The 55,096-nt window shown below is 70.4% G+C and carries 61 protein-coding genes (1 of these 61 cut by a window edge); 25 read left to right on the forward strand and 36 right to left on the reverse strand.

Features of this window, described 5'->3' with window-relative positions; genetic code table 11:
• Positions 1-126: 126 nt before the first annotated feature.
• From AB0H81_RS04530 to AB0H81_RS04560, 7 genes are all read right to left on the reverse strand, one after another.
• Positions 127-477: a hypothetical protein gene (locus AB0H81_RS04530; protein ID WP_358369152.1), complete on the reverse strand. Its 351-nt coding sequence runs from the start codon at positions 475-477 to the stop codon at positions 127-129.
• 47 nt (positions 478-524) lie between these two features.
• A complete protein-coding gene (locus tag AB0H81_RS04535) occupies positions 525-1,145 on the reverse strand; it encodes a GntR family transcriptional regulator (RefSeq protein ID WP_358369155.1) in 621 nt (206 codons plus the stop codon).
• A 10-nt stretch (positions 1,146-1,155) separates the two neighbouring features.
• Positions 1,156-2,169 (reverse strand): EamA family transporter, encoded by a 1,014-nt coding sequence (locus tag AB0H81_RS04540; RefSeq protein ID WP_358369158.1) that lies wholly within the window; start codon positions 2,167-2,169, stop codon positions 1,156-1,158.
• A gap of 53 nt (positions 2,170-2,222) precedes the next feature.
• Complete coding sequence (locus AB0H81_RS04545; RefSeq protein WP_358369160.1) at positions 2,223-2,600, reverse strand: hypothetical protein; 378 nt, start codon at positions 2,598-2,600, stop codon at positions 2,223-2,225.
• Between the two features lie 234 nt (positions 2,601-2,834).
• Positions 2,835-3,326 (reverse strand): GNAT family protein, encoded by a 492-nt coding sequence (locus AB0H81_RS04550; RefSeq protein ID WP_358369163.1) that lies wholly within the window; start codon positions 3,324-3,326, stop codon positions 2,835-2,837.
• A 10-nt stretch (positions 3,327-3,336) separates the two neighbouring features.
• On the reverse strand, positions 3,337-3,693 hold the full coding sequence (locus AB0H81_RS04555) for an MmcQ/YjbR family DNA-binding protein (protein WP_358369165.1): 357 nt from the start codon (positions 3,691-3,693) through the stop codon (positions 3,337-3,339).
• A 50-nt stretch (positions 3,694-3,743) separates the two neighbouring features.
• Positions 3,744-5,222, reverse strand: coding sequence for a prolyl oligopeptidase family serine peptidase (locus AB0H81_RS04560; protein WP_358369168.1), 1,479 nt, complete (start codon positions 5,220-5,222; stop codon positions 3,744-3,746).
• Positions 5,223-5,302: 80 nt separating this feature from the next.
• On the opposite strand from AB0H81_RS04560, the gene AB0H81_RS04565 reads away from it, so the two are divergent.
• The 3 genes from AB0H81_RS04565 to AB0H81_RS04575 all read left to right on the forward strand — a co-directional run bounded on the left by AB0H81_RS04565 (position 5,303) and on the right by AB0H81_RS04575 (position 7,430).
• A complete protein-coding gene (locus AB0H81_RS04565) occupies positions 5,303-5,914 on the forward strand; it encodes a helix-turn-helix domain-containing protein (protein ID WP_358369171.1) in 612 nt (203 codons plus the stop codon).
• Positions 5,915-6,000: 86 nt separating this feature from the next.
• Positions 6,001-7,047, forward strand: a complete 1,047-nt coding sequence (locus AB0H81_RS04570) for an ion channel (RefSeq protein ID WP_358369172.1) — start codon at positions 6,001-6,003, stop codon at positions 7,045-7,047.
• Positions 7,048-7,073: 26 nt separating this feature from the next.
• The gene (locus AB0H81_RS04575; protein ID WP_358369175.1) at positions 7,074-7,430 is read left to right on the forward strand and encodes a VOC family protein; all 357 of its coding nucleotides are present in this window, start codon (positions 7,074-7,076) and stop codon (positions 7,428-7,430) included.
• On the opposite strand, the gene lepB is transcribed toward AB0H81_RS04575, so the two are convergent.
• On the reverse strand, positions 7,427-7,966 hold the full coding sequence (gene lepB / locus AB0H81_RS04580) for a signal peptidase I (RefSeq protein WP_358369178.1): 540 nt from the start codon (positions 7,964-7,966) through the stop codon (positions 7,427-7,429). The genes AB0H81_RS04575 and lepB overlap by 4 nt on opposite strands.
• 54 nt (positions 7,967-8,020) lie before the next feature.
• Between lepB and AB0H81_RS04585 the strand changes: the two genes are divergently transcribed.
• Together AB0H81_RS04585 and AB0H81_RS04590 are read left to right on the forward strand one after the other, a co-directional pair.
• Positions 8,021-8,593, forward strand: a complete 573-nt coding sequence (locus tag AB0H81_RS04585; RefSeq protein WP_358369180.1) for a dienelactone hydrolase family protein — start codon at positions 8,021-8,023, stop codon at positions 8,591-8,593.
• 240 nt (positions 8,594-8,833) lie between these two features.
• The gene (locus AB0H81_RS04590) at positions 8,834-10,231 is read left to right on the forward strand and encodes an LCP family protein (RefSeq protein ID WP_358369183.1); all 1,398 of its coding nucleotides are present in this window, start codon (positions 8,834-8,836) and stop codon (positions 10,229-10,231) included.
• A 16-nt stretch (positions 10,232-10,247) separates the two neighbouring features.
• Here the strand turns inward: AB0H81_RS04590 and AB0H81_RS04595 are convergent, their stop codons facing one another.
• The gene (locus tag AB0H81_RS04595; RefSeq protein ID WP_358369186.1) at positions 10,248-11,642 is read right to left on the reverse strand and encodes a hypothetical protein; all 1,395 of its coding nucleotides are present in this window, start codon (positions 11,640-11,642) and stop codon (positions 10,248-10,250) included.
• Between the two features lie 184 nt (positions 11,643-11,826).
• On the opposite strand from AB0H81_RS04595, the gene AB0H81_RS04600 reads away from it, so the two are divergent.
• Both AB0H81_RS04600 and AB0H81_RS04605 read left to right on the forward strand, forming a co-directional pair.
• Positions 11,827-12,273, forward strand: coding sequence for a hypothetical protein (locus tag AB0H81_RS04600; RefSeq protein WP_358369189.1), 447 nt, complete (start codon positions 11,827-11,829; stop codon positions 12,271-12,273).
• A gap of 24 nt (positions 12,274-12,297) precedes the next feature.
• Entirely contained in the window at positions 12,298-12,855 is a 558-nt protein-coding gene (locus AB0H81_RS04605; protein ID WP_358369190.1) for a hypothetical protein, read from the forward strand.
• Between the two features lie 137 nt (positions 12,856-12,992).
• Here AB0H81_RS04605 and AB0H81_RS04610 read toward each other — a convergent pair whose 3' ends face one another.
• Entirely contained in the window at positions 12,993-13,370 is a 378-nt protein-coding gene (locus tag AB0H81_RS04610; RefSeq protein WP_358369192.1) for a nuclear transport factor 2 family protein, read from the reverse strand.
• A 58-nt stretch (positions 13,371-13,428) separates the two neighbouring features.
• Between AB0H81_RS04610 and AB0H81_RS04615 the strand changes: the two genes are divergently transcribed.
• Positions 13,429-14,415 carry an RNA polymerase subunit sigma-70 gene (locus AB0H81_RS04615; RefSeq protein WP_358369194.1) on the forward strand — a complete coding sequence of 329 codons (987 nt, stop codon included), beginning with the start codon at positions 13,429-13,431 and terminating at the stop codon, positions 14,413-14,415.
• A 24-nt stretch (positions 14,416-14,439) separates the two neighbouring features.
• The gene (locus AB0H81_RS04620; RefSeq protein WP_358369197.1) at positions 14,440-15,387 is read left to right on the forward strand and encodes a DUF5829 family protein; all 948 of its coding nucleotides are present in this window, start codon (positions 14,440-14,442) and stop codon (positions 15,385-15,387) included.
• A 74-nt stretch (positions 15,388-15,461) separates the two neighbouring features.
• On the opposite strand, the gene AB0H81_RS04625 is transcribed toward AB0H81_RS04620, so the two are convergent.
• On the reverse strand, positions 15,462-15,611 hold the full coding sequence (locus AB0H81_RS04625; RefSeq protein ID WP_358369200.1) for a hypothetical protein: 150 nt from the start codon (positions 15,609-15,611) through the stop codon (positions 15,462-15,464).
• A 152-nt stretch (positions 15,612-15,763) separates the two neighbouring features.
• Between AB0H81_RS04625 and AB0H81_RS04630 the strand changes: the two genes are divergently transcribed.
• From AB0H81_RS04630 to AB0H81_RS04650, 5 genes are all read left to right on the forward strand, one after another.
• The gene (locus AB0H81_RS04630; RefSeq protein ID WP_358369201.1) at positions 15,764-16,606 is read left to right on the forward strand and encodes a phosphotransferase; all 843 of its coding nucleotides are present in this window, start codon (positions 15,764-15,766) and stop codon (positions 16,604-16,606) included.
• Positions 16,607-16,893: 287 nt separating this feature from the next.
• A complete protein-coding gene (locus AB0H81_RS04635) occupies positions 16,894-18,090 on the forward strand; it encodes a metallophosphoesterase (protein WP_358369205.1) in 1,197 nt (398 codons plus the stop codon).
• A complete protein-coding gene (locus tag AB0H81_RS04640; protein WP_358369207.1) occupies positions 18,078-19,058 on the forward strand; it encodes a hypothetical protein in 981 nt (326 codons plus the stop codon). Before AB0H81_RS04635 ends, AB0H81_RS04640 begins: the two co-directional genes overlap by 13 nt.
• Positions 19,059-19,162: 104 nt before the next feature.
• Positions 19,163-20,485, forward strand: a complete 1,323-nt coding sequence (locus AB0H81_RS04645; RefSeq protein ID WP_358369210.1) for an MFS transporter — start codon at positions 19,163-19,165, stop codon at positions 20,483-20,485.
• Positions 20,482-21,471 carry a hypothetical protein gene (locus tag AB0H81_RS04650; RefSeq protein ID WP_358369212.1) on the forward strand — a complete coding sequence of 330 codons (990 nt, stop codon included), beginning with the start codon at positions 20,482-20,484 and terminating at the stop codon, positions 21,469-21,471. Before AB0H81_RS04645 ends, AB0H81_RS04650 begins: the two co-directional genes overlap by 4 nt.
• Here AB0H81_RS04650 and AB0H81_RS04655 read toward each other — a convergent pair.
• The 10 genes from AB0H81_RS04655 to upp form a co-directional block, all read right to left on the reverse strand.
• The gene (locus AB0H81_RS04655) at positions 21,444-22,391 is read right to left on the reverse strand and encodes a hypothetical protein (protein ID WP_358369215.1); all 948 of its coding nucleotides are present in this window, start codon (positions 22,389-22,391) and stop codon (positions 21,444-21,446) included. The genes AB0H81_RS04650 and AB0H81_RS04655 overlap by 28 nt on opposite strands.
• Before the next feature lie 37 nt (positions 22,392-22,428).
• Complete coding sequence (locus AB0H81_RS04660; protein WP_358369218.1) at positions 22,429-23,121, reverse strand: hypothetical protein; 693 nt, start codon at positions 23,119-23,121, stop codon at positions 22,429-22,431.
• A 102-nt stretch (positions 23,122-23,223) separates the two neighbouring features.
• Positions 23,224-23,994 carry an orotidine-5'-phosphate decarboxylase gene (pyrF, locus tag AB0H81_RS04665; RefSeq protein ID WP_358369221.1) on the reverse strand — a complete coding sequence of 257 codons (771 nt, stop codon included), beginning with the start codon at positions 23,992-23,994 and terminating at the stop codon, positions 23,224-23,226.
• Between the two features lie 52 nt (positions 23,995-24,046).
• Complete coding sequence (locus tag AB0H81_RS04670) at positions 24,047-25,456, reverse strand: dihydroorotase family protein (protein WP_358369224.1); 1,410 nt, start codon at positions 25,454-25,456, stop codon at positions 24,047-24,049.
• Positions 25,453-26,541, reverse strand: coding sequence for an acyl-CoA dehydrogenase family protein (locus AB0H81_RS04675; RefSeq protein ID WP_358369227.1), 1,089 nt, complete (start codon positions 26,539-26,541; stop codon positions 25,453-25,455). Before AB0H81_RS04675 ends, AB0H81_RS04670 begins: the two co-directional genes overlap by 4 nt.
• Positions 26,538-27,605, reverse strand: a complete 1,068-nt coding sequence (locus tag AB0H81_RS04680) for a PrpF domain-containing protein (protein WP_358369230.1) — start codon at positions 27,603-27,605, stop codon at positions 26,538-26,540. Before AB0H81_RS04680 ends, AB0H81_RS04675 begins: the two co-directional genes overlap by 4 nt.
• Positions 27,602-29,365 (reverse strand): asparagine synthase (glutamine-hydrolyzing), encoded by a 1,764-nt coding sequence (gene asnB, locus AB0H81_RS04685; protein ID WP_358369233.1) that lies wholly within the window; start codon positions 29,363-29,365, stop codon positions 27,602-27,604. Before asnB ends, AB0H81_RS04680 begins: the two co-directional genes overlap by 4 nt.
• 1 nt (position 29,366) lies before the next feature.
• Positions 29,367-30,149, reverse strand: coding sequence for a cupin domain-containing protein (locus AB0H81_RS04690; protein WP_358369236.1), 783 nt, complete (start codon positions 30,147-30,149; stop codon positions 29,367-29,369).
• 29 nt (positions 30,150-30,178) lie between these two features.
• Positions 30,179-30,781 (reverse strand): dTMP kinase, encoded by a 603-nt coding sequence (gene tmk, locus AB0H81_RS04695; RefSeq protein WP_358369238.1) that lies wholly within the window; start codon positions 30,779-30,781, stop codon positions 30,179-30,181.
• Positions 30,782-30,792: 11 nt separating this feature from the next.
• A complete protein-coding gene (upp, locus tag AB0H81_RS04700; protein ID WP_358369497.1) occupies positions 30,793-31,485 on the reverse strand; it encodes a uracil phosphoribosyltransferase in 693 nt (230 codons plus the stop codon).
• Positions 31,486-32,099: 614 nt separating this feature from the next.
• On the opposite strand from upp, the gene AB0H81_RS04705 reads away from it, so the two are divergent.
• The 10 genes from AB0H81_RS04705 to pgeF all read left to right on the forward strand — a co-directional run bounded on the left by AB0H81_RS04705 (position 32,100) and on the right by pgeF (position 40,832).
• Complete coding sequence (locus AB0H81_RS04705; RefSeq protein WP_358369241.1) at positions 32,100-33,368, forward strand: MFS transporter; 1,269 nt, start codon at positions 32,100-32,102, stop codon at positions 33,366-33,368.
• Between the two features lie 22 nt (positions 33,369-33,390).
• Positions 33,391-34,236, forward strand: coding sequence for an IclR family transcriptional regulator (locus AB0H81_RS04710; RefSeq protein WP_358369243.1), 846 nt, complete (start codon positions 33,391-33,393; stop codon positions 34,234-34,236).
• A complete protein-coding gene (locus tag AB0H81_RS04715; protein ID WP_358369246.1) occupies positions 34,220-34,696 on the forward strand; it encodes a hypothetical protein in 477 nt (158 codons plus the stop codon). Before AB0H81_RS04710 ends, AB0H81_RS04715 begins: the two co-directional genes overlap by 17 nt.
• Positions 34,697-34,932: 236 nt before the next feature.
• A complete protein-coding gene (locus AB0H81_RS04720) occupies positions 34,933-35,883 on the forward strand; it encodes a dihydroorotate dehydrogenase (protein WP_358369249.1) in 951 nt (316 codons plus the stop codon).
• A 16-nt stretch (positions 35,884-35,899) separates the two neighbouring features.
• Positions 35,900-36,736: an IclR family transcriptional regulator gene (locus tag AB0H81_RS04725; protein ID WP_358369250.1), complete on the forward strand. Its 837-nt coding sequence runs from the start codon at positions 35,900-35,902 to the stop codon at positions 36,734-36,736.
• Complete coding sequence (locus tag AB0H81_RS04730; protein WP_358369252.1) at positions 36,733-37,266, forward strand: hypothetical protein; 534 nt, start codon at positions 36,733-36,735, stop codon at positions 37,264-37,266. The genes AB0H81_RS04725 and AB0H81_RS04730 overlap by 4 nt, the downstream gene beginning before the upstream one ends.
• Before the next feature lie 2 nt (positions 37,267-37,268).
• A complete protein-coding gene (locus tag AB0H81_RS04735; RefSeq protein WP_358369254.1) occupies positions 37,269-38,537 on the forward strand; it encodes a Zn-dependent hydrolase in 1,269 nt (422 codons plus the stop codon).
• 113 nt (positions 38,538-38,650) lie between these two features.
• Complete coding sequence (locus AB0H81_RS04740) at positions 38,651-39,439, forward strand: hypothetical protein (protein ID WP_358369256.1); 789 nt, start codon at positions 38,651-38,653, stop codon at positions 39,437-39,439.
• A 140-nt stretch (positions 39,440-39,579) separates the two neighbouring features.
• A complete protein-coding gene (locus AB0H81_RS04745; RefSeq protein ID WP_358369258.1) occupies positions 39,580-40,089 on the forward strand; it encodes a CYTH domain-containing protein in 510 nt (169 codons plus the stop codon).
• Positions 40,086-40,832, forward strand: a complete 747-nt coding sequence (gene pgeF, locus AB0H81_RS04750; RefSeq protein WP_358369261.1) for a peptidoglycan editing factor PgeF — start codon at positions 40,086-40,088, stop codon at positions 40,830-40,832. Before AB0H81_RS04745 ends, pgeF begins: the two co-directional genes overlap by 4 nt.
• Here pgeF and AB0H81_RS04755 read toward each other — a convergent pair.
• The 10 genes from AB0H81_RS04755 to AB0H81_RS04800 form a co-directional block, all read right to left on the reverse strand.
• Positions 40,778-42,001, reverse strand: coding sequence for a MurT ligase domain-containing protein (locus AB0H81_RS04755; protein WP_358369265.1), 1,224 nt, complete (start codon positions 41,999-42,001; stop codon positions 40,778-40,780). The genes pgeF and AB0H81_RS04755 overlap by 55 nt on opposite strands.
• Positions 42,002-42,080: 79 nt before the next feature.
• Positions 42,081-42,965, reverse strand: coding sequence for a nucleotidyltransferase domain-containing protein (locus tag AB0H81_RS04760; protein ID WP_358369267.1), 885 nt, complete (start codon positions 42,963-42,965; stop codon positions 42,081-42,083).
• A 21-nt stretch (positions 42,966-42,986) separates the two neighbouring features.
• Positions 42,987-43,775 carry an ABC transporter permease gene (locus tag AB0H81_RS04765; RefSeq protein ID WP_358369270.1) on the reverse strand — a complete coding sequence of 263 codons (789 nt, stop codon included), beginning with the start codon at positions 43,773-43,775 and terminating at the stop codon, positions 42,987-42,989.
• Between the two features lie 47 nt (positions 43,776-43,822).
• The gene (locus AB0H81_RS04770; protein WP_358369272.1) at positions 43,823-44,599 is read right to left on the reverse strand and encodes an ABC transporter permease; all 777 of its coding nucleotides are present in this window, start codon (positions 44,597-44,599) and stop codon (positions 43,823-43,825) included.
• A complete protein-coding gene (locus tag AB0H81_RS04775; protein WP_358369275.1) occupies positions 44,596-45,612 on the reverse strand; it encodes an ABC transporter ATP-binding protein in 1,017 nt (338 codons plus the stop codon). The genes AB0H81_RS04770 and AB0H81_RS04775 overlap by 4 nt, the downstream gene beginning before the upstream one ends.
• 4 nt (positions 45,613-45,616) lie before the next feature.
• A complete protein-coding gene (locus tag AB0H81_RS04780) occupies positions 45,617-45,910 on the reverse strand; it encodes a PqqD family protein (protein ID WP_358369278.1) in 294 nt (97 codons plus the stop codon).
• 32 nt (positions 45,911-45,942) lie between these two features.
• Positions 45,943-46,737: a BtpA/SgcQ family protein gene (locus AB0H81_RS04785; RefSeq protein WP_358369281.1), complete on the reverse strand. Its 795-nt coding sequence runs from the start codon at positions 46,735-46,737 to the stop codon at positions 45,943-45,945.
• Positions 46,718-47,887, reverse strand: coding sequence for a M20/M25/M40 family metallo-hydrolase (locus AB0H81_RS04790; RefSeq protein WP_358369284.1), 1,170 nt, complete (start codon positions 47,885-47,887; stop codon positions 46,718-46,720). The genes AB0H81_RS04785 and AB0H81_RS04790 overlap by 20 nt, the downstream gene beginning before the upstream one ends.
• Positions 47,871-48,545 (reverse strand): dTMP kinase, encoded by a 675-nt coding sequence (gene tmk, locus AB0H81_RS04795; RefSeq protein WP_358369286.1) that lies wholly within the window; start codon positions 48,543-48,545, stop codon positions 47,871-47,873. The genes AB0H81_RS04790 and tmk (AB0H81_RS04795) overlap by 17 nt, the downstream gene beginning before the upstream one ends.
• Positions 48,538-49,623: a hypothetical protein gene (locus AB0H81_RS04800; RefSeq protein ID WP_358369289.1), complete on the reverse strand. Its 1,086-nt coding sequence runs from the start codon at positions 49,621-49,623 to the stop codon at positions 48,538-48,540. The genes tmk (AB0H81_RS04795) and AB0H81_RS04800 overlap by 8 nt, the downstream gene beginning before the upstream one ends.
• A 385-nt stretch (positions 49,624-50,008) precedes the next feature.
• Here AB0H81_RS04800 and AB0H81_RS04805 point away from each other — a divergent pair, with 385 nt between their 5' ends.
• A complete protein-coding gene (locus tag AB0H81_RS04805; RefSeq protein ID WP_358369292.1) occupies positions 50,009-51,049 on the forward strand; it encodes a FomB family phosphonate monophosphate kinase in 1,041 nt (346 codons plus the stop codon).
• 43 nt (positions 51,050-51,092) lie between these two features.
• Here the strand turns inward: AB0H81_RS04805 and pyrF (AB0H81_RS04810) are convergent, their stop codons facing one another.
• The 5 genes in view from pyrF (AB0H81_RS04810) to AB0H81_RS04830 are tightly spaced (each overlapping or abutting the next) and all read right to left on the reverse strand, a layout consistent with a single transcriptional unit that may run on beyond the window.
• On the reverse strand, positions 51,093-51,770 hold the full coding sequence (pyrF, locus tag AB0H81_RS04810; protein ID WP_358369294.1) for an orotidine-5'-phosphate decarboxylase: 678 nt from the start codon (positions 51,768-51,770) through the stop codon (positions 51,093-51,095).
• Entirely contained in the window at positions 51,700-52,092 is a 393-nt protein-coding gene (locus AB0H81_RS04815) for a hypothetical protein (protein ID WP_358369297.1), read from the reverse strand. The genes pyrF (AB0H81_RS04810) and AB0H81_RS04815 overlap by 71 nt, the downstream gene beginning before the upstream one ends.
• Positions 52,089-53,204 (reverse strand): aminotransferase class V-fold PLP-dependent enzyme, encoded by a 1,116-nt coding sequence (locus tag AB0H81_RS04820; RefSeq protein ID WP_358369299.1) that lies wholly within the window; start codon positions 53,202-53,204, stop codon positions 52,089-52,091. Before AB0H81_RS04820 ends, AB0H81_RS04815 begins: the two co-directional genes overlap by 4 nt.
• Positions 53,192-54,055, reverse strand: a complete 864-nt coding sequence (locus tag AB0H81_RS04825) for a radical SAM protein (RefSeq protein ID WP_358369303.1) — start codon at positions 54,053-54,055, stop codon at positions 53,192-53,194. Before AB0H81_RS04825 ends, AB0H81_RS04820 begins: the two co-directional genes overlap by 13 nt.
• Positions 54,052-55,096, reverse strand: partial view of an aminotransferase class III-fold pyridoxal phosphate-dependent enzyme gene (locus AB0H81_RS04830; RefSeq protein WP_358369306.1) — the 3' portion only. It continues 179 nt past the right edge of the window; only the last 1,045 of its 1,224 coding nucleotides appear in the window; its start codon lies beyond the right edge, outside the window; it ends in the stop codon at positions 54,052-54,054. The genes AB0H81_RS04825 and AB0H81_RS04830 overlap by 4 nt, the downstream gene beginning before the upstream one ends.

Consider the following 55,096-nt stretch of genomic DNA (forward strand, 5'->3'; position numbering starts at 1 on the left):
GCTCCCACTCGGCATTCGTCAGATCACCACGACCCATACGCCAAGAGTGGCAAGCCAGACAGAGGCCGTCAGCAGATCTAAGAAACAGCTCCTAGTCGTCCTCGGGAATCCGTGTTCGTGAGACCGCTAGTCGTATTCGAGGTCGGGCAGCATGGACGGCGGGTCGGGGCTGCGCCAGACGACCACGGCGCCGTCCCGCGCCGACTCGGCGGCGAGCTGGAGCCGGTCCAGGTCGAAGTCCGGCAGGTAGCGCAGGCGGGCGAGGAACGTCGAGTCGGTGGCCGACCTCGGCACCACGCAGCCCTCACCGTCGCGGTCGAGCAGGATGTAGAGGACCTCGGAGTCCGTCTCGGCGGCGACGCGCACCTCGACGACGTCCTCCCAGGCGAGGGCCTCGACGCTTCCGTCGGCGTAGTGACGGGTCACGCCCTCTTCCGTGACATACACGTAGGAGTCCGGCATCGGGTTGCCGTGCATGGCCGCGATTCTCGCGAGTCGGAGGGGCGTACCGCAAGGGCTGGCGCTCAGCCGCCCCATGTGTGCCCGAGGTGGGCCGCCACCGCGGCCCGCACCGCCTCCACCGGGCCGTCCGCGATCGCGTCCAGCAGCTCCCGGTGCTCGCGCACCAGCACCTCTCTGTCCTCGTACACCTCGCGCAGCCGGACCAGCCCGAGCCGGGTCTCCGCCGCGAGCGTTCCGTACAGGCGGTCGAGGCGCGGGCTGCCCACGGCCGTGATCAGCGCCTGGTGCAGCGCCATGTGCTCGGCCACGGTGTCGGCCCACGGCGCCTCGGGGGGCAGCGCGTCCATCCGGGCCAGGGCCGCGTCGGCCTCGGCCACCCGCCGCCCGGTCATGGCCTGGGCCATGAGATCCTCCAGCGGCCGGCGCACGTACATGAGGTCGTCGAGGTCGTCGAGGGTCACCTCGGGGACGTACGCGCTGCGGTTGCGCTCGCGCCGCAGCAGGCCCTCGTGGACGAGCGCGGCCAGCGCCTCGCGCACCGTGGGCCTGGCCACGCCGTACTTGGCGGCGATCTCCTGCTCGGGCAGCGGGGTGCCCGGCGCGATCTCGCCGGACAGCACCCGGCGGCGCAGCTCACCGGCCAGGGCGCCGACGGCCGAGACGGGTCTGAGGGGCAGGCTCACGGGTCAGACTCTAACCTCCTTTCCGCCCGTTCCCCGACCTGCCGGACACGCTTCCGGGCACTCTCCCGGACGCGACTGGCTCAGGCACGACGGGGTCGCCCGGCGTGGACGGGACCTCGCCGGTGACCGGGTCGCCCGCCGTGGACGGGAGCTCGGGCCCGCTCGGCCGGGGGCGCCGGTCGGGCACGGCCACGACGACCAGGCTGATCGCCAGCAGGGCGAGTCCCGCCCACGACACCGGAGCCAGCCGCTCGCCCAGCACGACGAGCCCGAGCAGGGCGGCGACCGCGGGCTCGGCCAGCGCCAGCGTGGAGGCCGTGGCCACCGGCGTGGTGCGCAGCCCCCTGCCGTACAGGAAATAGGACAGCGCCGTGGAGGCCAGCCCGAGATAGAGGACGGCGAGCCCGGCCATCGGCTCGGCCAGCCACCCCGCGCCGCGCCAGAGCAGCACCGGCAGCATGATCACGGCCGCGCCGCCGAACAGCACGCCCATCACCCCGTCGGACGGCGCCCCCCTGGAGATGGCGCGGGCGGCGGAGACCGCGTAGAAGGCGTAGATCAGGCCGCCCAGCAGCGCGAGCAGCACCCCGGACACCATCTGCCCGCCCCGGCCGCCGGCCTCCTCGCCGCCGCCCACGATGAGGGCGGCGCATCCGGCGATGGCGGCGGCGGTCGCGAGCGCCCAGCGTCCGCTCGGCCGCTCGCGGTGCAGCGCCCACGACAGCAGCCCCGTGAACACCGGCCCGCTGCCGATCGCCACCACCGTGCCGACCGCCACGCCCGTCCGGCCGACCGCCGCGAAGAAGCAGAGCTGGTACGCGGCCACCGCGGCGGCGGCGAGCAGCGTGCCCGGGCTCACCGCCCGGCGTATCTCCTTGCCGGCGACGAGCGCGAGGACGGCGCCGCCGATGACCAGGCGGGCGGCGGCCAGGGCGACCGAGTCGGCGGAGACGAGCAGGCCCGCGGTGCCGGCCGTGCCCCACAGCACGGCGGCGCCCACGACGGCCAGAGGTCCTGTCTTCATAGCCGTCATTGTCTGACAATCAGACAATGACGTCCAGTTGGATCATCCTGCTGTCACACCAGCTCCTCCAGGAGCTGATCGATGAGGCGTGCGGCGGAGGAGACCAGCTCGGCCGCGTAGTCGTCGAGAAGGGCGATGCCGTCGCGGATGCCGGAAGTCGTGCGGGACGGCAGGTCGAGCAGCGCCTCCCCCTCGGCCGAGGCGGCGCCGTCCACCTGGAACGCCCCGCCGGAGGCGACGATGGAGACGGCGAAGCTCACCTCACGGCCGTCGGGCAGCGTGAACACGGTGCCCGCGCGGGCGCCGGCCGGGGGGAAGAAGTAGGAGAAGGGCTCGCTGCGGACGAAGGGGTGACGTAACTCGGCGAGACTCGCCGCCGCCCGGCTCATGGCCGCCAGCAGACCGGCGGCCGCCAGGCTCTCGCTGTCCACCCCTCCGAGGGTAGATCACCCCCACGACCACCCGCCAGCCACCTCCCCCGACGCCCCCGCACGACCACCGCCAGCCACCTCCGAGGCCCCCATCGCGCGGGTCAGGACAAGACCGGAAGCCGCGGCGAGACGGGGCGTCACGGCGAGACCGGGGGTCACGGGGAGACCGGGAGGGGCACCGTGAGAGGAGGCGAGGGAGAGCAGCGACCGGGAAGAGTCGGGGCGGCCGGCGGGTCAGTCGGTGGCCAGGCGGACGTGGCGTTCGACGTCGTAGCGGACCCCGTCATAGACGAGCTTCCCGCGCTCGATCCCCTCGGCGAGGAAGCCCGCCTTGGTGGCGACCCGGCACGAGGCCGGATTGTCGACGCGATGCCCCAGCTCCAGCCGGAAGAGCCCGCGTTCCTGGAACGCCCACCGGGCCACTTCCTCGACCGCGGCCGGGGCGACACCGCGGCCGCGCGCCTCGCGTACCGTCCAGTAGGAGACCCAGCCGTTGGCGTGGGCGTCGACGCGGGCCACCGCCACGTTGCCGACGACGCGGCCCCCGAGCGTCACCGCGAACGCGTGCCCCACCCCGTCCCACGAGGCGATCCACCCGAGCGCGTCCTGCAGCGTGACGACCGGCCAGGGAGCCTGCCGGGACAGGTCGGAATCCTGGAAGGCGGCCAGCACGGCCGGGGCGTCATCCTCGCGCCACTCGCGCAGCCGGATGTTCGTTGTCAGCATTAATGCCAGATTATCCCCCGATGTGGTGGGCGGTTTCGAAGGCCGTCACCAGGGTCTTGGGGGCGGTCAGGCACCACGCCTCGGCCACCAGCTCGAACAGCTCGTCGTAGTCGATGCGGTCGAGCCGGATCACCACCCACCCGAAACGCCCGGCGGTGAACTGCGGCTCGAACACCTCGGGCCGCTCGGCCACGAGCGCGATCTGCTCCTCGACGGTGGCCTTGACGCCGACGGTCTCGGTCTCCTCCCACAGGTAGCCGAACCCCTTGCCGCGCACCTTGAAGCTGACCCAGGTCGCCATGCGCTCCATACGCACCTCGGGCAGCTTCTCCACCAGATCGAGGAACTCTTCGACACTCACACCCATGACCCCTGTGTAGCAGCAGCCACCGACACAACGTCATCCACCCCGGAAGATCACATTCCGGGCAGCAGCAGCCCCCAGTACAGCCCCCACGGCACGAGCACCAGTCCCCCGGCCAGCAGCGCGGCCAGCCGCACCCGCTCGCCCACCGCGACACCCGCGCGCCCCCGCCACCACGCCAGCCCGGTGACGGCGGTGGCCACCACGCAGGCCACCGCCAGCGCCTGGAGCGCCAGCCACACCACCGGCCGCCCCCCCAGGAGCGGTCCCGGGCTGGCCAGCTTGCCGCCCTTCATCACCACGTACGTGACATAGCCGAACGACCCGAGCACCACGGTCAGCCCGCCCGCGCTGAGCAGCCGCGCCGCGGCGCTCACCGGCCGCCGTGAGACGACAGCGCCGGCGCCGGCAGGGGCGAAGCGTCCGCGCACCCGCCGCACCAGGGCCGCCAGCGGGTACGCGGCGAACCCGGCGAGCATCACCACCAGCGCTCCGAGCTGCACGTCGGCCGCCTCCCACCAGTCCACCGGCTCCACCGGAAGGGTCGGGGACGCCTGCACCGGCTCCGGCCCGGACGTGCCGCTCGCGGGCGGGCGGCCGGAGGTCACGTCCGTCACCCAGGAGCCGACGAGGTCCGCGTAGCCGGGGGCCAGCTCGGGCAGCCGGGTGACGCCGCGGTCGGGGGTGCGGTGGGCGGCGTGGTCGGCGTCCGCGAAGTAGCGGACCGTGAGGTGCTCGTTGCCGCCGCGCCGCAGCGCCTCGGCGAAGCCCGCGCTGCTCTCCCGGGCGGGCGTCAGCAGGTCGTGGACACCCCAGACGGCGAGCACCGGCTGGCGGACGGCGCCGATGGTCGGAGCGGGGTCGTAGTACGGCTCGGGGAACAGCTCGCCGTCGGCCAGCACCCGGTACAGGTCGGGCTCCGTGCGGTCCACCAGCCGTCCCGAGACCCCGGCGGCCCGCAGGCCGGCGTGCACGGCCCACGCCTGCTGGACCAGCGGCTGCTGGCTGTTGGCGCCGACGAGCACGACGAACGCGACGTCGCGTGACCGGGCGGCGGCCATCGGCGCCACCCAGCCGCCCTCGCTGAGCCCCCAGACGCCCACCTTCGCCGGGTCGACCCCCGGCTGCTCGCGCAGCGTCGCCACGGCTCCCAGCGCGTCGCCCGCGAGTTGCGCGTACGAGCGCTGGAAGAGGGAGTAACCGACGGACCGCTTGTCGTAGACCAGCACCGACAGCCCTCTGCGGGCGAACTCGACGGCCTCGCCCATGAGCTTGGTTCGGGGCGTCCCCGTGCCGGCTCCGTGGATCAGTACGATCCCGGGGCGGGCGCCCCCGCCTCGGGCGGGCGACAGGACGGTCCCGTGCATGACGAGCCCTCCGTCGCCGCGGAAGGTCACCTCGGCCGCCTTCAGATCACCGGGTACGGCGGGCACGGGTTCGTCGTCTCGTACGGCCGCCGCCGCCCACGCCCCGGGCGCGGCGAGCAGGCACCACAGAAGGGCGGAAAGTCCCGCCACCAGCATGCGTCTCATGTCTGCCGACAATACTTTGCAGAGATATCTCGGCAAACAGTTCTCGGCAGAAATCCCTCTGCAGTACTAGACTCCTCCTCATGACGGATGAGGCCGCGCCCCCGGAGTCCTTCCTGCTCGACGACCCGGCCCGGCTCAAGGCCCTGGCCCACCCGATGCGCCGCCTCATGCTCCGCCACCTGGGCGTCCACGGCCCGGCCACCTCCACCACACTCGGCGAGCTGCTCGGCGCGAAGACCGGCACCACCAGCTACCACCTGCGCCAGTTGGAGAAGTACGGCTTCATCGAGGAGATACCGGAGCGCTCGACCGGCAGGGAGCGCTGGTGGCGCAAGGCCCCGGCACCGCGCGACATGCGCCTGCCCACGCCCGACCGGCTGGCTCCGGAGGACCGCCCGATCCTGGCCGAGTTCCACCGCCTCGGCCTGGAGGAGGATCTGCGGCTCCTGGAGGGGTTGCCTCGGGCGTACGAACGCGACCCGGAGCACGTGAAGGCGTCACGTGGGCTCGGCTGGATGACGGACGAGGAGTTCGAGGCGTTCTTCGAGGCGTACATGGAGCTCCTGCTCAGGCACACCCACTCCCGGGACGAGGCCCCACCCGGCGCCCGCCCCATGTACCTGCGCCTCTACGCCTTCCCCGCCACACCCCCGGCGGACCCGGACGACTCCGAGGAGTCCGCGCACGCCTGATGCTCCTGCGCCACCAGGGGCTGCTTTGTGGGGTTTGTCCAGTTATGGTGACCGCAGAACAGCGGGCGACAGGCGGGAGGACAAGCGTGCCCATCTTCCTCGCCCGTCTGCTGGCCCGGCTCGCCCTCCTCCACACCTGGTGGACCCCGGTCCTCGTCTTCACGCTGGTGTTCCTGACGAGCTGGCCGCTGATGACGCTCGCGGAGCCGGCCGGCAGCGAGATCGTGGCGCCGGGCAACTACTGGTGGTACTTCGTCGTCACCGCCTCGACCGTGGGCTACGGCGACCTGTACCCGGAGACCGCCGCCGGGCACGTCGTGGGCGCGTACGTCATCGCGGGCGGCATCGCGACGCTGACGACCGTCTTCACCAGGTTCGCGTCGGCCCTGGAACGGGCCAAGGGACGAAGGATGCGAGGTGCCGTCACCGTGGACATGTCCGGTCACATCGTGCTGCTCGGCTACACGCCCGGCCGTACCGAGCAGATGGTGGACGAGCTGGCCGCCGACGGCTCGTGCCGCATCGTGCTCTGCTCGTGGGACGAGGTCCAGACGCATCCGATGCCGGAGCGCGAGGTGACGTTCGTGCGCGGCGACCTGACCGACGACAAGGTGCTGCTGCGCGCCGGCGTCCACCGGGCGCACAGCGTGCTCGTCGACGCCCGTGACGACAACGAGGCGCTGGCGGTCGCGATCACCGCCGACCACGTGGCCCACGGGGCGCACCTCGTCGTGGCCCTGCGCGACGTCTCACGGGTCCGCCAGCTCCGGTACGTCCGGGACACGCTGCGCTGCGTCCAGTGGCACAGCCCGTACATGATCACCGAGGAGCTGCGCGACCCGGGCATCGCCGAGGTGTACACCCAACTCATGACCCACGGCGACGCCGAGACCTACTCGGTGCGGCTGCCCGAGTCGCTGGGACCGGTGCTGGTGGACCGCTGCCAGCTCTCGCTCGGCCGCCGCTGCGGCGCCACGCTGCTCGCCGCCCGCACCGGCGACGAGCTGCTCGTGAACCCCGACTGGCGGACCGAGCTGCCGGCGGGCTCCGTGCTCTACTACGTCGCCTCCCGCCGCCTCACACCCGACGAGCTGGCCACCGCCCTCCGCTCGGAGGGATCCACGGTATCTTGACATCAAGATACCGAGAGGAAGACGGGATGCTCCACCACGTCCAGCTCGCCTGCCCGCCCGGGAGCGAGCAGGCCCTTCGCGACTTCTACCAGGGCGTCCTCGGCCTGGCCGAGATCCCCAAGCCCCCGGCCCTGGCGGCACGCGGCGGCTGCTGGTTCCGCGGACACGGCATCGAGCTGCACCTGGGCGTCGAGACCGACTTCCGCCCGGCCCGCAAGGCCCACCCCGGCCTGCTCGTCTCCGGCCTGGACGAGTGGGCCGGCCGCCTCCGCGAGGCCGGCTACCCGGTCACGTTCGACGACGACTTCCCCGGCATGCGCCGCTTCTACAGCGAGGACCCGCACGGCAACCGCCTGGAGTTCCTGGAACCGGTCGGCGCCTAGGATTTCCGCGGATCCTCGACCACCCCGACGACGTCCGAGACGCTGATCGTCCCGCCGCCGGGGGCGTCCTGATGAATGCGGGAGTCCCGGGCGGAATGCCGGTTGTCGCTCATGATCCAGATCCTGTCCCGCGGCACCTGCACGTCGAAGTCCAGGGCGGAAGCCGGGAGTTCCGCTATGTACGGCTCGTCCAGCGCCTTGCCGTCCAGCTCCAGCCGGTCGTGGTCGTCGCAGCACTTCACCGTGCTGCCCGGTACGCCGATGACCCGTGAGACATACTGGGCGTCCCGATCGGGAGGATCTTCGGACCAGCCCTCCGGCTGGCGGTAGACGATGATGTCGCCGACGCGCGGGACGTACCCGTCGCCGACCCGCCGCACCGACATGTGGGCGCCGTTTTTGATCGTCGGCTCCATGGCCTCGCTGTACATCGTGTAGCTGGTCCTGCCGAAGATCCCGAGGTCCACGGACGCGCAACCGGCGACCGGTATCAGGAGCAGGACCAGGGACAGGGCGGATAAGCGTGGACGGATCATCAGGACATTGTGCGGTACAGGAGTGACAGAGGCGCCCCTTCTAAACTGGGGCCCATGGCACGGATCCTGCTCCTGCACTCGCAGTACGGCCTGCGGCCCGCCGTCCATGAGGCCGCCGAGCGGCTGCGCGCGGCCGGCCACGAGGTGCGCGTCCCCGACCTGTACGACGGACGCGTCGTCGGCACGCCCGAGGACGCCATCGCGATCAAGGAGGAGCTCGGCCGGGACGAGCTGCTGAAGCGGGCCGTCGCCACGGCGGCTCCCCTGTCCGGGCAGGGCGTGGTCTACGCGGGGTTCTCCCTCGGCGGCGCGCTCGCGCAGAACCTCGCCCTGGCCGACGAGAACGCCCGGGGTCTGCTGCTGATGCACGGCACGTCCGACCTGCCCGAAGGGGCGTACCTGGACGACCTGCCCGTCCAGCTCCACGTCGCCGACCCCGACACGTACGAGCCGGTCGACTGGCAGAACGCGTGGTACCTGCTGATGCGCCGGGCCGGGGCGGACGTGGAGGTGTTCCGGTACCCGGGCGTGGGTCACCTGTTCACGGACCCGGGCCTGCCCGACCACGACCGCGAGTCCGCCGAGCGCGCCTGGTCGGCAGCGCTCGCCTTCCTCGCGGACCTCTGACCAGACTCGCGCACCTCTGACCAGACAGGCGCACCTCTGAGCCGACCGAAGAAGCTCGACCACCTGTCCGGCGCCCGTCCGCTTTGCTACCGTGTTCGCGATCTTCATGCTGTGCGGATAAACGGGGCATCTATGGGTATGCGAGGCGTTCGCCGCACACCGGCCGTCGCGGCCGGCACTCCCCGGCGGGGAGCCGCGCGCCCCCATTGGGGCTACTGGGCCGCCAGTGCCCTGGCTGCCGTGCTCGTCGTGGCCCTCCTGGGCGGCTACGCGTACTACCGCAACCTCGAAAGCGGGCTGAAGCGCGAAAGCGTCGTGCCCGCCCTCGGCAACCAGCGGCCTCCCGAGACGGGCGCGCTGAACGTGCTCCTGCTCGGGTCGGACTCGCGTGACGGCAACAACCAGAAGTACGGGGCCACCTCGCATGGCCTGGGCGAACGCAGCGACACGCTCATGCTGCTGCACATGTCGCCGGACCGGGACAAGGTGACCCTGGTCAGCTTCCCGCGCGACCTCATGGTGGTCATCCCGTCCTGCACGAGCAGGAACGGCACCCCTCTGGCATCGGGGCTGCGGCAGATCAACTCCGCCTTCAACGACGGCGGCGTGGTGTGCGCGATGCGGACCGTCGAGTCGCTCACCAAACTGCGGCTGGATCACTTCGTCAAGGTGGACTTCACAGGCTTCAAAGGCATCATCGACGCGCTCCAGGGCATCTCGATCTGCCTGCCCAAGGCCGTCAACGACCCCAAGGCGAAGCTGGTGCTGTCCGCCGGGAAGCACGTGGTCAACGGCGAGCAGGCGCTCGGCTACGTGCGGGCCCGCTACTCGATGGGCGACGGCAGTGACCTGTCCCGCATCAAACGCCAGCAGATCTTCCTCACGCAGGTGATGAAGAAGGTCACCGACGGCGGCATGCTCACCGACCCCGGCCGGCTGAACGCCTTCCTCCAGGCCGCCATCGCCGCCGTCACCGTGGACGACGAGTTGTCGCTGACCCGCATGCTGGAGATCGCCCGCAGCGTGAAGGGCATGTCGGCCGGGCAGCTGAAGGGGATCACGGTCCCGGTCCAGGCGTACGTCGCCGACAAGAACCGCGTCCAGCTCGCCCAGCCCGCGGCCGACGACTTCTTCGAGCGGCTGCGCAGCGACGTCGAGGTCAGCCAGCCCGCCACCTCGCCGGGTCCGTCGGCCTCCGCCGCCCCGCAGGCCGAGATCCCCCGCGACAAGGTCCGCGTCCAGGTGCTCAACGGATCCGGCAAGGGCGGGCTGGCCAAGAAGGCCGCCGACGAACTGGCCGCCCAGGGGTTCGTGGTGACCGAGACCGGCAACGCCCCGGAGACGGCCGTCACCTCGATCCGCTACGCCAAACGCCAGCAGGAGGGCGCCGCCTACGCCGACGTGGTCGCGGCCCGGCTCAGCAAGGACAAGCGCACCCCCGTCGCGGGCAAGGTGAAGCCCGCCACCACGGAACGGTTCCAGACCTCGACGCCGGCCGCCACGCCGACCGGCAAGGCGTCGGGACCGATCGTCCAGCTCGTGATCGGCGCGGACTGGCCGGGAGTGCGCGTGGCCTCGGTGATCCCCGACTCACTGAAGGACAAGACGGTGGACGCCTCCACCAATCCCTGCCAGTAGTCACCGCTCCGCCCGGTCACGGCCGCTCTCCCCTCCAGAGCTTCCCCGTCGCCAGGTCGACGTTGTAGACGCGGTCGCTCGGCGAACCGCGGACGCGGAAGGCGCCCCGTTCCGACCAGCCGAGGCCGGCGTCCAGGTCGTCGCCGCCCCGGAACGCGGGCCGCACCCGGGACAGCCGCTCTCCGGTCTCCGAGTCGTAGGTCTCGACGCTCCCCTCGTAGACGTGGACGGCCACGAGGCGACGTCCGTCCGGGCGCAGGTGGTACGTGTCGTCGGAGGAGTCCTGGACGCGGGCGAGGGGAAGGCTGATCCGCTTCTGTCCCCGGTGGTCCAGCACGAGCAGTTCGGAGGCTGTCGTGACGACGACGCCGCGGAGGTTGAGGTCATGGACCTTCCGGGCGCCGGGGATCGACACCGTGGTCCAGGTCGTCGTGTCGGTGACCTGGGCGTCGTCCTTGGCCAGGGCGACGTACCTGCTCTGCCCGGCGAACGTGGGCGTGGGCACGGCGGTGTCGGCGAGGCGGCCGGTGAGGGGGTGGACGCCCGCGGCGTCCTGGTGCACCATGCGGCGGCTCAGCCTGTCCAGGTACACGACGGCGTTCTTGTCGGGGCTGCGCGTGAACGGCGCCCGCCGGGGCGCTCCGTTCCTGCCGACGACGTACGGAGCGGCCTGCGGGAACGGTTGCCCGTTCACCGACCACCACCGGCAGGGATCGTCGATCTCGTCGAACCACGGGCAGGTGGGCCCTTTGTACCCGTCGAATTTCGTGATCGCGGCAGGTTCCGGGGAGGAAGTCGCCGGCAACGAGTATTCGGGGAGTTCACTCCGCGGCGATTGCCAGGGAGCGAGAAACGCGCCGGACAACACGATCGCGCTTCCCGCGAGATAGCGGTTACGCGCCGACCAGCGGCCGATGGCGGGTTCGGCCCGGCCGGCGTCGTCCGCCGGCTCGGACGCGGGTATGACGCTTGATCTCCGGGAAGCGTACGACACGGCTGCCGCCACGAGAATCAGGACGGCGGCATGGACGTAACGCGCCGGAGTGGGACCCTGGGATATCAGCAGAAAGCCGCTCGCCGCGACGGCGCCGGTCAGAGCGAGCAGCCAGGCCGCCCGGTAGGCTGCCGCGTCGTCGTTGACCTGGGACGTCCCCGCCGGTCGCCGTGAACCGCGCAGGACGTCGACCGCGCACCAGCCCACGACCAGGTAGAACACGTCCTGGGTGAGGCCGGCCAGGGGAACCGCGGCGACGACGGCCGCCAGCCGCCACCGACGTGAACCGGTGAAATGGGAGACGACCTGTCCGGCGTTCGTCTCCGTGACGGAAAGGCCGGTCATGGCGGCGAATCGGGTGAGCCGTTCCCGCGTCACCGGCACGGCGGCCGCCAGCACAGCGAGAACTGCCGCCACCCAAGACATCATCTGGCCTGTCGTCACAAACTGCCACCATATATGGTCCTATATCGTGAGTTCGGATGAAATATGGGGGCAATTTGGTGTCGTCGGCTGGCCGCACCAGCGGAGGCGACTACGCAGGGCGGTGGCCGTTTTTCTGGCATTCGTTCTCGTCGCGCCAGCTTTATCGACATCCGGCGTGATATCCCCACAAATCCGGTGGAGTCTCGACGACTTCTTCCTCAGCGCGCAGGTGGACGAGAATGGCGTCCTGTCCACTCCGCTGTCCATCGAGCTTGAGAACGAAGGATTCCTCCCCTTCACCGTGACCGGCCTGTCCGCCGAAGTGCCGGGCCTGCGCCTGCTGCCCGCCGGCGACACGCCGGACGAGCCCGACGCCGTCACCGTGAACGGGGGCGACCTGCAGGTGTGGACGAGACGGGTCGTCATCACCGACTGCGCGGCGGTGCCGCGCGAGCCCCAGCCGGTGCGCTTCACGTACACGACCTGGATGGGCCCGGGTTCGTCGGAGGTGATCTGGAAGTCGGGGCAGCTGACGGTGGACGGCAGGAGCGTCCCGATCGCCTGGCAGCGCGGACTCGCCGGCAAGGTCTGCAACGACGCCATGAGCCCGGACCTGTTCTGACCCACCCTCGGAAGGTTGTCCCGCATGCGCCCCGTCGCCGAGATCGCCACCGGCTTCGTCATCACGTTCGGCAGCTTCAAGGTCAACGGCTTCGACCTGCTGGTCGATCCCGCCGGGTGGGGTCTGTGCGTGGCCGGTCTGTCCCAGCTGCGGCGCGCCGCCGGCGACCCGTTCGACCGGGCCGAGTCCGCCGCCGTCGCCATGGTCTGCGTCTCGCTCGCCGCCGTGGTCACATCCCTCATGGGATCCGTTCCGGAGTTCGTCGGGGACGTGGTCGGCCTCACGTGCACGGCCGGCGCCCTGATCGCCGTCTGGGGGATCGCCGACGCCGTCATCCGTCGGGTCCGTCCCGCCGGCGAGACCTCCAGGGCCGCCCTCCTCGACGTGCTGCGCTGGGCCGTGACCGGCATGGGCGCGCTCGGGGCACTGGCCGTCCACGGGTACGCCGGGCTGGGGGCCGTCGCAGGGGTCGCCTGCCTGACGGCCACCGTGATTCTGATCGTCGTGCTCTACCGATCGGCCGGACTGCCATGCCTGGCCGCGACCGAGTCCGGGCAGCCGAACGCCGCCGAGCCCGCCTGACCGGGCGACGGGCCGTGGACCTCGTTCTTCACGCCGGCGGTGGCCGTCCTGACCGTGGACCCGGCGCACCACGGCCTCGGCTGCCCCCTCGCCCGGACGCCGCCCGGACCCGATGCCGAGCCCGGGCGGCGGTCGCCTCACCGCCGGGCCTGCTCCTGGCGGCGGCTGAACTCCGCGAACGGGGTCCGGTCGAAGATGAACCTGTTGTAGACGATCTTCCCGTCGCGGACCGTGACGCACTCGGCGGCCGGCGCGCTCCTGGCCGGGATCGTCTCGGCGTCGTACATGATCAGGGCCGTGTCGTCGTCTCCGAACGCGGCGATCATCTCCGCCCTGATGAGCAGCTGCTCGGCGAACGGCCCCAGGAACTCCCGGTACGCCCGGACTCCCGTGAGCCGCCCCGCCGGGGCGTCGCACACGACGTCGTCGGCGATGTAGCTCATCGCCAGGTCGAGGTCCTTGCCGGTCCACGCGCGGTGGTGGGCCAACGCGATCTGCAATGCTGAGTCGCTCATGATGTCTCCTTCCGGTGTCGCCTGTTACGACACCGGAAGCGCGCGGAACGGAACGGTCGTGGCGGAAATCGCGTTCGAGGCGCAGGTCGCGGCGTACCGGCGGGAGCTGCTGCTGCACTGCTACCGCCTCCTGGGGTCGCTGACCGACGCCGAGGACGTCCTGCAGGAGACGCTCCTGGCGGCCTGGCGCGGCCTGGACGGCTTCGAGGGCCGGGCGTCGTTGCGGTCGTGGCTGTACCGCATCGCCACCAACCGCTGCCTCAACGCGCTGCGCGACCGCGGCCGCCGCGTCCCGCCGGAGCCGAAGCCGCCGTTCCAGCCGCCGCCGCCGAGCCGCCACGGCGACGTGCCGTGGCTGCAGCCGTACCCCGACACGCTGCTCGTGCCCGACGCGGAACCCGGCCCCGAGGCGCGCTACACGGCGCGGGAAGCGGTCGAGCTGGCGTTCGTCGCCGCGCTCCAGCGGCTCCCGCCGCGCCAGGCCGCCGTCCTGGTGCTCTGCGACGTGCTCGGCTACCCGCTCGGCGAGGCCGCGCCGATGCTCGGCGCCACGCCGACCGCCGTCAAGGGGCTGCTGCAACGGGCCCGCGCCTCGCTCGTACGGCACCGCGCCGAAAGCTCGGGCGGCGGGCAGCACGCCGACGCCCCCGAACCGGAATCCGCGCAGGAGCGCGACCTGGTCCGCCGCTTCGCCGACGCCTTCACCGCCGACGACATCGACACGCTGGTCACCCTGCTCACCGACGACGCGTGGCTGGCCATGCCTCCCGCGCCGCATGAGTACCACGGCGTGGCGGCGATCGCCTCGTTCCTGCGGGCGAGCGCGGCGTGGAGCGCGGGCCGCCGCCCGCTGCTGGACCCCACGCGGGCCAACGGGCAGCCCGCCTTCACCTGCCGCCTCGCCGGTGAACCCGCGGGGGTGATCGTGCTCACCCTTGCCGGCGATCGGGTGCGGGGCATCACCCGGTTCCTCATCCTCGACGACGGGTTCCTGCGCCGTTTCGATCGCGATGTTAGGAGATTGTCAAATCCCCAGTGGAATTGATCTTACCGGCCTAAGATCGCGCACATGCTGATAAACCGAACCTTACGGACGATCACCGTCCTCACCGCGGCCTTCACCGTCGCGCTGACCGGGGCGGTCGCCGGAGGCGCGAGCGCTTCGGTGGCCGACGAGACCCAGCCGTCGACCGACCGTCAGCTGCTCTTCTACAACCACGCCTACAGCGTCGTGGACAAGGAGACCGCCGACGCGGTCGAGAACTCCGAGTACCTGAAGAAGTTCGCCAACTTCGAGGTGCGCACCACGACCGGCGGCGGGTTCTCCTGGAAGGGGCGCTACCTGAAGGGCCGGGAGACCTACATCGAGCTGTTCAGCGAGGGCGACCTGCCCGGCCAGGACGCCGAGTTCGGCTCCGCCGGCCTGGCGGTCTCGGCCGAGCGCGCCGGCGACCTCGCCACGGTCACCGAGCGGCTGAAGGCATCCGGGATCACCCCGGTCCCGTACCGCCAGACGCGTGACTTCGGCGACGGCGTCAAGGTGCCGTGGTTCGACACCATCCGCACCTTCAGCGACCAGTACGAGGCGTTCGACCCCTGGGCGATGGAGTACCTGCCGGAGTACTTCGCCGACCCGCGCAGCAACACCGAGCCGGAGAGCTTCCCCGGTGACGTCGGCCGCGAGCGCTACCTTCCCGACGACTACCGCGACCGCCTGATGCGCGACATCACCGCCATCCGCATCGGCGTCCCCGCCCGCGACCTCGCCACCATGGTTCCGCTGCTGCGTACCGGCGGATTCACCGTCAAGTCCCTCGCGAACGGCGGCGTCGTCGCGACGGGCGGTGGCACCCGGATCCAGCTCGACTCCGTCGCGCGCGAGCAGGCCGGCCTGAAGCAGGTCGACTTCGTGCTCAACAAGTCCGTGGCGTACATGACCGAGGAGCGGATCGGCCGCTCGACCCTCGCCGTCGGCCCCGGCGCCCGCGCCGTGTGGACCTTCGACCCGCGCCCGTAAGGACGCACTCGCAGACTTGCACCTCGAACCGGACGACGCCGGTCGCCTGGCCGCCGTCGTCCGGTTCTCGCGCGTCACGGCAGGATCTCGGCGGCTTCGACCTCGTGCAGGTGGATCAGCACGTCGAAGGACTTGCCGAGGGCCACCTCCGTCGCCTGGTCCGTGCCGGCGGTGGTCATGGCGACGCCGAGGGCCAGGACGCCGGCCCGGATCTTCGTGTTCACAGCGCTGTTCCGATACGTGAGGGGATCTCTGTTGACGGTTCAGAGCCTTCTGGACCGCGCTGTCAGCGCACTCGCTGTCCGCTGAAACAGCGGTCCGCGAGAATGTCAGTGCCAGGATCGTCAGCGTCACCACGACCAGGAGCAGCCGACGGATGAATGCCCGTGTGCCCGCCGACCTGCTGGCGATAGCCGACGCGCTCGTGCCGGGGGCCTCCCTCGACGCGGCGCGGTTCGTCCGGGGCGGGATCCACGACGTCGTCCTGCTTCCCGGTGTCGCGGCCGTGCGCGTCAGCCGGCGCCCGTCCGGAGCCGAGGCCCTGCCGCGCCGTACCGAACTGCTGCGTCTGATCGCCGCCGCCGGGCTTCCCTTCGCCGTTCCCGAGCCGCTGACCCCGGTGACCAGGTTCGAGGAGCGGGCGGCCGTCGCCGTGTCGTGGATCGACGGCTCCGGGCTCCCCGAGGGCGTGGGCGATCCCGCGCGGACCGGCGCGCTGCTCAGGGCTCTACGGGAGTTCCCCGTCACTCCGGAGCTGCGCGCCCTGCTGCCCGCACCGCGCGAGCACGACGGCCGCGACAACTGGGCGACGATCCTGGCCGAGGAGGTCGTCCCGCGGCTCCCCGAGAGGTGGCGCGGCGAGGGCCGGCGGCGCCTGGACGAGGCGATGGCCCTGGAGCCGGCCCCCGACACGCTCGTCCACGGCGATCTCGTCGGGAACAACGTCCACTGGGGCGATGACGGCAGGCTGGTCGGCGTCCTCGACTGGGACCGGGCCCACCTGTTCGATCCCGCGATCGACGCCGCCTTCATGGCGTGGCACGGCTGGGACAACCTCCGCCGGGCCGTCGATCGCGAGACCTACCGGCGCGCCCGCGTCTGGGAGCGGACCTTCGGCGTGGACCACCTGGTGGCGGTCCTCGAACTCGGCGGCAAGCCGCTGAGGTATGTCGACAGCTACGTCGAGCACATCGTGGCCTGGCTGGAGCGGAACGCCTGACGGCCGCCGCTCACACGGTCAGGCTCCAGGAAGCGCCCGCGGGTGCCGCCGATCGTGCCCGCGACGGGTGGCGTCACGGCGGCAATTCGCGGAACGGCACGTGTTGGCCGACGCGCCGGTCAGGCATGACTCCGGCTGACCTGCCCGCGCGCCGCCCCGCCATTCACTGAATGCTGTCAGCCCGTCCGACACCGCCATTGACTGCGTGCGGGCGGCGGGTAACTCTCCGATCACCGTGGGGCCCACGGAGACATCCACCCGAACCCCACTCGAGAGGAACACCGTCCGTGATCCTGCACCATGAACGCCGCCGGATAGTGTCCGGTACGGCGGGCCTGGCGATGCTGGCCGCGCTCGGCGCGGCACCGGCCCAGGCCCAGGCATCCCCCTCCCACCCCGTCCAGGCCCAGGCGGCCCCGGCTCCGATGGCGGCGCAGGTGCCGGCGGCCGCCGCGGCAGTGCCGCAGCTCGCCGAGAGCGGCGCCGGCACGGCCGCCGTCACCGTGTCCGGATCCGCCGCCGGCGCCGCGCCCCGCGAGGTGTGCGGTCCCGACGCCGAATGGCTGCGCCTGCGCTTCACCCGGCTGGACCTGCGCGGCAAGGACAGCCTGACCGTCACCGGCTCGGCGGGCGGCGCCTTCCGCTTCACCGGGGACGCCTGGCGGGACAGGGTCTTCACCACCCGGGCCCTGCGTGGCGACTGCGTCACCGTGCGCCCGCACTTCAGCGACCCGTCCAGCGCGTACGCCGTCGACGGCTACCAGGCCGGCACGCGGCCCCTGGAGGCGGCCGAGGTCGTGGTGGCCGGAGCGGGAGACATCTGCGGCAGCGCCTGCGCCGACACCGCGAAGCTCATCACCGGCGCCATCAAACCGGCCGCCGTGTTCACCACCGGCGACAACGCCTACGAGAGCGGCAAACTCAGCGAGTACAACGGCCCCTACAAGCAGACCTGGGGCGCCTTCTTCGACAAGACCTATCCCACGCCGGGCAACCACGAGTACAGGACCTCCGGCGCCTCGGGATACTTCGACTACTTCGGCGCCCGCGCCGGCACGCGCGGCAAGGGCTACTACAGCTGGGACATCGGCGACTGGCACTTCGTCGCCCTCAACAGCAACATCTCCATGAGCGCCGGGTCGGACCAGGAGAAGTGGCTGCGCCAGGACCTCGCCGCCAACACCAAGCCGTGCACGGCCGCCTACCTGCACCACCCGCTCTACAACGTCGGCGAGCACGGCGCGGCCACGAACACCAGGCCGCTGTGGAAGGCCCTCTACGACAACAAGGCCGACCTGATGCTGGCCGGCCACGACCACAACTACAGCGCTGGGCCCTCCAGGACCACCAGGGCAACGCCGACCCGAACGGCATCAGGGAGATCCTCGTCGGCACGGGCGGCCGCAGCTTCTACTCGCTCAGCTCCAGCAACCCCGCCAACCTCCAGGCCAAGAACGCCAACACGCACGGCGTGCTCAAGCTGACCCTGTCCAGCACCGGCTACCGGTTCGACTTCGTGCCGATCGCCGGCCGCACGTTCACCGACAGCGGCACGGCCACCTGCCACAAGGCGGGCTCGACGGCGCCGGACTTCGCGATGAGCGCCCAGCCCTCCTCGCTGAGCGTCGCCCCCGGCGCCTCGGCCACCTCCACCGTGCGGGTGGCGAGCCAGAACGGCTTCGCCGGCACGACCCGGCTCACCGTCTCGGGCCAGCCCTCGGGCGTCACCGCGACGATCTCCCCGGCCTCGGTGACGGTCGGCTCCGGCGGGACGGCCGACGCCACGCTCACCGTGTCGGCGGCCGCCGACACGCCGACCGGCACCCACGCCCTGACCGTGACCGGCACGTCCGGCTCGCTCACCAGGACGGCGGCCGTCCAGCTCGCCGTCGGCGGCGGGGGCGGCACGACCGTCTTCTCCGACGACTTCGAGTCCGACCGGGGCTGGACCGTGAACCCCGCGGGCGGCGACACCGCCACCGCCGGCCGGTGGGAGCGCGGTGACCCCGAGCAGACCGAGGAGTCGGGCGTCAAGCAGCTCGGCAGCACGGTCAGCGGCGTCAACGCGCTGGTCACCGGCCGGCTGGCCGGGTCCGGCCCGGGTGCGAACGACGTGGACGGCGGCGTCACGAGCGTCCGCTCCCCGGCGATCACGTTGCCGTCCGGCCCGTCCACGCTGAAGCTGTCGCACACGTTCGCGCACCGCGACAACTCCGGCCCCGACGACTACCTGCGCGTCAAGGTGGCCGGATCCACCTCGACGACCACCGTGCTGGAGCGGACCGGCGCCGCCGCCACCGACCTTGACGGCGCCTGGAAGACGCTCACCGCCGACCTGTCCGCCTTCGCCGGGCAGAGCGTCCGGATCCTCGTCGAGGCGACGGACGCCGGAACGGCGAGCCTGGTCGAGGCCGCGATCGACGACGTGCAGATCACCTCGTCCGGCGCGTGAGCCGGCCTCCACACCTGCTGACCTTCCGACTGGCGCGCGGGGTCCCGGGCGGCGGCCCGCCCGTCCCCGCGCGCCCGATCCCCCGCTCCCCAGGAGGGTGAACCGTGTACCTGTCCACAACCAGGGCCGCCGGGCGGCCGGCCGCGGCGAACGGGCGGCTGAGGTCCGCGCGTGTGCCCGCCACCGTGGTCGCCCTCGGCATGGTCAGCTTCTTCACTGACGTCTCGGCCGAGATGGTGGCCGCGTTCCTGCCCATGTACCTGCTGTACGGCCTCGGCACCGGCTTCCTGCACCTCGGCCTGCTCGACGGCCTGTACACGGGCGCGGGCGCGCTGCTGCGGCTGGCCGGCGGCCACCTGGCCGACCGTTCCGCGCGGCCGAAGGCGGTGGCCATGGCGGGCTACGGCCTGTCGGCCGCCGGCAAGCTGCTGTTCCCCCTGGTGGGTGGGGCCGTGGCCGGCATCGGCGCGGCGGTCGCCGTGGACCGGGCGGGCAAGGGGCTGCGGGCGGCTCCGCGCGACGCCCTCATCACGGCCGCCACTCCCCCACACGCCCTGGGCGCGGCCTTCGGCGTGCACCGGGCGCTGGACACGGCCGGGGCGCTGCTCGGTCCCGTGGCGGTGTTCGCGCTGGTGGCCGCCGTCGGGGACGCCTACGACGCGGTTTTCGTCACCAGCCTCTGCCTCGCCATGATCGGGGTGGTGATCCTCGCCTGCTTCGTGCGTGACCGGCGGGTCGCGCCGGAGGCCCGGCCACGGGTCTCCCTGCGGGACGGCCGGCTGCTGCCGGCCCGGCGTCCGCTGCGGAGGGTCGCCGCGTACGCGACCATGCTGGGGCTGGTCACGGCCGGCGACGCCTTCCTGTTCGTCGGGGTGCAGCGGCAGACCGGGCTCGGCGCGGCCACGCTGCCGCTGCTGCCGCTGGCCACCTCGCTCGTCTTCCTCGTCGCGGCGGTCCCGCTGGGCAAGCTGGCCGACCGGGTCGGCGGCTGGAGGATCTTCGTCGCCGGCCACGCGCTGCTGGCCGCGGCCTACGCGCTCCTCGCCGCCGCCTGGCAGGGGCCGGTCGCGGCGCTGGGCGTGCTGCTGCTGCACGGGCTGTTCTACGCGGCCACCGACGGGGTGCTGATGGCGTACCTCGCGCCCCGCGTACCCGAGCACCTGCGCGCCAGCGGCCTGGCCGTCACCCAGACCGGCCAGGCCCTGGCCCGCACGGGCGGGACGATCGGCTTCGGCGCGCTCGCCGCGAGCTGGGACCTGCGAGGGGCGTTCACGGCCTTCGCGGCGCTGCTCGTCGCCGGCGTGCTGACGGCCTGCGCGTTCCCGCCCGGCCGCGAGCCCGGCCGCGAGCCCGGCCGGGAGCCCGGTCACGGTCCTGGCCGCGACGCCGGTCGCGGGCCTGACAGCGGGACGGAGACGGCGTCGTGAGCGCCCACCGCCGCCGGATCGTCGCCGGGATCTGCTCGATCACGGCACTCGCCGGGGCGGGCGGCGGCTACGTGGCCTGGGCGATGGCGGACCGGCGACCGGCAACGGTCACCGCGGTCACCGCCGGACCGGGAGCCCTGGTGTTCCTCGACCACGGCCGGACCCTCGCCCAGGTGCCGGTCACGGACCCAGGCGCCGCGCCGGTCCGTCGCGCCCCGGCCTGCCTGCGCTCCTACACCGCGGGCGGCACCACGGTGTGCCTGCGGACCGTGGCCGTGCCCGCCGGCTTCGAGGCGGCGTTCCTGCGCGGCGACAAGGAGATCGCCGAACCCGTCCGCGTCGACGGGACACCCAGCAGGGCGCGCGTCTCCCCCAGCGGGCGCCTGGCCGCCTGGACGGTCTTCCGCACCGGCGACTCCTACGCCCCGGGCGCCTTCGCCACCACCACCGGCGTCTACGACACCCGGTCCGGCACGCTCCACGGCTCGCTGGAGGACTTCACCGTCGTCGTGGACGGCAAGCCGTACCAGCGGGAGGACCACAACTTCTGGGGTGTGACGTTCGCCGCGGACGACCGGACCTTCTACGCGACGATGGGCTCAGCCGAGCGGATCTGGCTGCTGCGTGGCGACCTGGCGAGCCGCACGCTCACCGCGGTGGGGCGCGACGCTGAGTGCCCCTCGCTGTCGCCCGACGGCACGCGTCTCGCGTACAAGAAGCGGGTCGGGACGCGCTGGCGGCTGCACGTCAGGGACCTGCGGACCGGGCGCGAGACCCGGCTGGCGGAGCAGGCGGAGGTCGACGACCAGGCGGCCTGGGTCGACGACACCACCGTCGCCTACGCGCGGCCCGACGACGGGGGACGCGTCTCGCTGTTCGCCGTCCCGGCCGACGGCACCGGGGCGCCCCGCCTGCTGCGCCGCGACGCCGCCTCCCCCGCGGTAGTCCAGCGCTCCGATCAGTCCCACTCCCAGGCCACGCCGTGAATGCCGGGCTCCGGGTCGAAGATCGTGTGGGTGGCCGTGCCCATGCCGCCGATCCACAGCTCGTCCGTCGTGGTCCGGGGGTGCGCGACCGACGGCTGGTGGAAGGCACGGCAGAGCGCGGGCATGGCCGCCCGGTCGAAGACCACCTCCACGGTCAGCTCCCTCATCCCGGGCACCACCCGGTGGGCGGTGTGCGGGTCGCGGTGGCCGGGCGGGAAGGAGAGCACGTACTCCGCCACCGTGATCGCGCCCTGCGGGAGGATCCGGTCGAGGATCATCTCGTGCACCTCGAAGCCGGTCTCCGGGTCGCTGCGCACCCGGCCGGGCCGCCATCCCCGTGCCTGCTCGATCGCCGGTCCCGGCACTCCGGCCATGTGGAAGTGGTGGACCATGAGCGCGCGCCGCACCTGGGGGCGCTGCGCCTCTATCACGACCTGCAGGGACATCGAGCGGATCTGCCGGTGCGCGTCGAGCCGGACCAGCGTGCTGCGCCGGCGCTGGAGCAGGTGGCTCAGGCAGTCCGGAGTCGCCTCCACCTGCGCCAGCACCCGCACCAGCCCCTCCGGCCTGGCCCACGACCGGTCGGGCCGTGGGCGGGGCGCCTGGTGGCCGGTCCATCGCCCCCGGGGGCGCGGCGGCCCCAGCAGGCCGACGAGCGACCCGGCCGGCACGTGGAGCACCTGCTCAAGGGCCCGCAGCGCCCGGAGCGACTCCTCGCGTTCCGGCTGCGTGCGGCCCGACTGCCAGTAGCTCAGCGCGGTCCTGCTCACCGAGATCCCCTGCTCGCGCAGGCGGTGCTGGAGGCGGTCGAGGCTCAGGCCGCCGGCCTGGATGGCCAGCCGCAGGGCGACGCTGAACGGCCCGGTGTCCAGCGCCTCGTCGAGGGACCTGCGTAACTCCTCCGGCGACTGCTGGTTCACCGCTGCGTCCCCTTCCCCTGCTGCCCGCGTTCCCGGGCTACATCCAGCCCCGCTGGGCGGCCGCGACGGCGAGCTGGAAGCGGGTGGTCGTCGCCGTCAGTGCCATGAGCTGGATGGCCGACTTCCAGCAGCTCTCGAACAGGCCGGCCAGCGCCTCCAGCAGGCCGCCCGAATAGACGATCGTCAGCGTCACGTCCGGCCCGTCCTCGGGCCTGGTCAGCCACGCCAGGTCCTTGTCGAGGATGGTCATGTTCACCGGCAGGTCCGCCGCGGCCCGCGCCTGCTCCCCGGCCTCCACGCATGGCGTGACGTTCTTCTCCAGGTAGTCGGGCAGCTCCAGCGACTCCCGCGCGTAGACCACCCGATGGCTGACGCCCCGGGCCAGTTGCTCGATCTCGGCCCTGTTGACCGCTCCGAACAGGTGCGGCGGGCGGTCCAGCCGCCGGATCTCGTGCCGGACGCTGTTGACGAGCTGGCGGATGCGCAGCTTCACCGCCGGACCGGTGACCACCTCGACCGGCGACTCGACGGCACCCCTGCGGGCCGAGCGGCGATGGGTCTCGAAGGCGTTGCCCACGGCGATGCGCGCTCGCTCGGGTCTGATGTCGAGCGCCTCGGCGAGCGCCGCCTCGGTCGTCTGCTGGGTCCAGAGCATCTGTACGTACACCCGGGCGGTTTCGGGCTTCAACCCGAGAATGACCAGGTGGCTGAACAGATCATCCGGTTCCACTGGATCACTATAAGAAGACCGCGAGTTATATGTCGGCTTTTCCGGGCTTGCGCCATGGGCCCGCGGACCGGGCGGTCCGGCGGGCCCGGCGGCGCCGTCGGGCTACCTGCCCGGCGTGACCCGCCCGGGGGCCGCCGGCCACGCGCCGGCGATCTCGTCCAGGACCTCTTGCGCGGCCTTTCTGCGATCAGCGGCGTCGCGGATCCGGCGTCCGACCACGATCAACGACGAACCGTCCGCGATCGCCTCGGCAGGCGTACCGATGCGCCGGTGATCATGCCCTGAGCCTCCCGCGGCCCTGGCACCGGGCGTGACGTAGAAGAAGTCCCCCGGCAGCTCCGCCCGCACCGACCCGATCTCCCCCGGCGCGCACACGATCCCGTCCAGACCCGCCTCGGCGGCCAGCAACGCCCGCCGCCGAACCTCCTCCTCCACCGACCCCGCGATGTTCATCTCGGTGTTGAGCATCTGCTGGTCGGCACTCGTCAGCAACGTGACACCGACGAACCTCGGCCGCCGCGCCCCCGACTCCCCGGCCGTACGATCCGCCGCGGCCACCACCGAACGCATCATCTCCACACCACCGGAGGGATCGACCGTCACCAGATGCACACCCAGGCGCGTGACAGCCTCGCCATAACCAGCCAACGTGTTGGGAATGTCATACAACTTCAGGTCCAGGAAGACCTTCACGCCCCTGCCCAGAATCTCCCGCACCAGGTCCGGGCCATGCATGACGAAACCCGTATGGATTTTGAAATAGCCGACGAGATCCTTCAGCTCGTCCACCGTTCCGACGATCTCGTCACGATCGAGCGTGTCCAGCGCCAGACAGAGACGATCCTGAAGACGATCCTCGACCGGAATGGACACGTCAAATCCCCTTTTTAATTCCTTGAGCAATTCCGCCCCAGATTAGACAGCCCTATTCGGGCTGGTCAAGGCGCTGAAATCCGGAAGCCGCACCATTTCCACGCCCCGGAAACTCATGCGGAGCGCCTTCCAGCCACTGTCCCGACGGTGTGCCGAACACTCCCCTGTCGTAGCTGATCTCCCCCCGGCGGATCGTGGTCCGGACCCGTCCGGTGAACGTCCATCCCTCGTAGGCCGACCAGCCGACTTTCGTCGCGACCGCGGTTCGGTCGAGCGTCCAGTTCTCGTCCGGATCGAAGAGGACCAGATCGCCGTCGAGGCCGACCTCAAGCCGGCCCTTCCTCGCGGTCAGCCCCAGCAGCCGCGCGGGCCCGTCGGCCAGAACCCTGGCGATCAGGCGGGCGTGGTCGTCAGGCGAACCTTCGGGGTCCCGTCTGCGCAGCCCCGTCCACACGCTGTGGACGAGCTCTTGTGTGCCCGGCAGGCCCGGCGGGGCCTCGGCCGCCGGCAGGAGTTTGTCGGCCTGGGCGTGGGGGGCGTGATCGGAACCGAGCGTGGCCGCCTCCCCCGATGTGACCGCCTTCCACAACCGTTCCCGGTCGCCGGCGCCTCTGATCGCGGGGCTGAGCCTGATCCTGGCGCCCAACCGGTCGACGTCACGGTCCTCGAAGGACAGATGATGCCCCGTCACCTCGAAGCTGACCGGCAGCCCCGCGCTTCCGGCGGCGGCCAGGAGATCGGCTTCCTCGGCCGTGGAGACGTGCAGGACATGGACCTGCGTGCCGAACTCCTGGCAGAGCTCGATGAGCCTGGCGACGGCCACGATCGCGCCGCTCCGCGGACGCGCGGGTTCGTACTCCCGATAGCTGACCGGCTGCCCGCGCCAGGCGTCGAGCAGCGCGAACACTCCCGAGTCCTCGGCGTGTACGACCAGTCGCAGCCCGACCTCCCGCGCGATCGCGAACGTCTCTCTCAGGCGCTCGGCATTTCGCATGACGTGCGGCGCGGTGTGGTGGCCGCACAGGAACACCTTCGCGGTCGTCCCCTCCCGAGGGGTGAACGCGCGTAATCCCCCGGGATCGTCCGGATGCACACCGAGGTGGAAACGGTAGTCCACCAGCGAGCGGCCCTCGATCAGCTCCGCCTTGGCGTAGGCGTCCTCCGGCGTGAAGAGCGGCGGCACGGTGTTGGGCATGTCCGCCACCGTGGTCACTCCTCCGGCCGCCGCCGCCATGCTGCCCGTGAGCCACTCCTCCTTGCCGGTGAGACCGGGGGTGCGGAAGTGCACGTGCGAATCGATCAGGCCGGGAAGCACGTAGGCACCGCCCGCCTCCACCACGCGGCCGGTGACGGGAGCATGGCCGCCGATGGCACTGATGCGGCCGTCCGTGACCGTGATGGAGCCCGTCCGTACGCCGTCGGGGAGCACCAGCCGCCCGTTACGCACCGTCAGGTTGCTCATGCCGTCCCCCAGGAGATCGAGACCAACTCGCGGCAGAGGTCGTTGGTCGGCCCCATCAGGCTGACGGCCCTGGCGTCCCTGGACTGCCGGTCGATCGGGTGGTCGCGGGTGAATCCCGCGCTGCCCGCCAGTTGCTGCGCTTCGCGGCACACCTGCTCGGCCACGGAGGAGGCGATCACCTTGCTGTACAGCGTGACCGTCCCCGGGTCGGGACTGTCGCGCCGCCCTGCCCGCTCCACCACCGACCGCGCGGTCTCGACCTGGACCGCGATGTCGAAGAGGCGATGCCGTACGGCCTGTGCCGCCAGCATGCCCTTGCGAGCGGCCAGGTCGTGGACCGTGTCGTAGGCGGCCTGGGCGATGCCCACGGAGACGGCGCCCAGGGTGTAGCCGGACGCACGGACCTCAGAGATGATCTTGGCGGCGCCGCCTTCGGGCCCGAGCCGCATGCCGTCGCTGACCTCACAGTCGTGAAGCTCCACGAAGCCGGTGGCCGACCCCCGCATGCCGGTGAGCTCCGGGCCCCTTGTGCAGGTCAGGCCGGGTCTGCCGGCCTCGATCAGCAGAAAGGTCTGCGCGTCGCTGCCGTAGGCGGCGCTGTCGGTCACCGTGCCTGTCTGCGCCAGCACGAGGTAGAGATCCGCGATGCCGGAGCTCGTGGTGAACGACTTGGTTCCGGTGACCTGCCACACGTCGCGCTCGCGCCGGGCCGTCGTGGAGAGCCGGCGCTTGTTCGCACCCGCGCCGAGCTCGCTCCATGCCGAAGCCGCCAGCCACTCGCCGGTGGCCAGGCGCGGCAGAAGGTTCTGTCGCTGCTCGGCCGAACCGTGCTCGACGATCCTGGCCGTCACCGCGAAGTGCTGGGCGAGGATGATCGCGGTGGAGGCGTCGGCTGTGGCGACGCCCTCCACGGCCCGGTTCACCGAGACCGCGTCACCCCCTTCTCCGCCGTACTCCTCCGGCACGGCCAGGCCGATCACGGTGCTCAGGCGGAGCGCGGCTATCGCGGCAGGATCCGGCTCGCCCCACCTGTCGGCGGCGGCGGCCGTGCGCCGCAGCACGCGGAGCAGTTCGTCCAGAGTCATACGTTCAGGGGTAGCCACGTCGCGTTCTCCTCATCGTCAACGGCGGACCTGCGGAGGCCCTCCAGCTCCGGAAGCCTGACGCCGCCCAGCGACCGCACCGTTCTGCCCGCGATGCTGATCCAGCGCAGCAGGTCGTCCGGGGTCACACCGGTGGCCGAGACGCCCACCTCCGCGGCGCCGCCCGCGGTCCGGAGCCGCAGCCTGCCCGGCTGCCCACCCGTGGTCCGCGCCAGCTCGTGGGGGACCGATCCGCGTACCACGCTCGTCGCGGCGACGCACGCGGCCCCGGTCAGCGCGACGGACGGATGCCAGCGCGGCACGGATATGGCCCGCAGCGACAGAGAGCCGGGATGGAACGCGCCCACGCAGGCGATCTTCGGAAAGCTGCCTCTCGGCGCCAGCCCCAGACGTCTCGCTCCCTGTGCCCGGAGATCCTGCAGGGTCCCGTAGAGCCCCTCGTCCTCGCCGAAGAGCGTCTCTTCGTCGTGGATCCCGAGCCGGTGCGCGGGCACGAAGACGTAGGGGTTGGAGAAGGTGGCCAGCGTGACGGGGATCGGCCCGTCGGGACCCTCCAGTTCGTCGCGCACGCTACCCGTGGGCAGGCCGCCGCCGAGTCGCAGCTCGGGCGAGTAGACGAAGTGCGACGTGAACTCATGGCCGGTGCGGTTCACCCCGTCGAGTTCACAGACCACGTGCTCGTGGTGGCCGACGACCCTCACCCGGATCCGCCGCCCTGGCGTCAGGTCCCGCACCCAGCCGAATCGCGAGGCGGCCTGGACGGAGACCAGGATGGAGTGCCCGCAACTCCCTCGTGTGTCGAAGTCGTCGCCGCCGTCGCCGGGCAGGCACTGGACGAAGCGGTAGTCGAGATCGAACAGGGGATGGTCCGAGGGGCGGATCAGCGCGAACTTGAGGACCTCCGCAAGGCCGCGCCGGCGCAGCGCCCGACGTGCGCGACGGATGGCGGTCAGAAGTCCGTCGTCGTCTCGGGGCAGCTCCGTGACGTCCATCACCAGGGTGGGGCACGGACTGCCGACGGCATGTCCCAGGAAGCAGAACATCATCGGGCTCCCGCCGGATCGAACTCCTGCATCCACAGGAAGTAGACGAGGAGTGCCCACACCGCCAGCGCGCTCTCGTCGTCAGGCCGTTCGACCTGCCGGTCGAGCAACCGGGCGACCGCGTCGCAGTCCAGCTCGCCCGACCGTTTGACCAGCGGGTCAGTGAGCACGTCAGCGGCGAGACAGAGGATGGGCGAACCGCGGTGGAGCATCGCGGTGATCGGCAGCGTGAACGGCTGCTTCCTGCGGTCGAGCACGCTCCTGGGCAGCAGACCCTCAGCCGCGTCCAGCAGGATCTTCTTGCCACGCCCCGCGTGGACCCTCGACGACAGGGGCAGGCCGCGCGCGAACTCGACCACCGACCGTTGGCAGAACGGGAGCCGGACCTCGACAGAGCTGGCCATGCTCAGGTGGTCCACGCGTCGCAGATGGTAGGCGGGCAGCCGGTGGCGCAGTTCGAAGCCGGTCAACCGGTCTCCCCCGCCGACCGCCAGCACCGCGTCGACCAGCCGCTCCCTTTCACGTCCCCGCTGATTCAGCAACTGCCGATAGTCCGGCGAGTACAGCTCCTCGCGGAGCGCGGGCGGCACGGCGGCCAGCGTGTCCACGTAGCGCTGCGCCCACCCCGGTGCCGCGGGCGCCTCGGCTCCCGCGACCAGCCGGTCGTAGCCGGTGAAGAGCTCGTCCGCCGCGTCGCCGGTGAGCGCCACCTTGAACCCGGCGTCCCGGACCGCGCGGAACAGCGCGAAGGTGCTCAGCGTGATCGGGTCCGCATTGGGCTGTCCGGTGTGCCAGACCGCCTCGCGCAGCAGGTACGGGAAGTCCCCCGGATCCACGCGTACCTGGTGGTGCCGGGTGGCGTGACGGTCGGCGACCTCCGCCGCGTACGCGCTCTCGTCGTCCGGCCAGTCGCCGGTGTATGCCACGTTGAAGGTGTGCAGTTCCTCGGCCCGCTCAGCGGCGAGCGCGGTGACGAGGCTGGAGTCCAGGCCGCCCGAGGTGATCGCCGCCACGGGCACATCCGCCTCGCAGAGGCGATGGACCTCCTGACGCAGGAGGCGGCGCAGGTCCCGCGAGGAGCCCCCGGGGGAGGAGACCGCCGTGTCCGACCGCGTGCGCAGCTCGGGCGCACCGTGGGGACCGACCAGCAGCGTCGCTGCGGGCGGCATGACCCGCACGCCCGCGAACATCGTCGACTCCCCGAAGGGTGTCTTGCTGGTCAGGTAGGTGTCCAGCCCGGTGGCCTCGCGTTCGACGGGGATCTCACCGAAGGCGAAGAGCGCCGGCAGCTCGGAGGAGAAGAAGAAGCGTCCGGTGCGCGGACACCAGTGGTAGTACAGCGGCTTCATACCGGATTCGTCGGTGTGCAGGCTGAGCTGGGGACCCGATCGCTCGTCCACGACGGCGATGGCGTACATGCCGTCGAGGTGCCGGGTGAAGTCCCTGCCGTACTCGAGGTAGAGCGCGGGGATGACGCCACCGTCGCAGCGATCGTCGAAGTGGTGCCCCCGCGCGCGGAGTCGGTCGCGCAGCTCACGATGGTTGTAGATCTCCCCGTTGAAGACCGCCGACACGCCGCCGCTCCGGTACGGCTGCCGCCCGCCGTCCACGTCGATGACGGCGAGCCGGTCACTGCCCAGGGACCAGTCACCAGCGGTGTGGAGGTACTGGCCGTCGGGTCCGCCGTGCCGCTGCACGGCGGCGACCCTGCGCAGGATGTGCGGGCTGACCGGCCCGCGTATGTGCCCGAAGATCCGGCACATGTCACCGCACCTCGGCGGAGACGCCCGCTGCGGCGTAGAGCATGGGGTCGAAGGGGGTGGGACCGCCGCACGTGACGAACCGCTGCGCGCCCGGCCCGGTATGAGGGTTCCTCGCACCGTGCGGCACGCCTACCGGCGCGTAGATCATGTCGCCCTGCTCGACGTCGATCCACCTGTCGACGAGGTAGAGCTGCCCCTTTCCCTCGAACGCCATGAAAGCGTCGTCCGCCTCCTCGTGGACGTGGACGTTGAAGGTCTCGCCGGGTTGCTGGATACCGCAGTGCAGGCAGAGCCGCGCGCTGCCGGTGGCCGGCCAGAAGCAGAAGTTCATGACCGCCGTGTTCGCGGCGGCCGGTTCGTGGCCGGTGCCGCGGAAGCCCACGAGCTGGGTCTCGTCGTTCCACAGGGTGGAGCCGATCCGGGGCGAACGGCCGCGCCGCTCCGCGCCTGTGAGCCGGGTGCGCCAGACATACGCGATCAGCGTGCCGGCATCGCAGCTCAGCCGTAGCGATCGTCCGGTGGGGGCGTGCACCGCGACCGCCCGGCTCAGCGGGACGGTCTCGGCGTCCACATGCGCGTTCCCGAAGCCCTCGTAGATCACCGCGACCTGCTCGGACTCATGGGTGACGGCGTCGGACCAGCTCGTCCCCGGGCGCAGTTCCACCACGTCCACGGTGACCTTGGTAGCTCCGAGACGCGGACCGACCACCTGGGCGATCCGCACCCCGTCGCTCTCGCGGTAGTCGAAGTCCCTGCGCCGGAGGATCGCTCCTGTGGCGGTCATGGCCATCTGCTGACTCCCCAATACTCGGTTCATAGGACGTGGGCGGATATACGCCGGGCCACTTCGTCTTCCGGCAGCGTGCCGTCGATCACGTGGTAGCTGTCGCCCGCTCCCCAGGGGCGGGTGAGGAACACCTCGCGGGCTCGCGTCATGCGACCGGCGTTGACCTCCTCGCGCTTGTGAGAGCCACCGTCTCGTGCGCGGACGCGCGCCCCGGCGGTTTCGGGGCTGATGTCGAGGTAGAAGGTGAGGTCCGGCTCGGGCACGTGCCGGTTGAGCTCGATGAGCCACTGCAGATCGTCGAGCCCGCGGGCCAGGAAATAGGCATAAGTCGAATAGACGTAACGGTCACTGATCACCACGGCCCCCCGGGCCAGGTGAGGCAGGATCTCGGTACGCACGTGTCGCAACCTGTCGGCGGCGGCGTGAACGGCCATCTCGCGCAGAGCCGCGGGCGCCTGTTCGGCACTGATCCGGTCGTCGACGAATGCCCTGACCAGAGCACTGTTGCGATATTCGCTGGACGGCTGGCGCGTGATGCGCACCTCGCGTTCCGGCTCCAGGCTGCGGGCCAGCCGGGCTATCTGGGTGCTCTTCCCCGCACCGTCGATGCCACAGAATGCGATCAGCATTCCCGACGTGTTCACCGCTCGGACATCGCCATTTCTCCGGGAATTCGGTCATCCAGCATGGAGAATCCCGAAACGCCGAACAAACGGTCGCCGGCGTCGCCCATTCCGGGCACGATGAAACCCTCGTCACTGAGCCGTTCGTCGAGTCCGGCCACCACGACCCGGACAGGCACCGCACTGTCTTCGAATTCCTCGCGCAGCCGTGCCACACCGACCGGCGAGGCCAGCAGACAGATCGCGGTGACGTCCGCGGCGCCGCGGTCGACGAGCAGGCGGATGGCCTGCGCCAGGGTTCCTCCGGTGCCCAGCGCCGGATCCAGGAGGAAGCACTGCCGGCCGCCCAGATCTTCGGGGAGCCGGGCGGCGTAGGGCTTGGCCTGCAGAGTCTCGCTGTCGCGCACCATGCCCAGGACGCCGACCTCCGCCGTGGAGAGCAGACGGAGCATCCCGTCCAGCAGGCCCAGCCCGGCCCGGAGCAGAGGGACGACCAGGGGCGCGGGTTCCGCCAGTCGGGCGCATCGCGCACTGGCCATCGGCGTTTCGATCGACACCTCCGTCATGTTGACGTGCCTGGTCGCCTCATAAGCCAGAAGAATGGCTATGTCATCAGCCATTCTGCGGAATGTGGCGAGATCGCTTTTTCGATCGCGCAGCGTTGTCAGCTTGTGTGCAACGAGCGGGTGATCGGAAACTGTAATTTGCATAAACCGGGACTTTAGCACGCGTTCGACCGGACGCCGCGAAACGATTCCAGCAACCGAGCATTTTTCCATCGGGCGACAATGGGCACGGGCCCGTCGCGCGGCGAACAGAAAGCAACCGGCCGAACCGATCGCAACACGGAAACCCCGGCGGCCCGACCGACCGTCGCACGGGTCGAGCACCGCGCTTCCTCCTCGCGGCCTCCATACGGCCGGGCCGGCATGCCGGCATTACGGATCGTGAGCGGGTATTGACGCACACCGAGGCTTCACATGGGATTCGAGCTGAACTAAGCTCCCGCGAGATGCCTTCCGATCTCGCGCCGCCGGACACTCGCAACCTTCAGAGCATTGCCTTCTCCGGCGAGCCGGCACCGCCCCGCGCGGCTACGGACCGCGCGAAACACACCGGCAATCTGAGCGGGAAAACGCGCGGACTTACCCCTCTTGACGGCTGAGATTACACAGGTGCACTATGTCTTTCCGCGATGGAAGGATAGTTTCCGCCCCACGAAAACGTGCTGGTCAAAGCGCCGCGCTCCTTCACGGTGTGCCCGCTCGTATAGCGGAATTCCTTCGCTGCCGCGGGGATTCAATCTGCATATGAAGGAGCTGCCATGACCGAGATTCCGAAAGTGATGCCGCTCGCGGACCCTTCGCCCGCTCACCAGCCCGATCAGGTCGACGGCTACGCCCGCCGGGCGATTCTCGCCTCCGCGTCCGGCTACGCGATGGACGGCTTCGACCTGCTGATCCTCAGTTTCGGTCTGCTCGCCATCTCGCAGAGCATGGGTGTCAGCCTGAGCGAGGCCGGTTCGCTCACGTCTCTGACACTGTGGGGAGCGGTCATCGGCGGCGTGGCCTTCGGCTACCTGGCCGACCGCTTCGGCCGCGCGCGGATGCTCGCCTGGTCGATCATCCTGTTCGCGGCGTTCACAGGTCTCTGCGCGCTGGCGCCCAACATGGAGACCCTCTCGCTCTTCCGCTTCATCGCCGGCGCCGGACTGGGCGGCGAGTTCGGGATCGGCATGACCCTGGCGGCGGAGGCATGGCCGACGGCCAAGCGCGCCAGGGCGACGGCACTCGTCGGCATCGGCTGGCAGGTCGGCGTGTTGGTGGCAGCGCTCGTGTCCCCATGGGCGATCGAGAACCTCGGCTGGCGCGGACTGTTCGCCATCGGTGCCGTGCCGGCTCTGCTCGCGTTCCTCATGCGGAAGACGATGGGCGAGCCGGAGCTGTTCAAGCGTTCCGTCGCCGACAGAGCCAAGACGGACAAGGCCCGGACAACCGTGCCCATCAGGCTGCTCTTCGCCGACCCCACCACGGCCAAGGCCACGATCGGGATCCTCATCCTCTGCTCGGTGCAGAACTTCGGCTACTACGGCGTCATGACGTGGCTTCCCACCTACCTCAGCAAGTCGCTGGGGCTGGGGCTGACCAAGTCAGCCCTGTGGACGGCCGTGACCGTGCTGGGCATGATGGCCGGGATCTTCGTCTTCGGGCTTCTCGCCGACCGAATCGGCAGGCGCCCGATCTTCTGGATCTACCAGGCGGGCGCCGTGGTCAGCCTGGTGGTCTACAGCCGGCTCAGCGATGAGCTGACCCTGTTGGCCGGTGGCGCGATCATGGGGTTCTTCGTCAACGGCATGTTGGGCGGGCTGGGCGCGCTGATGGCCGAGACGTACGTCACGCAGGTCCGTTCGCTGGCCCAGAATCTGCTGTTCAACCTGGGGCGGGGCATCGGGGGCCTCGCACCGGTCGTCGTGGCGCTGGTGGCGGTGCAGTACGGCTTCCCCGTCGCCATCGGTGCACTCGCGGGACTCTACGTCCTTGAGATGATCGCCATGCTGCTGATTCCTGAGCGCAAAGGTGCGGCACTCGTCTAACTGATCGATCGGGGCATAGGTCATGCAACCACTCGTCCGGGCACTCACCGCCATGCGGGCGCTCGCCAGAGCAGACGGCGGGCTCACCCTTCAAGATCTGTCCAACGCCATCGCCGCGCCGATCGCCAGTGTGCACCGGCTTCTGCCGACGCTGGAGGAGGAGGGCTTCGTCGTCCGCTCCCCCAGCAATCGGCGCTACTTCATCGGCCCGGCGGCGGCGACTGTCGGGCTCGGCGCGGCCCGCCGCCACTCCTTGATCGGCAGCGCGTACGAGCCTCTCCAGGAGCTCGCGCGAGCAGCCGGCCATCCGGTCGTCGTCGCCGAGCGCTATGCCGATCGCGCCATCTGCACGCTGCGGCTCGAACCGACGGGCTTCCGGGCGCCGGGAGTCTCGACCGCCGCCCAGGTGGGCGGCAAGCTGCCCTGGCACGCGTCGTCGTGCGCGCGCACGCTTCTCGCCGATCTGGACGAGCAGGTGGTCTGGCGCCTGCTGAGCACCTGGGAGTTCGTCCGCTACACGGCACGCACGCCTGCCTCGGTCGAGAAGGTCTGGGCCCATCTCGAAGAAACCAGGAGGCACGGGTACGGGATCGGCTACGACGAGTGGGAAGCCGGGATCTGGACCCTCTCCACGCCGGTCCGCGACGGTGCGCAACGGCTGGTGGCCACCATCTCCGTCGCGGGCCACGCCACGGAGGTGGGTGACGCGGGCGCACGAGCGCGCATCAGGGATCTCACGCTGGAGACGGCCGCGGTGATCGCCGCCGATCTCGGCAACTCCGGAGTGCTCTGCAGCGCCTGGCCGGACGGGACACGCACGTGGCAACCGACAGATGTCAAGGAGGAAGACCATGCCGACACCGCATGAGACGCGTGACTCCGATCAGGTCAGGTCGGCGTTCATGACGCTGACGGCGGGCTTGTCCCCGGCGCACGACAGAGCCCGTCTGCTGAGCAACCCGGCCGAGGCCGAGGTGGTGGGCCAGGCGCTGGCGGATGTCATCCGTGACAGGCAGGTGGACACCATCGCGAGCTGGGAGAGCCCGGAGAACGGCGTGCTCGCCCATGTCATAGCCCGCCGGCTCACCGCGACGAGCGTGTGCGCGACCGAGGTGGCGGGGATTCTCGAGTTCACTTCCGGCCTGCGGACAGGGGCGCGGGTCGCGCTGGTCTCCGACGCCTTTCGCACGGAGAACGAGCTGCGCGGGCTGCTCGGTCTGGTGAACGCGCGCGGCAGCGAGGTCGTGGCCGTGGCGGCCCTCATGACTACGCCCGTCCTGCGCGCCTACGCGGCCGACGGTGGCACCGTGGAGACGGTCGACGGGTAGGCGAGTGAAAGGAATACACCCTCGGGTTTCACCCACGTAGGAGCGAAATTTCTTGTATTTCCATCTCATCACCAATGCCGGGAAGTACTGGTAGAACTGATGAAGCTCCGGTTCCTAGCCGGGGCTTCATCAGTCGCTGACACGCCTGACCTCGCAATCCGTCAGGTCAGCAAGGCGCTCCGGGCTCACCTAACCGTTGCGCGGAATAACCGGGAAACTGATGGGAGGTGAACAGCATGCCGACTGGCAGCATAAGTCATGACTTGAAGGTTCAGGTCGGGAGTTTGTCCCTCGCGACACCAGTGATGCCTGCGTCCGGCTGCTTCGGCCCCGAGCTCCACACCGTGATGGACCTGAGCCGGCTCGGCGCGGTGGTGACCAAGACGATCTTCCGCGACACGCGCTCGGGCAACAGGCAGCCCAGGCTGGCCGAGACGCCGAGGGGAATGCTCAACGCGGTGGGGATCCCGAGCCCTGGGCTCGCGCGATTCCGCGCGGAGGTGCTACCCGCCTACCGCTCGATCGGGGTCCCCGTGATCGTCAGCATCGGCGGCTTGTCCGTGAGTGAGTATCTCGACGTCGCCGCCGGACTGGCCGATGAGGAACCTGACGCCTTCGAGATCAACGTCTCGTGCCCGAACCTGGAGCACGGTGGTCTGGACATCGGCACGGACCCGGCCGCCATCGCGCGGATCACCGCCGGCGTACGGGCACGCGGCGGCGACCGCCCGGTCATCGTGAAGATGACACCCAACGTGACGTCCATCCACGACATCGCGCGAGCAGCGGAGGACGCCGGCGCCGACGCGCTGACCGTGGCCAACACCTTCGTGGGCACGGCGATCGACCTGGCGGGACGTCGTCCCAAGCTCGGGAACGTGACGGGCGGGGTGTCCGGCCCGGCGATCAAGCCGCTGACCCTGCGACTGGTGCTGGAGACCGTGCGCGCCGTCCGGATCCCCATCATCGGCTGCGGGGGGATCAGCACCGCCGAGGACGCCGCGGAGTTCCTCGTCGCCGGCGCGAGCGCCGTTCAGGTGGGGACCGCGACCTTCACCCGGCCCACCGCCATGACGGAGATCATCGACGAACTCCCGGATGTCCTCGACAGGCTGGGCGTGGCCGCCGTCCGCGAACTCATCGGATCGCTCGTTTCCTCACATGACACACGACAGGGGCACGCATGAGAAGGGAACGGGAACGATGCAAGTGATCATCCGTGCGCTCAACGTTCTGCAGGCCATCGCCCGATCCAAGGAGGGGATGACCCTCCAGGAGCTGGTCATCGAGCTGGACATCCCCTTGGGCAGCATGCACCGCCTGCTGGCGGTGCTGGAGGAGCAGCGCTTCGTCAGCAGGTCGCCCACGAACCGCCGCTATTTCCTGGGCGTCGAGGCCAGAGGGCTGACCGAACGCAGCAACGCCCGCACCCCCTCACTGGTCACCCCGCATCCGGAGCTCAACGCACTCGCCGAGCAGTCCGGCGAGACCGTCTTCCTCACGGAGATCTTCGATGATCGGGCGGTCTGCACCGCGCTCGTGGAAGGCGTGCACCCCCTCCGGCTCTTCGTCCGCATCGGCCAGGAGATGCCGCTGCACGCGGCCGCGGCCGCGCGCGCGATCCTGGCCTTCCTCGACGACCAGACCACGCTCAGGCTGCTGGAGGCCCGGCCGCTGACCCCGTTCACCGAGGACACGCCGCGCACCCTTTCCGAGGTGATGGAGCGGCTCACCGCGATCCGCGTGCGCGGCTACGACACCTGCGACGACGAGCTCGATCGGGGTGTGTGGGCGATCTCCGCGCCGGTGCGCATCTCCACCGGCAGCGTGTGCGCCAGCGTCACCCTGGCGGCGCCCGCGCGCAGGTCGGAACGGGCCGAGCAGCGTCAGGCGTTCCGCACGCTCGTCCTGCAGGCCGCGCAGCGCATGTCGGAGGATCTGGGGTACGTCCGCCCGGGCGCCGTGCCCGTCAGGGACGAACTCCCGCACATGCCCGACGTCCCTCCCCGCAAGGGCCCTCTGCGGCGGGTCACCCAGTGATCGTCTCGTCGCACCCGTTCCCCCTGTCCAACCCGCTCGACGTGCAACCGCCCGGCATCCGCTGGGCCGAGCTCCGCCAGGACGTGCTGAACACCCTCGTCAGGAACGCTCCGGGCGAAGAGCCGCGGATGCTGGACCTGTCGGCGATGCTGACCCGTCCCGCGATCCTGCGCAGGCTGGCGGCCACACTGGCCGAGCGGCTGCCTCCCGCCACCGAACGACTCGTCGCGCCCTCGGCTGCCGGCGTCACGCTCGTCGCCGCCGTGGCGTTGGAGAGCGGGCTCCCCTTCTGCCTGCTCACACCGGCCGACGGCGTCTTCGGTGACCTCTTCCCCGGCGAGCCGGTCGTTCTCGTCACCGCGGTCACGGCGACGGGCTCGGCTGTCTCCGCCACCGCCTCGGCCTTGATCTCGCGGGGAGCGCGCGTCCTGACCGTCCTCACCGCGCTGGACACAAATCTCGGGGCCGCCGAGCGGCTCGGCGCTCAGGGACTGGACTACATCGCGTGCATCCGCACCGAGGAGGTCTGACCATGCCTGGGACAGCGGTGGCCGACTCCGCCCGCGTCGCCGAGTTGATCGAGCGCATCGCCACGATCTCCGACGACTCGCCCGGCGTCACCCGTCTGGCGTTCACCCCGGCGGAGCGCAAGGCCCATTCCTTGTTCGCCGGCCTCATGAGCGAGCTGGGGCTGCGCGTGTGGACCGATGCCGCGGGCAACACCATGGCGGAGGCCGCGGGCGCGGAGGAGTTGCCCGCGATCGGAACCGGATCGCACCTCGACAGTGTCCCCCGCGGCGGTCGCTTCGACGGCATCGCCGGCGTGGTCGCGGCCGTCGAGGTAGCGAGGATCTTCACCGAGAACCAGGTCCGGCACCGGCATCCGTTCCGCTTCGTCGCCTTCGCGGCAGAGGAGGGCGCCCGCTTCGGACAGGCCTGCCTCGGCAGCAGGCTGGCGGCCGGCCTGACCTCCCCCGCCGACCTGCGCAGGCTCAAGGACGCGCACGGCACCACGGTCGCCGAGGCGATGAAGATGGTCGGCCTGGACCCCGACCGGGTCGCCGAGGCACGCTGGGACCCGGCCGACTGGGCCGCCTTCGTCGAGCTGCACGTCGAGCAGGGCGGCATGCTGGAGGCCACCGGCCTGCCCATCGGCGTGGTCGACACGGTGTCGGGCTCGACTCGTATGCGCATCCACCTGAACGGCAGACCGTCCCACACGGGCGCCACCCCCATGGCCGGCCGCGCCGACGCCCTGACCACCGCGGCGCGGGTCGTGCTCGCCGTCGAGTCCATCGCCACCGACGCCCGCCACCACGGCACCCGGGCCACCGTGGGCGAGATGAGCGTCCGCCCCGGGTCCCTCACGACGATCCCGGGCGAGGTGGTGCTCACGGTCGACGTGCGGGACGTCGACGCGGTGCGGCAGCGGCACACGGCCGCGGAGATCGTCCGCTACGCCGAGACCGTGGGAGCCGAACGCGGGGTCCGCGTGGAGACGACGCTCATCGGGGACTCCTCACCGGTGGTGCTCCCGCTGTGGGTCGGGGACACGCTCGCCAAGGCGGCGGTCGACTGTTCGGCCGGGTTCCGAATGATGACCAGCGGCGCGAGCCACGACGCCCAGATGATCAACAAGGTCACCCCAACTGGAATGATCTTCGTGCCGAGCCGGGCGGGCGTCAGCCACGTACCGGAGGAGTGGACCGCGCCCGAGGATTTGGCCGTGGGCGTACAGGTGCTCGCGAGGAGCCTGCTCAGCCTGGACGCCCTGCTCTCCCCCGAGGAAAGGTCGAGATGAGCACAACCGCAGAGCCTTTGTGGGCGGTCGGCACCGACGGACCAGCCGAACCGCCACCGTCTCCGGCACCCGGCTTCGCGCGCCTGCCTGCCGGGACACCGCGACCGGACCCCGTGTGGCGTGACGCGGATGTCCTGGAGAACGCGCACCTGGCGGACCGGTACTGGTCGATGCGCCTGGCCGCGCCTGAGGTGGCCGGGTGCTGCCGTCCCGGCCAGTTCGTCATGGTGACCGTGGGCGGGCAGCCCGGCGGCGGCCTGGCGCTGCCTCGGCCCATGGCCGTCCACGCCACGGACCCCGCTGCGGGCACGATCGAGATCATCTATGGGCTGGTCGGCGCGGGCACCAGGCATCTCAGTACCCTGGCCGCCCCCGCGTCCGTCGGCACGCTCGGCCCGCTCGGCCGGCCGTTCGAGCCCCCAGGAGAGCCGGGACGTGCCCTACTGCTCAGCAGAGGCATCGGCGTCTGCTCCCTCAGCCTGCTCGGCCTTGAGTTGCTCGCGGCCGGCTGGCAGGTACTCGTGGTCGCCAGCGGCCGGACCCCCGACGCGGTCGTCGGCATCGATCGGTTCGTCGCGGCCGGCATCCCGGTGATCTCGGTGAGCGACGCCGGCGGTGACGCCGAACCGGCCGCCGTCGAACAGCGGGTGCTGACCGCGTGGCAGGGCGCCCCACCGGACTACGTCGCCGCCTGCGGCTCGCGGCGGCTGGAGGAGCTGGCCGCGACGTACGCGAGCGCGTCCGGGGCGGAGGTGCAGGTAGCGCTGGAGGCGCCGATGGCCTGTGGACTCGGGTACTGCCACGGTTGCTCCACGGGCACCCAGTCGTCGATGGAGGAGGCGCCGCTGGTTTGCCGCGACGGGCCCGTGTTCCGGTACGAGACCGGGCGGACGTTCCGATGAGGCTGCTGCTCGCCCCCGGAGGGCTGATCCTGCCGTCACCGGCCGGAATCACACGTTCGGCGCCCAGGTCGTGGGCACCTTGCTGAGAAGCCGGCCGACACGCGATCCCTTCGGCCTGCTGTGCACCGAATCGAGGTCAGATGAATCTTGAGATCGAGCGGAAGTTCAAGGTGGCCGACGACTGGCAGGTGCCGGACGACGCCAGAGGTGTCCAGGTACGACAGGCCTACCTCTCGCCGCCGGGCGCGGATGCCGAGTTCCGTATCCGCGCCAAGGGTGACAGGCGGCTCATGACCGTCAAAGCCTTCGAGGCCGCGGCGAACACCATGGTCCGCCGGGAAGTCGAGTTCGAGATCGAGGAGGAGCCCTTCGCGCAGTTGTGGACGCTGGCGCAAGGCGAGTGCCTGAGCAAGTACCGCTGGAGCGTCCCGATCGAGGGGTACGTCGCGAGCGTCGACGTCTATGACGGCGTACTGTCCGGTCTGCGGGTCGTGGAGGTCGAGTTCGACAGCGTCGAGGAGGCCAACCGCTTCATCCCGCCACCGTGGTTCGGCGAGGAGATCACCGGCCATCCCACCTGGGGCAACCGGCGCCTGGCGGCCGTGGCCCGCGCCCGCACGCAGGAAGCCGAGGCGACGGGCGCCTCATGAGAGCACTGCGCATCGGCGACATCCGGGTCGCGTTCACCGACAGACACAGCAAGGTGAGCCTGCCTCCGCATGAGGTCGCCCGGCTCGGTGCCGAGGCCCGTGCGGTGGCCGTCCGAGGGCGGGACGAGGTCGCCTCCGCCCTCGGTCTGCCGCCCGGCCGTGTGGTCTACCTGCGGCAGGTGCACGGCGCCGAGGTCGCGTACGTGCGCGAGCCCTTCGCCGACTCACCCCCGCCGGTGGACGGGGTATGCACCGATCAGGCGCGGCTGGCCCTCGCCATCCTGGTCGCCGACTGCGCTCCGGTCCTGCTGGCGGATCCTGTCGCCGGTGTCGTGGGCGCGGCCCACGCCGGTCGGGCCGGCACCACGGCCGGGGTGGTCGACGCACTGGTCGCCGCTCTGGTCGCCCGCGGCGGCGTGCCCTCGCGCATGACGTCCGTGATCGGGCCCGCCGCCTGCGCCCTCTGTTACGAGGTCTCCGCCGAGATACGCGAGGAGATGGCCGCGGTCATTCCGGAATCCTGGGCCACGACACGCTGGGGAACCCCGGGCCTGGATCTGCGCGGCGCCATCACCGCGCTGTTGCACCGCTCGGGTGTCCAGGACGTGCGGCATGAGGACCGCTGCACGATCGAGGCTCCGGAGCTCTACTCCTACCGCCGGGAAGGCCCCACGGGTGATTTCGCCGCCTACATCTGGCGTGAGGAGCCGAACTCCTTGATCAGTTCGAGGAAGGCCGTGTAGTTGGCCACGACGTCGAGCAGGCCGATCGGCGCCAGGGCGGAGGCTTCCTCGAGCGAAGAGACGATCTTGAACTCCACGTCCGCGACGTCCAGCCGCACCGCGAGGTCATAGCGGCGCTCCCCGCTCACGAAGACCGTTCTGCCCCTGAGCCTGCGGAAGTCCACGTCCCAGATCCACGAGGTGTCCCGGCCGTCGAGCTCCCGCGCGTTGAGCACGATCAGTACGCCCGCGGCCTCGTCGATCACCTGGAAGACCTCGTTCCAGCTCGCGGGGTTCTTGGCCAGCAGCAGCCGGGCCTGCCGCCCGAAGACGTCGATCACCCGGTAGCGCCCGGCGATGGAGCGGACTCCCGACAACCGCCGCGCCAGGTCCGCCGCCGGCTGCCCGAAGGAGGCCGCCGCGGCCAGGGCGATGGCGGCGTTGGCGACGTTGACCCTGCCGGGCAGGTGCAGCGGCAGCTCGTAGGTCTGGGCTGCGGGCAGGTACGTCGCCGAGCCTTCCCCCGCCGACCACTGCGGGCTGGGACGCGACAGCCCACATCCATGACACTGCCAGTGGCGGGCAGCGGACCGGCTCAGGCTCTCGCCGCACGACGGGCAGGACCACGAGTCGTGCCAGGCGTCACCCATCGAGACCCAGGTGACCCTGGGCGAGTCGTGCGCCGCCCAGTAGATGTTGGGGTCGTCGCAGTTCGCGATGACATGAGGGGCCAGGTCACCGGAGATCCTGCGCCATGCCTGCGCGACAAGGGCCGTCTCCGGATTGCGGTCGAGCTGGTCGCGGCTGAGATTCAGCAGCACGACCGCCGCCGGGCGCGTCTGCTCGCAGACGCTGCCCAGGTAACGCTCGTCCACTTCTAGCACCGCGAAGTCGAACCCGAGCTCCCTGATCATCGCGGTGACGAGCCCGGCGGGCATGTTCGCCCCGGTGTCGTTGCTGACCACCCGGCCTGACGCGCCCAGCATCTCGGCGATCAGCCGGGTCGTCGTGGTCTTCCCGTTGGTGCCGCTGACCACCACGACCTTCCGCCCGGCGGCCAGTGTGCGCAGCGCTCCGGGCGCGAGGGCGAGCACCACTCTCCCGGCTATCGCCCCGCTCCCCGGCTTCGCCGTACGGCGGTAGTACCAGGCCAGTGCCCGCCCGGCGTACACGGCGAGACGCAGTCTCACGGATCGCAAGCAGCCCCCCGAAGTGAAGAAGCAGTCGGTGAGCCGGTGGAGCGCTCCGGGCGCTCCACCGGCCGCGCTCTCAGCTCATTCGCTGCTCGACGGCGAGGATGAGCCGGGAGGCCAGGTCGGTGGTCTTGCGCACCCACTCGTCCGGGGCCTCGTAGCACCCGGCCATGCTCAGCGCCTTCCAGGCGTCCTCGACCGACACCTCTGCCGGGGCGTACTTCTGCATCCGGCGGTAGAGCCACTTCTGCTGCTGCGAGAAGTCGCCGTACGTGGCCAGCAGGGCCATGAGCGATTTGGTGAGGGTCTCGTAGCCGGCCAGGACCGCCGATTCGTGGTCACCGGCCTTCAGCATGCCGGTGGCGTCCTCGAGCCGGTTCTCGACGGCGTTCTTGACCTCCTCCGCCAGCCACAGACGGTAGTCGGACCCGAGGATCGCCTCCCTCTTCTCGCTCCACCAGCCTTCTCCGCACAGCGGCACCCCGATGGTGAGGCGGTAGAACAGCTCGCGCTCGGCGAAACCGAAGGGGCCGTTGTAGCCGCGGTAGTGACCGGAGCCGTCGCGCTCGAACCGCTTGAGCAACTCCTCGACCTGGGCTTCGTGCCAGATCTCGATGTCGGCCCGGAAGGCGCCGAGCTGACCGACCGCGATCCAGGCGACCGGGTCCTTCGTGGAGACCCGCTGCTCGATGAAGAGCAGCTCGCTCTTCTCGGTGTCGAAGGGCTCCTTGGTGACGACGAAGACGTCGATGTCGCTCGTCTCGTTGCCCCAGCCCTGGGTCACCGAGCCGCTGAGGAAGACACAGGTGGCGTCGGCGAGCTCCGGGTAGCTGCGGGCCAGTTCCGCGAAGTCCGGCAAGGGCTGCGAGGTACGCTCCGCCACCAGGGCATCCCGGCCCTGCGCGGTGGACTCGCTCCCGCCGCCGTGGCTCAGCTCCAGCGTGGGGTCTTCGAAGGTCATTTCAACTCCCGGGTAGGTGGGTCAGATGGCATCGAGGGAGGCGCCCTTGCGGCTCATCCACTCGAAGTACTTCAGCAGGGCCGCGGCCATGAGGGTGTAGAGCAGGCAGACCGCCAGCTCCTCGCCCACGTGGCCCAGGACGACGGCCAGGTCGGCGCCACTGGAGCAGGCGCGGACCGCCTGTGTGGCGTGAGTGAGCGGAAGCACGCTTCCGATCGCGCTCATCCAGGCCGGGAGCGTGTCACGCGAGACGATGGTCCCGGTCAGCAGAATGAGCATGGTGTAGGCGATGTTCGCCATGACCATGGTGTTCTTGGCCCGCAGGCCGACAGAGCCGATGACCATGCCGAACGCCGTGCCGGACAGACTCGCGGCCGTCAGGGCCAGGAGCAGTCCCGGCATGCCCGACATGGGCATGCGCAGCCCCACTGTCGCCGCCGCGCAGAGCAGGGTGAAGGTCATCACGAGCAGGGCGTTGCCGATGTACGGCAGCGCCCGGCCACCCCACATCACGACGCGGCTGCGCGGGCTCAGCAGCAGCGGGCCCAGCGTGCCGTACCTGCGCTCGTTGGCGATCGCCATCGTGCCGCCGGTCACGCAGGCACCGGTCGCGGCGAGCAGCACGTTGCCCAGAACGTAGAAGTTGTCGTCCGCGACCCCGATCTCGCGCCCGAGGTAGACGAAGAACAGCAACTGGAACACGGGGGCAGCCAGCAGCGAGCCGACGAAGAGGGACGGGCTCGTCCAGTTGAACAGCGCCCGATAGGCCAAGATGCCGCCGACTCCCGCAAGCCGTAAGGTGCGCAACACGATTTGCCGCCTTTCTGTGGATCTTGCGCCTTGCTGGGGGCCTGCTCTCAGGCGAGCGCGAGTGTCGCCTGCCGGCGGGCCAGCTGCTCGACCCGGCGCAGGGCCAGCAGGGCCAGCGTCAGGTAGACGGCGCCCAGGACGATCGCCCCGAGCATCGGCCAGAGCACAGGACCACCGTCGAGCGAGTTGTGCACGGCGGCCGCACCCCAGGTCGTCGGCAGCACCCAGGTCAGGGGCTGCATCCAGCCAGGCAGCGTTGCGATCGGCACCAACATCCCCGAGAGCAACCAGATGGGGTGGTCAAGGGTGTTGGCCAGCGCGTTCGCGTTGCGCATGAAGACGAAAGTGGAGGCCAGAAGCATGCCCATCATGCCCATGGAGAGCACGCACACGCCCGTCGCGGTGAGGAAGAGCACCGGCGACGGGAACGCCAGCGGCATTCCGAAGAAGACCGCGCCCCAGAAGACAGTGGCGATCATGGCGTACATCCCCACGATCGAGGTCGCCAGCGAGATCGAGAACAGGATCACCCAGAACGGCGCCGGGGTGGAGATCAGCGGTTCCAGCAGCCCGGCCCAGCGTTTGTTCTGGACGGCGCCGCCCGACCCGAAGAGCACGGAGGTCCACACGCCCATCAGGCCGGCGCCGACGCTCACCTGGAGCAGTTTGCCGGGCTGGTCGGCGCCATAGAGGTACATCGCGATGGTCGCGTAGACCACAGGCGTCAGCACGTTGAAGACGATGAGCAGCCGCGCCCTGGACATCGTCAGGAACTGGGCGCGGACGCCGCGGTGGACGACCCGCACCAGCCATCGCCACCTCATGCCCGGACCTGACCTGAACCGTTGCCGACGATGGCGACGTAGGCGTCCTCCAGGCTGGGCTCCCGGCCGGAGACACGGATGATGTGCAGGTCGCCGAGCACCCCCAGGACCGCCGAGTACAGGTCCCCGCCGGGCTTGGCCCGGACGGTGAGCACGGAGGTGCGGCCCTCGCCCTTCTCCGCGCCCGCCCACAGCACTCCAGGCAGCGCCCGCAGCGCGCTGACGTGGTCGTCGGTCGCCTCGGCCACCTCGACCTCGATCACGGTGTCGGCGGCGACCGACGCCTTGAGGGCTTCCGGGGTGTCCATCGTCTGGATGCGGCCGTCCGCTATCACCGCGATCCTGTCGCAGAGCTCGTCCGCCTCGGCCATGTAGTGCGTGGTCAGCAGGATCGTCACACCCTGCGCGCTCAGACCGGCCACCGTCACGCGCAGCGCGCGAGCGGCGACGGGGTCCACCCCGATGGAGGGCTCGTCGAGGAAGAGCACATCCGGCTTGTGCAGAAGCCCCCTGGCGATGTGCAGTCGCTGACGCATGCCGCGGGAGTAACCCTCGACCCGTTCCCGTTCGCGACCCGACAAACCCACCAGTTCGAGCAGCTCGTGGATCCTGGTGCGCTGCTCGGCCGGGTCCACGCCGTACAGCTCGGCGAAGTAGAGGAGATTGTCCAGCGCGGTGAGCCGGTCGTACAGACCCTTGTCGCCGCCGAAGACGTACCCGATCCGCCGGCGAACCTCCGTCGGGTCCTTGGTGACGTCATGGCCGAACACTCTGGCGGTGCCGCCGGTGGGAAGGAGCAGCGTGTTGAGTATTTTGATGGTCGTGGTCTTGCCCGCGCCGTTCGGCCCGAGCAGCCCGAACAGTTCCCCGCGCTCGACAGTGAAGCTCACACCCTTGAGCGCCTCGATGACGTTCGTCTTGGGCTTGAGCCAGCCCGATCGCGAGCGATAGGAGCGGACGAGGTCGTCGGCCTCGATCGCCGGCCCCCGGAAGTCGTGTTCGCCCATCGTCATTGCCTCAGGACGCGCCGGCGTCGCCCGCGGCCACCTGCAGCCGCAGGAAGCCCTTGTCCCGCATGTCCTGCAGGAAGCGCGTGGTCACGGAGACCGCACGGTCGCGGTCGATCTCGTAGCGGTCGACCAACGCCTGCACGATGTCGGCGCCGCTGTGACCGCCGTCGCAGAGCGCGACGATGAACCCGCCGACCTCGTTGGTTCGGTATCGGTCGATGTAGCGGAACAGGATCGTGTCGCCTTGCACGCGATATGCCCGCACCGTCTTCTCCCGGACCGGGAAATGCTCTAAGTTCATGCGCTTTCCTACCTTGGCTAGGGATGGAGAGATCAAGGATGCGGACGCCGCATCGAGTCGACGGTCTTCATCAGCACCTCGACCCGGCCCTCGTCGACCGGGTTGCCGGCGACGCCGTCGACCTTGAAGTGGCTGCCGACGATGAACCCGTCGGCGCGGTCGTACATCGTCTCCAGGTTGTCCAGCGTGACCCCGCTGCCGACCAGCAGTGGGAGCCCGGTGGCGCGTCGCGCCGTCACGAGATCGCCCTCACTCGTGCCCAGACCGGTGAGCTCGCCCGACACGATCACACCGTCCGCGAGGCCCGACAGGTCCCGGACCTCCGTCGCCAGATCCGGGTACGCGAACGGCTGCGAGTGCTTGACGCCCGCGTCGGCGAAGACGGCAACGTCGCAGCGAAGTGCTTCCCTGAGGCGGAGCGTCTCGTGGCTGTTCCCCGCGAGAACGCCCTGGGCGGAGAAGACGGCGCCGATGTGGACGTTCACCCGGATGAACGAGGCTCCGGTGCAGGCCGCCACCGCCAGAGCCGCCGACGCGTCGTTGCGCAGCACGGCGACACCAACCGGGACATCCGACATGCGGACGATCTCCCGTGTGACGCCGGCGATGGTGGCTGCCGTCTCCACCGGCACGGACTGCGGGTGGAAGGGGAGGTCGCGCGCGTTCTCCACGATCAGGGCGTCGACACCGTGGCGAAGGAAGATCTCCGCCTCGCGGACCGCCGTCTCGTAGATCTGCTCCAGCTCTCCGTCGTAGCCGGGCGAACCGGGCGTCGGCAGGAGATGTACGCAGGCGATGACGGCCTTGTCAGGAAGGGTTACCGGCATGGCGTGTTCCTCGATCGCTTGTCGGGACGAGAAGCCTGCGGAAGATCTCGGTCGCGGCGTCGAGTTCACCGGCGTCGATCATCTCCACCTGACCGTGCGAGTAGCGCGCGTCGCCTGGACCGAAGACCAGGCTGGAGTCACAGATCTCCGCCAGCACTCCCGCCTCGCTGCCGTAGGCGAAGCCCTCGGGCTCGCAGGCACCGGTCACGGCTTCCACCTGGGCGAAGAACTCCGACACCACGGGGTTGTCCACGACACACGCGTTGGCCGGGGAGATGAAGTTGAGCGCGTCCATGACGAGGTCCTGGCCGGGCAGTTGCGCGCGCAGCGCGGTCTCCACCTCGCGGGCGAACCTCTCCCCGCTGGTACCGGGCAGGAACCGGGCGTCGAACCACACCGTGACCTCCTCGGCCACCAGATTCATGCCGCCGCCGCTCTGGATCTTCGTCACTGTCATGGTGGGCACGCCGAGCACGGGATGCGCAGGGCCGTTCGCATACTCCTGGTTGAGCCGGTGTACGGCATCGACCAGCCGCGCCACCGCGTCGATCGCGGTGTCCCCTTTGGGGTAGGCGGCATGACCGGCGGCCCCCCGGACCTTCAGCGACCCGCGGATGATGCCCTTCTGGCTGGTGACGGGCACCAGGCTGGTGGGCTCCCCGGTGATGGCCAGGGTGGGGCGCATGTGGTGCGAGACGAGCTGGCGGGCACCCATGAGAAGGCACTCCTCGTCGACGGTCGCCACCACGTACGCCTCCCTCCGCGACGGCGACCGCGCCGCCAGCAGGAAGGCGGTGACCATCGCGGCCAGCGGGCCCTTGGCGTCCGCGCTGCCCCGGCCGTACAGCGCGGCGTCCTCGCGTACGAGCTCGTAGCCGGAGCGCGGCCCGCCCGCCGGATAGGTGTCCATGTGCCCGGTCATGAGGATCACCGCGTCGTCGGCGTCACCGCTGCGCGGCGCATGCGCGATGACGTTGCATCGCCCGTCCTTGACCTCCTGCAGCTCGACCTCGGCCCCGCCTGATCGGAGGTGACCGGCGATGAAGGCGGCCACGTTCTGCTCGTCGTCGCCCGGCAGCGCGCCCGGCAGAAGCGGGTTCACACTCGGGATGGCGACCATCTCGGCCAGCAGGTCAGTCGCGTCGAGCATGACTCTCTGATCCCTGGTACGAGGCGGGAAGGTGCGCGAGCATCGACTTGGTGACCTCGTCGGGGCCCAAGGAGCCGTCGATCTGGATCAACTGGTCGCCGAGCTTCTCGTATGTGCTGGTGATCGACTCGATCTTCGCCACCGACTTCTCCTCGTGCTTCAGCCGGTCACCGTCGCGAGCCCGGAGCCGGCGCACCAGTTCCTCCGTCGGCACCCGCAGGCTGAAGGCGTAGTCGGGACGCGGGACACCGCTGTTGATCGTCACCAGGAAGTCGAAGTCCACGCCACGATGGACGAAGACGCCGAAGGTGGCGTACACGTAGCGGTCGCAGAGGACGACCGCGCCCCTGGCGAGCGCCGGGTCCACCACCTCCATGACGTGCCTGCGCCGGTCGGCGGCCGAGAGCAGCGCGAGCACGTGCGCCGTCTCCTCCGAGCCGCCCTGGTCGTGAAAGACCTGCACCTCGGCCAGTTCCCGATACCAGTCGGACGGCTGCCGGGTCTCGACGACCTCGCGCCCCTGGGCGCGGAAGATCTCGGCGAGCCGCTCGATCTGGGTCGTCTTGCCGGAGCCGTCGAATCCGACGACGGAGATGAGCAGGCCCGGATCGGTTCTGGCCGGCCTGAAGAGGCGATCGAGCGCTCCGGGGTCAACCATGCCCATTGTTCTCGCTTTCGCAGTCGCTCTGGAACTCGCCGAAGACGGCGAGCCCCTCTTCCGAGAAGATCTCCTTGGCGCGCGGGGCGATCAGGGCGAGGTCGGTGGCGTGCCGTTTGGAGACGGCGGCCGCGAAGTCGCGCAGATCGGCGCCCTCCGCCTCGGTCACCAGCCCCTGCTGGAGCAGCGCGCGGTAGATCTGCAGTTCCATGTGCTCGGTGTAGAGGCCGTGGAAGGCGTCGTACACGATCCGCGGATCATCCTGAGCGATGAAGTCGGCCAGCGGCGTCTCGGGATCGACGGCGAAGAAATCGCCGCGTCGCAGCGTCGCCTCACTGAAGACCACGTGCCCGCCCTGATGCGTGAACTGCTCGACGAAATAGGCGGCCGTCGTGCTCTGCGGCACGTTAAGGAAGATCATGCCGTGCATGCCCAGGGCGGCGAAGGGCTCGGCGTCGGGATGCCGGAAGAGCAGCACGCCCATCAGGCTCTCCGACAACCAGCCGTGGAACTCGGGACGCACGGCGGCGATGAGGTCCAGCGCCCTGGACAGGTCCGGAAGGCAGCCACCGGGATCATCCACGAGCGTCAACCGCTCCGCGGCCTCCACGTGGTTGGCCAGGAATCCGGCGAGCATCGGATCCAGGTGATCCACGACCTCGATCCCGGTCGAGCCCACCGTCCGACTCGGGGCAAGGGGGCACACCTGTGTCCCACCGGCGCCCGAGCGCACCGTGAAGCTTCGCGCGTCACGGTCGAAACGCATGCTCACCCGCGCCTGGGGAAATCCGGTCCGGCAGGAGCCCAGTCCGGGAAGGCTCACCACGCCGGTGGCGTCGGTCATCGCGACGATCTCCGCCGGTTTCTCCGCGGCTCTGCCGAAGAGCAGTTGCTCCAGTGTCATGTCCTCGAATCCCGGCCGGACGAGCTGGGAGAAGAGTCGGGGCTCGAGGTAGTCGCCGGGTGCGCCGGCGGGACAGTCGGGGGCCGCCTCCGTCGCCAGGATCCGCATCGCCTCGGCCAGCTCGGCTCGCCCGGCGATTCGCCTCTCGCCCAGGAGCACTTCAAGGGCCGCCATTTTCGCTCACTCCTTCGCCGCTCTTGCACGTTCGTGATCGTGGCGGCCATTCCCATGGCCGCCACGATCACGAACGCACTACTTGCCGCCGTTCTGGCAGCCCTTCTTGACGGCACCAGTCGACAGCTGGCGAATGACGTCGGCAGAGATCTTCATCTGTTTCCCTCCAATCCATTCTCAGGTTGTGCATAAGATTAGACGGAGGACCGTTCAACGGGTCAAGAAGATGAATAGGCGACCGTTTTTCCTTCCACTCCGCACCGGCTCGGCCGCAGGAAATTCCATCCATCCGGAAGGCGCGCGGCCCCTGCTTCCATCTGATGCGCGCCGGACCATTCGCGTCGATAATCATGGGCGTTCGCCGCTTCGCCGGCAGGGGGATGGGATGGGTACTGAGGATGATGTCACCGCCGACCTGGGCGGACGGTACACGATAAGGTCGTCGGCGGTGATCGACCTCAATCTGCTCCGCGTCCGACTGTCCAGCAACCTGGCGGACTTCCCGGCGTTCGGCTACTTCAACAGGCGTCTGCCCCCCGAGTCCGCGGCCGGCCACGAGGTGGACTACGAGGTCGTCTGCGTCGATCTGGACGAGGACCCCATCGAGCCGGACCTCCTGCGCCCCCTGGGTGACCGAGGTTTTCGCGCCGACCGGTTCCGAGACGGCTTCTACATCACACACCACTTCGGCCCGCCCGCCGAACTGGTCACGCGCGGCAACCGCATTCACGTCTTCGGCCGGCGACTCGACCGGATCGTCTGGGCCTATCTCGTCAAGCACCTGCTGACGATCTTCGCCGTGGACAACGGTCTCCTGCACCTGAAGGGCGCCGCCTTCCTGCAGCCGGGCGTGGGCGCCACGCTGTTGTTCGGGCGGGCCAAGGCCGGCAAGACGGTCTTCCTCGGGCAGGCCTGCGCCAGTGGCGCACGCTATATCGGCAACACGCACCTGCTGATCCGGGATCGACAGGTGCACGGAGTGCCGACCGCCATGAGGGTGCGCGCGGGCGGCGGCTTCGACGACATCATCGCCTCCGGCCGGCAGGACCGGCATCTCGACCGGTCCGAATACAGGCTGGATCCCGATCTGGTCTTCGGCCGCCCGTCGGTGAGAGAGGCGCGGATCCGCAACATGTGCGTCGTCGACTTCAACCCGTCCAAGGAATTCTCGGTCGAGGAGATCGACGAGGAAACCTTCACGGTGTTTCTCGAACATTTCGCCCTGGCCGTTGGCACGTACGGTCTGAAGTACGACCTGCTCCACCACTTGAACAATGACTTCCGCCGTTACAGCGCGGCATGCTCGGACATGCGGAACAAACTGCGGCGGCTCGCCCGGACGAGCCGGCTTTTCTCCGTCAACGCGGACATGCTCGACAACGCCTGCCGGGAAAAGACTCTCGCGATGCTGGCCGCACCGAGGTGAATGTCCCGGGCCTCGCGGCTCAGGACATTCGCCTCGGCACGTTTCACCTCCCGGCAGGAGCGAGCGCGGAGAGGCCCGTCACCGCGGCCAGCGGGTCGTCACTGGCGTAGATGGCGCGGCCGACAATTCCGTACGTGCCGCCGGACGCGAACACCTCGGGCAGCGTGCCGCCTTGGGCCCCGACCCCGCAGCAGACCACGGTCGCCTCGGGACCCACCACTTCCCGAATGCGCGCGATGCGATCGGGCCTGTTCCCCGGCGCCTGCACGCCGAAGAGGCCGAGGTCGCGGGCGAGCTTGGCCATGTCCTCCGCGATGGGCGCGGTGAACATGCGCCCGCCAGGATTGGTCAGCTCCAACTGCATGATCAGCCCGACGTCGGGTCCCGCCGCCTCGATGCAGAGCTCGAGCGCGTCCGGCCCCACGAAGCCGTGGATCATTGCGGCGGACCCGCCGTTGTCACGGATGAGCTCCACGATCCGCGCGTCCGTGTGCGGCACGTCGGCGATCTTCAGGTCGGCGAACACCGGCAGGCCGTACCGTTCCTTGAACAGCCGGATCACCCGGATGCCGTGCTGGTAGACCAACGGGCTCGCCAGCTTGACGACGTCGACGTGGCCGGCGATGAGGTCGAGAACGCGGAAATTGTCGTCAGGAGTGCCGAGATCCGCCGCGAAGATGATCCCGCTGCGCCTGGTCCCGAACATGGACGTGTTCGCCATCACATTCCTCACTGTCGTTGCCGAAGGCGACCGCGGCTTCGAGTGCCGCCCGGATCGCCGCAGGTGAACTGCCCCTGGTCACCGTCAATGAGCTGCCGGGCGCGGCGATGATGGTGCCGACGTCCGGCCGCCGGGCCATGAGAACGTTCGCCGCCGTCAGCTCCAGCAGGCGGAAGCCCTGAGCGCCGAGCCCCTCGCGCAGATCCGCCAGCACCACGAGCGCGGTGCCTTCGAAGGCCAGCGCGTCCGGATCCTCGGCGCACGGGCGTGCGGTCCCCAGGTGGATGAGCGTGCCGTGACGGCTGCATCGAGGGTCGGTCATGTGTACAGGTCCGTGAGCGCGCGGTCCAGCTCGGCCACGACGGCCACGGCCCGCTCGACCTGCTCGGCGGAGTTGTGCCTGCTCACGCTGAAGCGCAGGGTGCCCAAGGGAAGTCCGAGCTGGCCGTGGTGGACGGGCGAGCACATCAGGCCCCCGCGGACGATCACGCCCTGGAGCCCCAGCGTGCGCGCCCAGTCCAGCTCCGGGTGCCCCACGGTGACCGCACACCCGACCACGCCGGTTCGCGCCCCGTCCGGCGGCGGTCCGATCGGCCGCAGCGACCTCATCTCGGCCAGCCCCGCGTGGAGCAGGGCGACGAGCTCGGCGATCCGCTTCCTGTCAGCTTCTTGCTCCTCCTGCGCCCTGGCCAGGGCCGCGGCCAGGGCCAGCGCGGCGGGCGCGTTGGGGGTGCCGACCTCGACCACGTTGCCGTCGCCGCTCCAGACGGCGTCCTCGGCGCCCGCTCCCGTACCGCCGAAGACCAGCGGCCGCAGCGCCCTGCGGGCGACGAGGACGGCCGCGCCGGGCACCGCGCCCAGATGTTTGTGTCCGGGGAAGACCACGTAGTCGGCGGCGAGCGCCCCGCCCATGTCGGCCGCTCCGGCCGCCTGGCTGGCGTCGACCAGGATGGGACAGCCGGGGAACCGTTCCCTGAAGCCGGCCAACGCCTGCTCCACGCCGAGGACCGCACCGTTGACGTTGCTGGTGTGGGTGAGACAGATCAGGTCGGGCACGAAGCCGGGGTCAAGGAACTCCTGCGGCTCATCCTCAAGCGAATAGAGGTCCACCACTGTCAGCCGGCCGACGGCGTTGGCGGTGCGCAGCACGGCGTTGTGCGACCTGTTGTCGGCGAGGATCCGCCCGCCGCGCGCCGTCCCCTGGATGACGTAGTTGATCGCCAAGGTCCCGTCGGACAGCAGCGCCACCTCGCCCGCGGCGACCCCGAGCAGCTCGGCGATCCTGGCGCGCGCCACGTCCGCGTCGGAATCGCCCGCCGCGTGCCTGACGTCGGCGGGCGCCGTGTTCAACGCCTCGTTGTACGCGGCCACCGCGACCTGCTCCCGCGGGTACGCCGTGGTGGCGTTGTTGAGGTAGACGATCACTGGCCACATCCGCGGCACGAGACACACAACTCGGGATAGCTCGACCAAATCGGAGGGCTCGGCTCCCGGTCGAGCTGCCAGGCGTTGACGCAGATCGCCGAGTGGAAGATCTTGATGTCGCCGGCTTGCCTCAACCTGGACACGAATTCGATGAAACGGTCGTCGAGGCCGCGTGAGGTCAGCCCCGGATGCACGGGATGCCGGTGCGACCGGGTTCCGCGTTCATTGGCCTTGTAGAGAATGCCGACGCAGATCGAGTCGGGCGGGTGGGCCAGCAGAAGCTCGATCAGCCGGTCCGTGTCACGCAGCATCGAGGGCAGGAACGGCTTGATGTACAGGCACGAGGGCATGCCATGCGCCCGGCAGCGCTCGAAGTTGCGGAGGCGCTCGATGATCGGCGCGGCCCCCGGCTCGACCTGGTGAGCAGCCGAGACGGTGGTCATCGAGGTGAACCAGACGACCTGCTCGGGACGCCGGGCGGCATCGGCCACCTCTGCCAAGGCGCGCTCGGGCAGGCGTTCCTTGGTGGAGAACTGGACGGGGTTGCCGAGGCGCAGCACCCGCTTCGCCGCGAACAGCACCCTGTCGGTCGACTCCGGCGTCTTGAACGGCTCGGTGTCGGGGCACATGCTCACCACCGTGCCGTCCGGTCCGGGCTGGAAGCTCTCGTCACTCACGAGCGCGTCGATGGAGGCGCGGAACTGGTCGAAGTCGACCAGCTCCTGCACCTCGCGGAAGCCGTCCACATAACAGTAGGAGCATCCGCTTCCGCAGCCACGGGAGGTGACGTTGACGAACACCCGGCCGGGCTCCGGGGCGAGACGTACCTCTTCGAGGAAGCGCACGTTGTCGATCGTCACCGGCTCATCTCCTCACGCTTCCATGCCTCCAAGCCGGCACGGAACCGTTCGACGAGCACGTCGGCGTCCATGTCGGCATGGGCGAGACTGACGAAGGACGGATGTCCCTGCAGGATGAGAACGCCCGCCGAGGCCATGTGCTCGGGCAGCCGGGCGCGGGCGGCGAGGTCGCCGAGCATGGACGGCGCCCAGGCGACCTCCCACATGGCGCCGTCGAACAGCGGCACGGCACGCACGCGGCCCGCTGTCTCCGCCTGCTCAGTCGCCTCCTCGAAGGCGGCGGCGACGGTCCTGCCCGCACCGCGGAGCAGCGCGTAGCCGTCGTTCTTCGACATGCGCTCCGCGGTGGCCGTGGCGGCCCAGAGCGCCAGGAGTTCCTTGCTGAAAGTGCCGCTCACGCGGGCGCCGCCGTACGCGGAGATCATCGAGGGCGGGCCCAGGAGCAGGCTGAGCGGCGCCCCGTTGGCGATCGCCTTCCCCAGCACCACGTAGTCGGCCTGCTCGTGCAGGTCGACGAGGGCGCCGAGAGGAGAGACCCGGCCTGAGGTCTTGGTCTCATCGATGATGATCCTGATGCCGTGCTCACGACAGAGCTCCATCCCCGCCTGAAGCCAGCCACCATCCAGCAGCGTCGCCTGGTAGGCGTCGACGGCCAGGCAGGCGTAAGCGTCGGGTGCCGTGCGGACGATCTCCCTCAGCTCGACCGGGTCCAGGCCGACCCAGTCCGCGGGCCGTTCCGCGCCGTGAACGCCGCGAAAACCCTCGTGATACCTGACCTCCGCCCTGGCGGGACTGCTCAGCGGCTCGTGCCAGCGGGGCGAGCTCGCGATGAGCGCGTCGTGCCAGCCGAGGTAGCCGCATCGGATGAAGCTTCGCCGGCCCGTCTCCATGCCGGCCAGGCGCACGGCCGCGGTCACCGCGTCGGAGGAGTGCTTGAAGTATCCGACGCTCCACCTGCCCGCATCGCACACGGCCTGGGCGAAGTCGTCGTGGGCGCTCGTGTACCCGGGCAGATGGATGCCACCGCCCATGAGCTCAAGG

The organism is Nonomuraea sp. NPDC050691 (assembly GCF_040654455.1).
In the GTDB taxonomy this organism is placed as follows: Bacteria; Actinomycetota; Actinomycetes; order Streptosporangiales; family Streptosporangiaceae; genus Nonomuraea.

Coding starts and splice junctions, on each gene's coding strand:
- AB0H81_RS04725 (WP_358369250.1), top strand. CDS start 35,900: ATGCAAGTGATCATCCGTGCGCTCAACGTTCTGCAGGCCATCGCCCGA.
- AB0H81_RS04560 (WP_358369168.1), bottom strand. CDS start 5,222: ATGAGACGCATGCTGGTGGCGGGACTTTCCGCCCTTCTGTGGTGCCTG.
- AB0H81_RS04575 (WP_358369175.1), top strand. CDS start 7,074: ATGCTCCACCACGTCCAGCTCGCCTGCCCGCCCGGGAGCGAGCAGGCC.
- AB0H81_RS04710 (WP_358369243.1), top strand. CDS start 33,391: ATGCAACCACTCGTCCGGGCACTCACCGCCATGCGGGCGCTCGCCAGA.
- AB0H81_RS04790 (WP_358369284.1), bottom strand. CDS start 47,887: ATGCTCGACGCGACTGACCTGCTGGCCGAGATGGTCGCCATCCCGAGT.
- AB0H81_RS04680 (WP_358369230.1), bottom strand. CDS start 27,605: ATGATGTTCTGCTTCCTGGGACATGCCGTCGGCAGTCCGTGCCCCACC.
- AB0H81_RS04815 (WP_358369297.1), bottom strand. CDS start 52,092: ATGACCGACCCTCGATGCAGCCGTCACGGCACGCTCATCCACCTGGGG.
- pyrF (WP_358369294.1), bottom strand. CDS start 51,770: ATGGCGAACACGTCCATGTTCGGGACCAGGCGCAGCGGGATCATCTTC.
- AB0H81_RS04530 (WP_358369152.1), bottom strand. CDS start 477: ATGCACGGCAACCCGATGCCGGACTCCTACGTGTATGTCACGGAAGAG.
- AB0H81_RS04820 (WP_358369299.1), bottom strand. CDS start 53,204: ATGTGGCCAGTGATCGTCTACCTCAACAACGCCACCACGGCGTACCCG.
- AB0H81_RS04670 (WP_358369224.1), bottom strand. CDS start 25,456: ATGAGCAACCTGACGGTGCGTAACGGGCGGCTGGTGCTCCCCGACGGC.
- AB0H81_RS04675 (WP_358369227.1), bottom strand. CDS start 26,541: ATGACTCTGGACGAACTGCTCCGCGTGCTGCGGCGCACGGCCGCCGCC.
- AB0H81_RS04760 (WP_358369267.1), bottom strand. CDS start 42,965: ATGACCTTCGAAGACCCCACGCTGGAGCTGAGCCACGGCGGCGGGAGC.
- upp (WP_358369497.1), bottom strand. CDS start 31,485: ATGCAAATTACAGTTTCCGATCACCCGCTCGTTGCACACAAGCTGACA.
- AB0H81_RS04735 (WP_358369254.1), top strand. CDS start 37,269: ATGCCTGGGACAGCGGTGGCCGACTCCGCCCGCGTCGCCGAGTTGATC.
- AB0H81_RS04585 (WP_358369180.1), top strand. CDS start 8,021: ATGGCACGGATCCTGCTCCTGCACTCGCAGTACGGCCTGCGGCCCGCC.
- AB0H81_RS04620 (WP_358369197.1), top strand. CDS start 14,440: ATGCTGATAAACCGAACCTTACGGACGATCACCGTCCTCACCGCGGCC.
- AB0H81_RS04630 (WP_358369201.1), top strand. CDS start 15,764: ATGAATGCCCGTGTGCCCGCCGACCTGCTGGCGATAGCCGACGCGCTC.
- AB0H81_RS04705 (WP_358369241.1), top strand. CDS start 32,100: ATGACCGAGATTCCGAAAGTGATGCCGCTCGCGGACCCTTCGCCCGCT.
- AB0H81_RS04780 (WP_358369278.1), bottom strand. CDS start 45,910: ATGAACTTAGAGCATTTCCCGGTCCGGGAGAAGACGGTGCGGGCATAT.
- tmk (WP_358369286.1), bottom strand. CDS start 48,545: ATGGTTGACCCCGGAGCGCTCGATCGCCTCTTCAGGCCGGCCAGAACC.
- pgeF (WP_358369261.1), top strand. CDS start 40,086: ATGAGAGCACTGCGCATCGGCGACATCCGGGTCGCGTTCACCGACAGA.
- tmk (WP_358369238.1), bottom strand. CDS start 30,781: ATGCTGATCGCATTCTGTGGCATCGACGGTGCGGGGAAGAGCACCCAG.
- AB0H81_RS04745 (WP_358369258.1), top strand. CDS start 39,580: ATGAATCTTGAGATCGAGCGGAAGTTCAAGGTGGCCGACGACTGGCAG.
- AB0H81_RS04550 (WP_358369163.1), bottom strand. CDS start 3,326: ATGCTGACAACGAACATCCGGCTGCGCGAGTGGCGCGAGGATGACGCC.
- AB0H81_RS04720 (WP_358369249.1), top strand. CDS start 34,933: ATGCCGACTGGCAGCATAAGTCATGACTTGAAGGTTCAGGTCGGGAGT.
- AB0H81_RS04610 (WP_358369192.1), bottom strand. CDS start 13,370: ATGAGCGACTCAGCATTGCAGATCGCGTTGGCCCACCACCGCGCGTGG.
- AB0H81_RS04605 (WP_358369190.1), top strand. CDS start 12,298: ATGCGCCCCGTCGCCGAGATCGCCACCGGCTTCGTCATCACGTTCGGC.
- AB0H81_RS04555 (WP_358369165.1), bottom strand. CDS start 3,693: ATGGGTGTGAGTGTCGAAGAGTTCCTCGATCTGGTGGAGAAGCTGCCC.
- AB0H81_RS04805 (WP_358369292.1), top strand. CDS start 50,009: ATGGGTACTGAGGATGATGTCACCGCCGACCTGGGCGGACGGTACACG.
- AB0H81_RS04785 (WP_358369281.1), bottom strand. CDS start 46,737: ATGCCGGTAACCCTTCCTGACAAGGCCGTCATCGCCTGCGTACATCTC.
- AB0H81_RS04800 (WP_358369289.1), bottom strand. CDS start 49,623: ATGGCGGCCCTTGAAGTGCTCCTGGGCGAGAGGCGAATCGCCGGGCGA.
- AB0H81_RS04715 (WP_358369246.1), top strand. CDS start 34,220: ATGCCGACACCGCATGAGACGCGTGACTCCGATCAGGTCAGGTCGGCG.
- AB0H81_RS04565 (WP_358369171.1), top strand. CDS start 5,303: ATGACGGATGAGGCCGCGCCCCCGGAGTCCTTCCTGCTCGACGACCCG.
- AB0H81_RS04770 (WP_358369272.1), bottom strand. CDS start 44,599: ATGAGGTGGCGATGGCTGGTGCGGGTCGTCCACCGCGGCGTCCGCGCC.
- AB0H81_RS04540 (WP_358369158.1), bottom strand. CDS start 2,169: ATGAAGACAGGACCTCTGGCCGTCGTGGGCGCCGCCGTGCTGTGGGGC.
- lepB (WP_358369178.1), bottom strand. CDS start 7,966: ATGATCCGTCCACGCTTATCCGCCCTGTCCCTGGTCCTGCTCCTGATA.
- asnB (WP_358369233.1), bottom strand. CDS start 29,365: ATGTGCCGGATCTTCGGGCACATACGCGGGCCGGTCAGCCCGCACATC.
- AB0H81_RS04690 (WP_358369236.1), bottom strand. CDS start 30,149: ATGACCGCCACAGGAGCGATCCTCCGGCGCAGGGACTTCGACTACCGC.
- AB0H81_RS04775 (WP_358369275.1), bottom strand. CDS start 45,612: ATGACGATGGGCGAACACGACTTCCGGGGGCCGGCGATCGAGGCCGAC.